The organism is Caballeronia sp. LZ024 (genome assembly GCF_031451455.1).
Lineage (GTDB): Bacteria > Pseudomonadota > Gammaproteobacteria > Burkholderiales > Burkholderiaceae > Caballeronia > Caballeronia telluris.
The window spans coordinates 323,210-380,880 of the sequence record NZ_JARUXL010000002.1 but is presented as its reverse complement, the minus strand read 5'-3'; the positions used below and the strand labels follow the sequence as shown (position 1 = coordinate 380,880).

Genomic DNA, 57,671 nt, shown 5'->3' with positions numbered 1-57,671 from the left:
CGCTCTACAGTGCGCGAAGCGGTCAAGCAGCTCGTGCAGTTGGGCATGGTCGTGCGGCAGCCGGGCGTCGGCACGACGGTCAAGGCGCTCAGGACCGAGGGCGCTTACCGGCAAGTGATGCAGCAACTGAGCGACCTGCAGCGCTATACGGCGGACACGGTGCTCGAAATCCTCTCGAAGGAGACCGAGCCGCTCGACGACCCCGCGGTCTGCGATCTGCTGCGCGCGAATCCCGGCGAGACGTGGCTGCATGTAAAGAGCCTGCGCCGCTCGCCGGGCAGCCCCGATCCGATCTGCCACACCGATGCCTACATTCATCCTGCGTTCCGCTCGCTCGTGATCGACGAGGGCGAGTTGCACACGCCGCTCTTCACGATGATCGAGCGCCAGTTCGGCGAGCAGATCGCAGAAGTGCAGCAGGAGATTCGCGCGATCGCGCTGCCCGCCGACATCGCGCGGCTCATCAACGCAAAGGCGCGCTCGCCCGCGTTGTGGATGTGCCGCCGCTATCTGAACCGGCGCGGCGATGTGGTCGAAGGCGCGATCATCATTCATCCCGCCGACCGCTACAGCTATTCCGAGACGTTCCAGCGCGGCTGGAACTCCGCATGAATTGACGAGGGAACCAGCATGACCTTGCGCAGTTATCTGTTCGTACCCGGCGACCGCCCCGAGCGCTTCGCGAAGGCGCTCGCGAGCGCCGCGCATCAAGTGGTGATCGACCTCGAAGACGCCGTCGCCCCCGACGCCAAGATCGCAGCACGCGAGCAGTTGTCCCAATGGCTGCGTTCGGCGCTGTCCGGCGCGGACCGTCGCCGTGTGATGGTGCGGGTCAATGCGTCCGGCACGCCGTGGCATGCCGACGATGTCGCGATGCTGCACGACTCGCCGGTCCGCAACGTGATGGTGCCGAAGTCCGAATGCCCGGATCAGCTGGGCGACATCGCGTCGCGGCTCGGCGCGGACGCGGCGCTCGTCGCGCTGGTCGAGACGGTGATGGGCGTCGTGCGCATGCGCGAGGTCGCGAAGGCGCAGGCGGTCGCGCGGCTCGCGTTCGGCTCGTTCGACTATTGCGTCGATGCGGGGGTCGAAGGCATGGACCGTGAACTCGATGCGGTGCGCTCGGCCTTCGTGATCGAGTCGCGTTATGCCGGGCTGCCCGCGCCGGTCGATGGCGTGACGCTCGCCATCGACGACGCCGCGCGCATCGCGGAGGACGTCGCGCTTGGCCGCCGCTTCGGCTTCGGCGCGAAGCTGTGCATTCATCCGAAGCAGGTCGATGCCGTGAACCGCGGATACGCGCCGAGCGACGAGGACCGCGCATGGGCCGAACGCGTGCTCGCGCGGCTCGCGGAGAACCCCAAGGGCGCGTTCGCCGTGGACGGCAAGCTCGTCGACAAGCCGGTCATCGACCGTGCGAAGCGCATCGCTGCGGAAACATCCATTCAGGGAGTGTCAGTGTGAAGATTCTTGTACCGGTCAAGCGTGTGGTCGACTACAACGTCAAGGTTCGCGTGAAGTCGGACGGAAGCGGTGTGGATATCGCGAACGTAAAGATGTCGATGAATCCGTTCGATGAAATCGCAGTGGAAGAAGCGGTGCGTCTGCGCGAAGCGGGCATTGCGACTGAAGTCGTGGCCGTGTCGTGCGGCGTGACGCAATGTCAGGAGACGCTGCGCACGGCGATGGCGATCGGTGCGGATCGCGGGATTCTCGTCGAATCGGCTGATGAATTGCAGCCGCTGGCGGTCGCGAAGATTCTCAAGGCGCTGGTCGACAAGGAACAACCTCAGTTGGTGATCCTCGGCAAGCAGGCCATCGACGACGATTCGAATCAGACCGGTCAGATGCTGGCTGCGCTGGCTGGATTGCCGCAAGCGACGTTCGCATCGAAAGTGGTTGTGGCCGATGGCAAAGCGACCGTGTCGCGCGAAGTCGATGGCGGTTCGGAAACGCTTTCGCTCAAGCTGCCCGCAGTCGTCACCACCGACCTGCGCCTGAACGAACCGCGCTATGTCACGCTGCCAAACATCATGAAGGCGAAGAAGAAGCCTTTGGAAACGTTGAAGCCGGCTGATCTCGGCGTCGATGTCGCGCCGCGCCTGAAGACGCTGAAAGTCGCCGAGCCGCCCAAGCGCTCCGCCGGCGTGATGGTGCCGGACGTGAAGACGCTGGTCGAAAAGCTCAAGACCGAAGCCAAAGTGCTCTAAAGGAACGAACATGACGATTCTGGTTATCGCAGAACACGACAACGCGTCGATCAAGGCGGCAACGCTGAACACCGTTGCGGCGGCTTCGAAGATCGGCGGCGATGTTCACGTGCTGGTCGCAGGTTCGAACGCGCAAGCCGCAGCCGATGCCGCCGCGAAAATCGCAGGCGTTTCCAAAGTGCTGCTCGCCGACGCGCCGCAACTCGCCGACGGGCTCGCCGAGAATATCGACGGCACGGTGCTGAATATCGCCAAGGACTATTCGCACATCCTGGCTCCGGCTACGGCATACGGCAAAAACATCGCGCCGCGTATCGCCGCGCATCTGGACGTCGCGCAGATCAGCGACATCACCGCAGTCGACAGCGACGACACTTTCGAGCGTCCGATCTACGCGGGCAACGCCATCGCGACGGTGCAATCGAGCGATCCGATCAAGGTCATCACGGTGCGTTCGACGGGCTTCGATCCGGTGGCAGCCGAAGGCGGCAGCGCAGCGGTCGAGAAGATCGAAGCGGCAGCCGACGCAGGCGTTTCGCAGTTCGTGAGCCGTGAACTCACGAAGCTGGACCGTCCCGAGTTGACGAGCGCGAGCATCATCGTTTCTGGCGGACGCGGCCTGGGCAACGGCGAGAACTACACGAAGGTGCTTGAACCTTTGGCGGACAAGCTCGGCGCGGCACTGGGCGCATCGCGTGCTGCGGTCGATGCGGGCTTCGTCCCGAACGACTATCAAGTCGGGCAGACCGGCAAGATCGTCGCGCCGCAGTTGTATGTGGCAGTCGGTATCTCGGGTGCGATCCAGCATCTGGCCGGCATGAAGGACAGCAAGGTCATCGTCGCGATCAACAAGGATGCTGAAGCGCCGATCTTCGGTGTTGCCGATTATGGCCTCGTCGGCGATCTGTTCACGGTCGTGCCGGAACTCGCGGCCGCATTCTGATCGAGGAGAGGCAGATGGTACTCGCTACGGTCGAGCGCGAACTGCTTCACAGACGACGCGTCGAATTGCGCGGCTACAAGCGCAAGGACGGCCTGTACGACATCGAGGGCCATCTCGTCGATACGAAAACCTACGACCGCGTGTCGCACGGCGTCACCCGCAGCGCAGGCGATCCGATCCACGAAATGTCCCTCTGTCTCACGGTCAGCACCGCTTTCGTGATCGTCGACGCGCGCGCCGAATCTACTGTCGCCCCCTACGAGGGGTTTTGCGAGCGCGTCGCGCCCGACTACCGGAAGCTGATCGGCATGACGATCACGGCCGGATTCATGCGCGAGGTGCGCGGACTGTTCGGCGGCGTGAAGGGCTGCTCGCACCTGACCGAACTGATCGGCGCGGTCGCCACGGCGGCCTTTCAGACCATGAGCGAAGAGATCAACGCGTCGGCCGAGCGGCAGCCGTTTCAACTCGACGGCTGCCACGCGCTGCGCACCGAAGGCGACGCCGTCCGTCTCTTCTATCCGACGTGGTATCGCGGTCCGCACCGGCAAAAAGCCAGTTGAGCGTCGCGAGCGGTTGCAAGCGCACAGTCTTCCGAAGCTCAACCCACCGAACACGCACCGATGAACGACCGGCAGACCGCACCGCCCGAGCAAGCAAGCCTCGGCGCCCAGATCGTGACGCTCGCCTGCACGCTTGCAATCCAGGCCGTCGCCACCGCCGCCACACTCGCGTTTCCGATTCTCGCGCCGGCGATTCCGGGCGTACAGCCGGCCGCGGTCGGCGTGTTCCTCGCCGTGGTCTATTTCGGAGCGATGATCGGCAGCGTGATCGGCAGCGCGGTCGTGACAGGACTCGGTCCTGTACGGGCGTCGCAAGCGGCGCTCCTCCTGCAAGCACTCGCGCTCGCGCTCCTGAGCGTCGACAACCCAAGCCTGAGGCTTCTCGCCGCGCTCCTCTGCGGGCTCGGCTATGGTCCGATCACGCCGGCAAGCTCGCAGATCCTCGCGCGGACCACGCCTGCCGCGCGCATGGGCATCGCGTTCTCGCTCAAGCAGACGGGCGTGCCGCTCGGCGGATTGCTCACCGGCGCGGCGCTGCCGTTCATTGCGACATTCTTTTCGTGGCAGACCGGCCTTGGCGGGCTCGCCGTGCTCGCGGCGGCCGTCTCGCTCGTCAGCAGCCCGCTTCGCACACTCGACGCCGAAGCGACCGGGCGCCTCGTCATCTCGAAGACCTGGTACCGGCCGATCGCCGAGGTCCTCGCGCATCCGCAACTGCGCTCGATGGCCGTCGTCTCGTTGCTGTTCTCCGCGTGCCAGTTGTCCGTGAGCGGTTACCTGATGGCGTTCCTGCATCGCGAAGCCGGCATGGGGCTCGCGCAGGCCGGCGTGATCTACGCCGTCGCGCAGGGCGCGGGCATTGCCGGACGATTGCTGTGGGGCCATCTCGCCGATCGCATCGGCTCGTCGCGGCGGGTTCTGATGGCCGTCTGCGTGCTCATGGCGCTGAGTTGCGTGGCGACGGGTTCGTTCGCCACGCACTGGGGCATCGAGGCGCTGTGTGTCGTTTCCGCGGTGTTCGGCGCGACGGCGATCGGATGGAACGGCGTGTTCCTCGGCGAACTGGCACGGCTCGCGCCGCGCGGCGCGGTTGCATCCGTCACCGGCGGCGCGCTGTTCTTCACGTATTTCGGCGTGGTCGCGGGCCCGCCCGCCTTCGGCTATCTCGCTGAACGCACCAGTAGTCTCGGGTTCGCCTATGTTGCGCTCGGCGTCGTGCCCTGCATCGCGCTCGCGCTGCTGTGCCTGCCGGATCGTCAGATGCGACGGCGCGCGGTCGAAGCCGGAAAGCCAGTGAACGGGCCGGGCGACGGTCAGCGCCGGTCGAGCGAGTAACGGCCCGCACCCGTGACGCACAGCAGGAGCAGGCCGCCCATGATGCTCACGTTTTTGTAGAAGTTGACTAATGTTCGCCATGCGTTCGCCGTCTGCATCGTCCAGAACGGATGGCCGATCAGCAGTCCAGATGGAAGTGTGCGTGGAAAGCATTTGGTTCCCGCTTCTTGTCGTGCTGTACTGGCAAGCGCTGGGCCCAGCGGACATTAGCGGCCACCCCCGGAACGGCAAATCACAATGTCATGCGCGCCATCGGCAGGCACCGGTCGGGACGCTAGCCCAGCTATTTCTTCGGCGACGCGATTTCGGACAATCCCAACAGGCGCCACCTCCAAAAGTGCGTCAAGGCGGCGAGTGGCGGCTTCTGCCAGGAGTGCTGGCGCTCGGGCGCCGCGTTCGCTTCGTCTCAGTCGCTGCTCACTGTTTCGCTGCTCGGTGATATCCGAAAACAGGATGGCTACTTGGCTCGGTTTAGACGGGTCCAGGCAAAATGCGTGCACATCGTACCAACGGTCGTATAAGTGCGCGGCGGCGGCAAGGTCAGCTGTTGCGGCCGCGCTTGTGCGCGGCGACGAGAAGCGCTTGATTCAAGTGCTGGCCGATCTGCTTGCCAACGCCGCAAAATACACGCCGGAGGGAGGTGCGCGTTGAAAGCCGGAACGTTAAGTTGGTCGCGTCAGACAACGGGAATGGCATGACCGCCGATGTCACCGCTCACGCGTTTGAACTGTTCTCACAGGCAGAGCGTATCGCCGACCGGTCACAGGGCGGACTGGGAATTGGTTTAGCGCTGGTGCGCAGTCTTGTAACGGCACATGGCGGTTCTGTCTATGCGTGGAGCGCTGGCCCCGGGCTTGGCAGCACCTTCGTCGTCTGCCTGCCGTACCTCGAAGTCACGCATGCGGGCGTTTATCGGGCCGAGCACCCAACGGCCGGCGAGTCGCCATCGCTCGCCAAGGACCGCGTCATGGTCATGCGCAACGGCGCCGTCGTGGCAACGCTGGATGCGGCGGGTCTGAGCAAAGAAGCCATCATTCGCGCGATGGGGCAGTTTGTCGAATGCGATGCGGTGCCCGAGCGCAACGGCAACGCGCAGGTCTCTTCGTCATCGGCCAATTTCGCGGGCATCAGGGTGACGCTGGTTCACTGCCTGACTTATGTAAGCTGCTCGGTCCTCGCCGCGATTGCGGCCCTGCTGCTCGCCGCCTTTTCCGGCGGGGCGACGCTCGACATGGGAGCCGACTACATGCTGCTTTCGGTAGCGGTGGTCGTGATCGGCGGCACCCAAGTCTCGGGTGGCAGGCCAAGTCCGACCGGCATCTGGACTGCTGCGGGGTTTCTGTTTCTTATCAACGCGCTTCTTAACGCGAGCGGCGCGGGGGCCGGACTGCGAGCGATCGTCTATGGCGCGCTGATCATCGGAGTCACGGCAATAGCGCCTAGCGCCGGCAATTCTCAGTCGTAGCCAGACTGGTCGCGTCGTCGGAAGCTCTCGCGTTAGTTCCGACGCGCAACGACCCAACGTGCTGCATCCCATCCGGCAACGCAATTCGCCGCGCTGCGTAAACAGCGCCGCCCCACAGGTTTCGGCCAGTGAGGTCAGCACCGCGAGTTCAATGCGCGAGTAAAAGATACGAGCGCTGTCACCGCACGGAAAGGCGGATACTGACTGTCGACGAACGACAAGCGACGCGCGAAGCGTGAAGACGAACAGCTCGTGACATCCCTGGTCACAAGCACGGCATCTGGAACTCGGCCATGCTTGCTTCGTACCGCGGGCGCTACTCCGGCACCGCATGGCCTGTAAGTGGACCACCATCGACGTCGAAAGGTCCAGATGTTTGTGCGCGCGAACGACTCTTTCTGGCAGCACCGGCTCGTCGACTGGAAAACGCAAGCAAGCGCGGCGGCGGTCGCGTTATGTCAGTCGAGCAACTCGGGCATTTACGGGTCGGTCCTGCTGCTCTGTGACAAGCAGCGTCGCCTGCATCGAGGTAGTGCAGCTGCTCGTGTTTCCTTGGTGCCACGAGGGACCGTGCAAGTTCATAAATAATCGTGCGCGACGGACCTCTACTGTCCGTCGCACGATCCGGCATCAAAGCACCGCTGACGGGTCGTTTAGCCATCCACGCTGACGGCTCGGGAAAAGCAGTCGGCCTTGACCGACGCTCGCCGTTCCACAGCCCTGCGGCCGCAGCGCGCCGCTTTGCTGTTATTCCCGGTGCGGTGCGATCGAATGTCGGCGCTCAGGAATGGCGAACATGTCTTGACGATCCACTGACGCCTGTCGCGCTGCAGGGGGTCAACGGCCGTTACCCGAGTGGCCAGGGTGTCCAGGCCCGCTCCGCGCCTCAAGTTGAACGCGAGACACGGACAGCATGGTGAACTGCCTAATCCTCCGAGATTGGCAGTGTCACTCGCGCAATCAGTCCGGTTTCGGGTCGATTGAACAAGGTTAAAGTTCCGTTATGCCCGCGCACGATGTCATCGACGATCGACAGGCCGAGCCCCACGCTTCCCCGCCGCTTCGTGCGTGCGTGATCCAGTCTCACGAACGGCTCGATCACCTCGCCTAGACGATCGGGCGGGATGCCTGGGCCATCGTCCGCGATATCGACGCGGATGCTTTCGTCTCCGACAGTCGCCGTAACCACGATCAGCTTGCCGAAATGAATGGCGTTGTCCATCAGATTGGAAAAAACGCGCTGGATGCCGTCCGGACGGCATAGAAACGGGATCTGGGCCGGCCCTTCATAACGGATCGCGACGCCCGATTCCGCGTATTCATCGCACAGCGTTTCGAGCAGCGCGCCGAGGTCGAGCCGGTCTTTCTTCTCCGTGCTCGCGTTGCTCGTCAGGAACGTAAGCGCGGACGCGACCATTGTCTGCATCAGCTCGATGTCGCGCGATAGCTTGGCGCGGTCGATTTCCTTGTCCTCATTATCGGTTTGCAAGCGCATGCGGGTCAACGGTGTACGCAAATCGTGGCTGATCGCCGCGAGCATACGCGTGCGGCTTTGCATCGACCGCGTGATGCGCTCTTGCATCAGATTGAACGCATGCGCCGCGCGCCGGATTTCGAGCGGTCCCTCTTCTTCGATGGGCGCGATCGCAATGTCGCGGCCGAAGGCATCGGCTTTCTCGGACAGGCGCCGCAACGGACGAATGACGCGCGACACCGCCCACGCGGACAACGCCGCCACGCCCACGCACAGGAACAAGAGCGCGCCGAAGAACGGAAAGGTAAAGCGAGGCGGCTCGGAGCCGACCCGATCCGTGCGTATTTCAAGCGTCGCGTCGCCGAGCGGAACGATCACCTGCATATCATGGACGGGATTTTTCGGATCGCACGAACGTACCGTCAGTCCTTGCGCGTCGGACAATTCTTCCTTTAGCACGGCTTCGAGGTCGTGGGTATCGAACGTGCTCCCGGAACAGCGCACCGGCCGGTCGATCAGCCGGGCGGCCATATTCGGGCGCTGCACCGCGGCGAGTGCGCTCGCGCGTTCCGCGCGCGGCAGATTCCTGAGAACGTTGACGAGTCCTTCGATGCGATACGTCGATTGCCACGGCCACGGTGGACTCGGCGGCGCGCCCGGATAGAACAGCAATGCGATGAACAGCATGAAGGTCGCGGCCGAGGAACACGCGACGATCGCGAGAATCTGGCCGAGCGTGGTTGCGAAGAAGTGCCGCATCAGACGATCGTCACGTCGGGCTGAAACGCGTAACCATCGGCGCGCATGGTGCGGATCGGGTCGTCGAGCGGATCGTCGCCGGAGAGCTTGCGACGCAGGCGGCTCACGAGCAAATCGACAGAACGCGCCGCAATCGGAAAGTTCTGGCCGCGCGTCAGGCTGATGAGTTCCTCGCGCGACAATACCCGCCGCGCATGCTGACACAGCACCAGCAGCAGATCCGTTTCCGCGCCCGTCAACGGCACCCGCAATCCCGTAGGCGAGCGCAAAAAACGCCGGTACGGATAGAAGGTGAAGCCGGAAAACTTCATCACGAGTTCCGTAGGCGGCGCCTTGTCCCTCTCTTGCTTCGAGCCAGCCTCGTTCGACTGGCGGCGTCGCAGCGCGACGCGAATGCGCGCCAGCAGTTCGCGCAGATCGAAGGGCTTGGTGACGTAGTCGTCCGCGCCGAGCTCGAGACCGATCACTTTGTCGGTGGCTTCGGACAGCGCGGTGAGCATGATGATTGGCGGGCCGCCCGATGCGCGCACACGCCGACAAAAGCTCAATCCGTCCTCGCCGGGCAGCATCACATCGAGCAGGATCAAATCGAATGCGCCGCGCGCGAGGATCTCATGCGCCGTCTCCGCGCTTCCGGCTATCTGCACGGCGTAGCCCTTGCCGCGCAGAAAATCCGCGAGCGCAGCACTGATGTCGGGATCGTCCTCGACGAGAAGAAGTTGGGTGTCGTTCAATTCGGTATGCCGTCACGATGAGTTCCCGCCCGCGCACTCCATTGCGATGCGTGCCGGCGCCTTCCCCGGATTTTCTTACAGAACGTGCCGCCGCTTCGTGTCAATCTCGACACAATATGTGAATGTCTATATGAATCAAGAACTTAGTTGATGTTATACGGGCAGACCCTTATCGTTGGAGCCTTCGGCACATCATGCGCGCCGCCATCGAACCTCTCCAACATGCCTGGTCAAGAATCAACGATAAACCTCCTCGTCGCCATCGCAGCCCTCATGTTCGCGCTCGGCGGATGCAGCGATCCATCCGCGTCCGCGGCGCCCCCATCCGCCAACGCAATGCCGCCGCAAGTCGCGGTGAACACGCTGCGCGCGCAGCGCATCCCGATGGTGGACGATCTTTCCGGCCGCCTGTCCTCGACCGAATTGGCCGACGTGCGCCCGCAAGTGGACGGCATCGTGCAGAAGCGGCTCTTTGTCGAAGGCTCGACGGTCAAGCAGGGACAACCGCTGTATCAGCTCGATGCCGCGAGCTATCAGGCCGCCTACAATACCGCGCTCGGCACGCTGCAGAAGGCCATCGCCACGTCGAAAGCCGCGGACGTCACCGCGCAACGCTACAAGGAACTGCTGAAAATCAAAGGCGTGAGCGAGCAGGACGTGGAGAACTACCTCGCCGCCGCGGACGAAGCACGGGCGGAAATCGTTACGGATCGTGGCGCGCTCGAAACCGCGCGCGTGAACCTCGCGCGCACGCGCATCGTCGCGCCGATCGCCGGGAAGATCGGCAAGTCGGCGGTCACGGAGGGCGCGCTCGTGACGTCGGACCAGACAACGGCGCTCGCCACCATCCAGTCGATGGACACGCTGTATCTCGACGTCACGCGTTCGAGCGCCGACGCATTGCGGCTCACGAAGGCCGTCGCGGCGGGCACGCTGCAAACCAGCACCAGCGAAGTCACGGTGCAGACCGAGGATGGTGCGCCGTATCCGCATCCGGGCAAACTGCTCTTTTCCGATGTAACCGTCGATCCGACAACCGGCTCGATCACCCTGCGCGCATTGGTTCCCAACCCGGAGCACCAGTTGCTGCCCGGCATGTACGTCACCGCACGCGTGAATGAAGGCGAACGCGACGCCGTTCTCGTACCTCAAACGCTCGTTAGCCGCAGCTCCGGCGGCGTTTCGACGGTGCTCGTCGTCAATGCGCAGAACGTGGTCGAAAGCCGTAAGGTGTCCACCGGCGACGCCTACGGCAGCGACTGGGTCGTGTCGGGCGGATTGCGCGCGGGCGAGCGCATCGCCATCGACAATCTGCAAACGCTCAGCGCGGGCATGAGGGTCGCGCCCGTCGAACGCGCGGCGGCGGATACGGCGGCACTGGCGAAGGGAGACTGACTTCATGCTCTCCCGCTTCTTCATACATCGGCCAGTGCTCGCGTGGGTCATCGCCATCGTCATCATGATGATCGGCGCGATCGCCTTGCGCACGCTGCCGGTCGAGCAATACCCGAGCGTCGCGCCGCCGTCCATCCGCATCAGCGCGACCTATCCGGGCGCGTCCGCCGATACGCTCGCGACCACCGTCACGCAGGTGATCGAGCAGGACATGATCGGCATCGACAACCTCATGTACATGTCGTCGTCGAGCAGTTCGGCGGGCACGGCCACCATTACCCTCACCTTCAAGTCGGGCACCAACGCGGATGTCGCCGCGATGCAGGTGCAAAACAAGGTGCAGGAAGCGAACGCGTCCTTGCCGACCGTCGTCCAGCAGGAAGGCATTCAGATTACGAAGACGTCCTCCGATTTCCTGATGATGGTCTCACTGACGTCCGCCGACGGACGGCTAAATGCCATCGATCTCGGCAATCTCGTCGCGACGCGGCTCGAAGACCCTATCACGCAGATCAGCGGCGTCGGCCAGGTTGTGCTGTTCGATGCACAGCATTCCATGCGCGTCTGGCTCGACCCGGTCAAGCTGAAGAGCGTCGGCCTGATGCCGAGCGATGTCACTTCCGCGATCGATTATCAGAACGCGCAGTTGTCCGTCGGACAGATCGGCGGCTCGCCACAAGTCATGTCGCAGGCGCTCAACGCGACCATCGTCACGCGCGGCTTTCTAAAGACAGCGGAAGACTTCGGCAATATCCTGCTGCGCGTGAACACGGACGGTTCGCGCGTCTATCTGAAGGATGTGGGCAAGGTCGAAGTCGGCGGCGACTCCTACGACATGACTTCGCGCCTGAACGGCAAGCCCGCAGCATCAATGGGCATCCAGCTCGCGACAGGTGCGAACGCGCTGAGCGTCGCGAAGGCGGTCCGCGCTGAACTCGCCGTGCTGCAAAAGCAGTTGCCGGGCGGCGTCGCGATCAGCGTGCCACACGACACGACGCCGTTCATATCGGCGTCAGTAACGGAAGTCGTGAAGACGCTGATCGAAGCAATCGTGCTTGTGTTTCTCGTCATGTACCTGTTCCTCGGCAATCTGCGCGCGACACTCATTCCCATCATCGTGGTGCCAGTCGCGCTGCTCGGCACGTTCGCGCTGATGTCGGCGGTCGGCTTCTCGATCAACGTGCTGTCGCTGTTCGCGCTGGTGCTGGCGATCGGGCTTCTGGTCGACGATGCAATCGTCGTGGTCGAGAACGTCGAGCGTTTGCTGAGCGAAGGCGCGAGTCCCGTCGATGCAACCATCGCGGCGATGAGCGAGATCGGCGGCGCGCTCGTCGGTGTGACGGCCGTGCTGACCGCCGTGTTCATCCCGATGGCATTCATGTCGGGATCGACCGGTCAGATCTATCGTCAGTTCTCACTGACCATCACCTCCGCGATGGTGCTGTCGGTTTTGCTAGCGTTGACGCTCACTCCCGCCCTGTGCGCGACGTTACTGCGTCCCATCGATCCGGCGCGCGAGCGGCGCGGCTTCTTCGCATGGTTCGAGCGCACGTTCGAGAAAGGCACGCGCCGCTATGAACGGCTGGTGACGCGCCTGGTCGGTCGTCCGCTACGCTCCATGGCGGCCTATGCCGCAATCTGCGCAGTGGCCGGACTGCTCTATTGGCAATTGCCGTCGTCGTTCCTGCCGAACGAGGATCAGGGCACGTTCATGACTCTGATCACCTTGCCCTCCGGCAGTTCGAGCGTGCAGACAAATGAAGTCGAAAAGCAAGTGGAGTCGTATTTCACGAGCCTGCCGGAGATCGCCGATATCGTCATGCTCGATGGCTTCAGCTTCGCCGGCGAAGGCCAGAACATGGCAATGGCGATGATAAAGCTCAAGGACTGGAAAGACCGCACCGGCGACGGGCAAAGCGCCGCCGATATCATCGACGCAGCGAACCGGCATTTTCGTTCCATCACGACGGCGCAGGTCTTCGCCATGAACCCGCCCGCCGTGCACGGGCTCGGCAGCTACAGCGGCGTGGATTTCGAACTGAAGGACATGGCGGGTCTCGGTCATGATGCGCTCGTCGCAGCGAAAGGCGCGTTGCTCGCGAAGGCCGCAAAGAACGCCAGAATCAGCGGCATGCGCGCCGCGGGCATGACGGACGAGCCGCAATACGAAGTGGATATCGATTATCTCAAGGCGTCGGCGCTCGGCGTGAGCGCGCAGAACATCAACAGCACCCTCGAAACCGCGTTCGGTTCCACCTACGTGAACAACTATGTCGATACAGGGCGCATTCAGAAAGTGTACGTGCAGGCGTTGCCGCAATATCGCATGATGCCGTCCGACATCGGCAAGTGGTTCGTGACCTCGGCAAATGCAGCAAGCACGAGTACGTCCACGACAACGACCACGGGCGCGAGTGGATACGACAATCAGATGGTGCCGTTCTCCGCGTTCGCCACCGGGCACTGGACCACGGGCGCGCCGCAGGTCGAGCGCTATAACCGCAGTCTGTCGATGGAAATGACCGCGCAGAGTCCGGACGGCATCAGCAGCGGCGACACGATGAAAGCTGTCGAAGCGCTCGTCGCGAAGCTGCCGTCAGGCATCGGCATGGAATGGACGGGCGAGTCGTATCAGGAACAACTGGCGGGATCTCAGGCGCTCTTTCTCTATGCGCTGTCGCTCGTCGCGGTGTTCCTTTGCCTCGCGGGTTTGTACGAAAGCTGGTCGGTCCCGTTTTCGGTGATTATGGTCGTGCCGCTCGGCATTGTCGGCGCGCTCGTCGCGGCGCATCTGCGCGATTTCAGCGACGACATCTATTTCAAGGTCGGCCTTCTGACCACCATCGGACTGGCGACGAAGAACGCCATTCTGATTGTCGAATACGCGAAGTCGCTGCATGAGCGGGGCCGCAGCCTGCGCGAAGCGGCGATCGAAGCCGCGCATCTGCGCTTGCGGCCTATCGTGATGACATCGCTCGCATTCGGTTTCGGCGTCCTGCCAATGGCGCTTGCGAGCGGCGCAGGCGCGGCAAGCCGCCAAAGCCTCGGCAATGGGGTGCTCGGCGGCGTGATCGCGGCTACTGTTCTCGCGATCGTCTTCGTGCCGGTGTTCTTCGTGCTTGTGAAAGGAATAGGATCCGACCGGAGGAAGAACGAAGGAGCCGCGCATGAATAAGCTCCGCACACTGAGCCGCGCATTGACTTTCTGCGTCGTCGCGGCGCTGGCCGCATGCACGCTGGAGCCTCACTATGAGCGCCCGGCCGCGCCCGTTCCATCCAGTTTTCCGCAGTATCGTTCGTCGAATCCGACGCAGGTCGAAGCCGCTCAAGGCGACGTACTCGCCGACTGGCGCGAATTCGTGCAGGACGCGGAGCTGCGGCAACTGATCGAGCTCGCACTTGCGAACAACCGAGACTTGCGACAAGCGGCCCTGCAGGTCGCGCAGTACGAAGCGCAATACCGCATCGTGCGCGCCGAACTCGGACCATCGATCACGGCGACGGCCACGCGGACGGCTTCGCATCAGTCGGGCTCGACGAGCCAAGGCGTGAGCATGGAACTCGGCACAAGCACGTGGGAACTCGACTTCTTCGGACGCATCCGCAGCCTGAAGGATCAGGCGCTGGAGCAGTATCTCTCGACCGATGCCGCGCGCCGCGGCACGCAAATCAGCCTCATTTCGACGATCGCGACCGATTATCTCGCGTGGTTGTCGGACCGTGCGCTGCTCGCCACGACGGAGCGCACCGTCAGTTCGTATCGCGATACCTACGAGACGACGCAGCGCGCCGCGCGACTGGGCGGCGGATCGATGGAAGACGTGCAATCCGCGCGCACGTCGCTCACGAGCGCGATGTCGAGCCTCGCGGCCTACCGTCGCGCCGTCGAGCAGGATCGCAACAACCTCGTCGCAGTGATCGGCTCGCCGTTGCCCGATGGTTTCCCCGACGACCGCACGCTGCCCGATGCCCCGCTCTTCTCGGACGTCCCGGAAGGCCTGCCCTCGTCGCTGATCACCGGGCGCCCAGATATCGTAGAAGCGGAGCACACGTTGAAGGCCGCCAACGCGTATATCGGCGCAGCGCGCGCTGCGTTCTTCCCGAGCGTCTCGTTGACAGCGACCGGCGGCGCCGCAAGCGACGCACTATCGTCGCTGTTCAAGGCCGGAACCGGCGCGTGGCTGTTCGAACCGTCGATCACCGTGCCGATCTTCGAATTCGGCAGCCTGCGCGCGACGCTCGACGCCGCGAAGATATCGACGAACATCCAGGTCGCCGCTTACGAAGGCACGATACAGACGGCCTTCAAGGAAGTGGCGAACGCGCTTGCCGCGCGGGCCACTTATGCCGATCAGACCGACGCCGATGCTCAGTACGTCGATGCCGCGCAGCAGTACTACGACATCGCGAACGCGCGCTATCGCGGCGGCCTCGACAGCTTTCTCACGCTGCTAACGGCGCAACGCACTTTGTTCAGCGCTCAGACGCAGCTCATCACCGACCGCGCCGCGCAGCAATCGAATGCGGTCACGCTTTATACCGCGCTCGGCGGCGGCTGGCGCAAGGAAGCGGCACAGGTCGCAAGCGCCGCGCCGTAAATGGCAGATGCGGCATAAACCCTGCTGCGTCAATTTTTAAACCGAAGGAGAATCGATATGTCACGAGAAATCCCGCAAGGCACGGGGCCGAGCCCGATCCGCGATGCGCGCGTACTGGAAACCATCGAGCGCATGAATGCCTCACGGCGCTTTCCTGCGCGCGATGCGTTCGATCGCCCATCTGGCAACAACGCGGAAGCCTTTGCCGATTACGGCTTCTCCATTCACCCCGATCAGGGCAATCTGATCTATCTTCTGTGCCGCGCGATGGGCGCGAAGCGGGTTGTCGATTTCGCGACCTCGATCGGCATGTCGGCGATTTATTTCGCTGCGGCGATGCGCGATAACGGCGGCGGTCGCGTGATCGGCTCTGAACTCGTGCAGGCGAAAGTCGACACCGCGCGCGCAAACCTCGCCGACGCGGGGCTCGCCGGCTTCGCTGATATCCGCGTGGGCGACGCGCGCGATACGCTGCGCGATCTCGGCGGCCCAATCGACTTCGCGCTGATCGACGGCTGGCCGCAACCGGAAGGTCCTTCGCTCGCCCGCACGGTGATCGAAATCGTCGCGCCGCAATTACGCGTCGGCGGCTATGTGTTGAACGACAACGCGGAGCCGGATTTTCTCGCGTTCATCCGCGACCCGGCTAACGGATTCATTTCGACCACGCTGCCGATTAAACGCGGTACCGAGCTAGCGCTGAAGATCGGTTGAAGCGTCGATGCAATCACGTCGTGAATGCCTGCTTGCAAAATTCGGGTTGAGCGCTGCGGCGCTGGCGCTGCCGAGCACCGTATGAGAGGCTGTCGCGACAGAGCCAAGACCGGGCAGCCGCAAGGCGGCTCGATGTCCCTAAACCGAGGTCCATGCAAGAACGGAATCGGCAAAGCCGGTGACATCCCACGAGAGGACACGATCTACCACGCGCGCAGGCGAGGATCACCCAATTCGGCCCGCTCGCTGCGCAAGAACGGGGCGGTCGTGCGCGCCTTAAGTCGTCCCTGAGACGACGCATGTCCTGAACGTGATCGTCGACCACTTCTGCCGCTGCGGTTCCATGATCGAAGACCGGCGGGATCCTACGGTACATCGTGTTCGCGAGCGTGTTTCGCGTCTGCGTGCCGGTCTCACCGGTCGTGCATGAACAGCAACAACGGATACGATCGCGTTGCGTTGTAGCTCAGACCGAAGTTGTAATGCTTGGCAAGCGTGTTCACTAGCTCGATGGTTGTACCGAGCGCGCTGGCGTATTCAAACCGTCCTATCAGGGATTGAGCGCGGTGGTCTAGGCCAGGCCGAATCTCAGGCGAAGCGCCCTTGTTTCGTGCTTGCAATCATTCCGCTCCGACCGATAGCTGCAAAAACAGGAGCGGAGTACGGCGTGACGACCGTGGGCAAAATGCCGAGAGACGCAGAGCAAGCTGTGACATGCAACCGCGACATCATCAGGCTTGGCCAAACTGAAGAGTGAACTCAAACCCGCCATCAGCCCACCAATCGCAGTTTGGCCAAAACGCCAGCGCCATCGAATCGATGCTACGCGCGATCGATAATTGCTTAGTAGGCTATCTGATTATGGGGAAAACCCTAAAATGGCTAACCCTTACTTCTGCAGCGACAATCATGACTACCCGCACCACACTTCTCCTCTGCGTCTTCTTGGGCATGCCGCTCGTCGCAACCTCGGGCGAAAACGACAACGTCAGCCATGCTCGACTTGTCGCCGAGCTCGGTCAGCTGGAGCAAATCGGATACATGCCGTCAGGTGACGATCCCGCCTATCCCGCCAACATGCAAGCGGCGCAGCGGCGCATGCAAATGGCCGCTGCATCCAAAGCGATCAAAACAGGCAACGCCGCGCTCGGCGGTACGATCGACGTCAACGCAGAGTCCGGACAAAGGAAGTAAGCAGCCAGCCCTTTAGAACTTGTGCATGATGCCTGCTTCGACAAGCGTTTGACTCTTGCTCGAGGACGGACTCGTTGTGTATATCTGCGCGAATGCGTTGGGCCCGCTCGCGCGCTGATAGATGCCGATCAGGAACAGGTCCGTACGTTTGGACAGGAAGTAGTGCGAGGCGATATCGAACTGGTTGTAGTGAGTCGAGCGCCCGACGGAATAGTCGCCGTGCGTATAGACATACGCCGCGCCCATTTCCCAGTCGGGACGGATGAACTTGTAGATCGCTCCCTCGACGTTTTGAAGGCGCAAGCCCGTGGAGTCCGCATAGTTGAATAGCACATTCGTGTAGTTGCCAAGGACGCTGAATATACCGAAGTCGTAAGTGCCACCCACGCCCATGATGCGCTGCTGATCGGCACCCGCTCCACCCGGGCTCGTCACGAATGGGGAGCTGAAGCCCCAGCCCGTGCTATCCACGGCGCCGCTCGTCACGTTCGAAGGATTGGCCGCGCTGCGCCGGTTAAACTGCGTAAACGCCGCAGCTACCTTCAATGGCCCGTGCACATAGGAGACGCTGCCACTGTAGCCGTCGTTGTTCGAGAACTGCGTGGAGTTCGAAAATGCGAAGCTGCCCGCGAAGCTCAAGCCCGCAAACGCCGGCGATGCGTAACGCACTGCGTTGTTGAAGCGGTTTGTGAAGAACATGTTGTCGTTGTCGCCAATGTGTGCACCGTATCCTGCGAACACGTTCGACGACGTCGCGAACCACATAGTGTTGGTCATTTCTTCGTATTGGCGGCCGAGCGTGATGGTGCCATAACCTCTGTTGCTGAGGCCCACATATGCCTGTCGGCCAAACGTGCCGCCAAGCATCGCGCCGTTGGTGATGTTGAAGCCGTTCTCAAGGGTGAAGATAGCCTGCGTGCCGCCGCCAAGATCCTCGACGCCGCGCAAGCCCCATCGCGGCGGCATCATCCCGCCATTGGACAAAGCAAAAAGATGATTGCCCTTTGAGTTGCTGACATATTCCAGCGTAGTCGACAGCACCCCGTACAGCGTGACGCTGCTCTGCGCATGTGCGCCGTTCACAACTAACGACGACAATACAACGCTAGCGGCCACGCCTGATACGCGACGGATCAGGCCTTTGCTCTCGGTGGGTTCAACGATATTCTTCACCTTCTGTCTCCCGGTGGTTTTACTTTGTATAGGCGCGCGGATGCGCTCCGGCACGCGCGCCGGTGATTTTCCGTATCGTGATGGGCGATTATGTCGTGCGACGCGCGTAACGCATGCGACGAATCAGTGGTGCCCGAGTGGTTGTACGTCGTTGACGGATGCGTGGTCGGAACGCGTTCGCATGACGATCGGTGCGAGCTGCAACACGGTCGCGCCGACCATCAACGCGATGCGCACTTTCCAGCCGCCTTCGTAGAACGTCGCGAACACGGCGGGCGGACCGAGCAGCACGCCGAGATAGGTCGCCTGTGAAACGAGGCCACTTGTCGCGCCGAGTGTAGCGGGCGTCGGCGCGGCAGACGGAACCAGTGTCCAGATCGTGGCGTTTACGACACCAATGCCTAGCGAGAACGCGCATACCGCTGCGGACGCACCAACGAGCGCGGTCGCCGGAAGATACAGCACGACGCCGCCCGCCAGCATCACGGCACCGCCCGCGAGCGCGAGGACCCGGGTCTTCGCGCCGGACTTGAGCAGATGCCCGACGCTCAGACAGCCCACTGCCACAAATACTTCAGCGAGCGTGCCGATGCCTGCGGCGAGCGCGATCGAAATCTGAAAGCGGCGCGCAAGATAGACGGTCAACGCGGCCATCACACCCGTCTGAATGAACGCGGACGCTCCCGATGCAAGCGCGACCCGATACGGCGCGCGGCTTCTGAGGACGAGCCAGATATCGCCGATCCGCCTGTCATGCGTCTGGCCGATCTTCCTGGGCAGCAGAAATGCGGCGGCGGTGAGAGCCGCCATCAGGATCGCGTGGCCGCCGAACGCCCAGCGCCATGCGTCTCCGTGCTGCGCGAGCGGCGCGACGACGCTGAGTGTAAGACCGATTCCGACGGCCGTATGCGACGTCCACAGGCCGAGCGCGATACTGCGGCGCGCGCCGGTCGTCGTGCGCATGATGAGCGTCACGGCACCCACGGTCAGCGATAGATAACCTACGCCTTCCAGAAGACGGCTTGCGAAGAGCGAGGCGATGTCGTGCGCAAAAAACACGCCCATATTGCCGACGAACGCGAAAATCGAACCGCCCAGAATAACGCGCTTGTCGCCGATGCGGTCGACGAGCCATCCCGCGAAAAGCGCGAATAGCGCGGTAATGAGCGACGGAATCGAAATGACCCACCCCGACGCCGCATGCGATAGATGAAAATAGCTCGCGATATCCCCGATGATTGGCACCGACTGCGTGACGAGCGAGGTCGCCACAGTGCCGAAGATATACAGCAAGATGATGCAAGGCCAGCTTCCTGCGGTAAGCATCGTTGTCTCCTGAGATAGGCCAATATGCTTTGGCTCGTTCGTCGTCTTTTTTACCAAACATCCAAAGGCATCGCTAGCGGCGCTGCCAGTCGAGCAGGCGCAATATATTGCCGCCCATGACGCTTTCCCGATCGGCTGCGGAGAGCCACGGCAAGTTCTCGCGAAAGTGCGCCAAACATTGCCAGTACGGGTGATGCAGGCGAGAAAGATCGCTTCCCCACATCACGCGATCCGGCCCGAAGGTGTCGACCACGCGGCGCAGCGTCTCGTTGAGAGAATGGAACGGATAGGGGTCGAGCGCATAGTCACCCACGCCCACTGCCTTCACGTACACGTTCGCGTAGCGCGCGAGGGCGAGCAATTCCGGCAGGTGTTCGAACGCGCCTGGCCCGGTCGCCCCGCGCGGCACGCCGAGATGATCGACAATCAGCGTGAGGCGCGGGTGACGTTCCGCGATCTCCCCTGCCTTCGCAAGAGCGCCGGGCACAAGCATCGCAACGGGAAGCCCCGTCTCCTCGGCGACGGGCCATACGTCGTCGAAACGCCCATCCAGAAGCGGTGCCGCGCGCTCCTTGGTGTTGAAGAGAAAGCGGATGCCGAGCATACCCGGTTGATCGCGCCAGTGGCGCACGCGGCTCGCGGCGGCTTCCGGTCCTGTATCGAGAAGGCCCATCACGGCGAAGCGGTTCGGCTCGCGTGCGGCAAGTGACAGCGAGTAGCCATTGCCGCTAGGGTCCCACAGCGGTGGCACCAGCACTGCCCGGTCCACGCCCGCCTGTGCCATTTCGGCGGAAAGTGTCGGCGCGTCGATAGGCGTGCGCCGATGATGCCCGGTCGATTCCCCCTGCGACCAAATATGTACTTGAGCGTCTACGATCTGCATGAGCGATTTAGGAACTGTCAATTGCCGTTAAAGAGTTTGCCCGCGCCTTCAATGTTGCCGCGCCATCCGGCCGCCTGAAGCACCGCCCATAGCATCGCCTGATTGCTCGTGACGACGGGCAGATTCAGTTCGGCTTCAAGGACCTTCACCGCTTCGAATGCGCGCACGTTCGCACACGACAGAAGCAGCGCGCGCGTGTCGCCGTCCACGTGCATCTTTACAGTCTCTGCTATCTCCTCGGGCTGCATTTGCGCGGCGACCTTCGCATCGGTAAAGCCAAGCGATACGGTGCGCTGGACGTCCAGATTCGCGTCGACGAGCGACTGGCGCTCCACGCGCGAGAAATCGTCGCCGAACGGGCAGACGTGCAGAACGGCTTCGGCGCACACGAACCGGAGGGCGTCCTTGATCGCGACCATCGTATTCGTCGAAGGAACGCCGAGCTTCTCGGTCATGCACGCGGCAAGCGCCACGTCGCAGCCGCTGCCGTGGGCGACGCTCGCGCCAGTGCAGTTGAAGGCGATCGCATCAGGCGACAGGTCCTTCAGATACTCCACTTCGTCGATGGCTTCGAGATAAGCGCGCGTCAGACTGTCCATGCTCACGCGGCCGTTTTCCTTGCGCAGCCTGATGCGATGAACGTGGTACGACACATCGGCCGGGCAAAAAGCACGGAAATCGTCTTCCGCTATCGTGTTCAGGGACGGCACAATCATGCCGAGTCGCAGTCGCTTCATCGTGTCTCCGTTCGATTTTCAATGCTGCCCTGGCGTTTTTTTGATCGTGTGTCCAGTGAGTTTTCAGTCTATTTGCCCCGAGCTTGCAGGCCCAATTGAAAACGCGCCGTGGTCATCTGTTTTTGCTGTTTCGGTTGCCTTCTGCCGGCAAGCGGTTCGCGCTCAACTGCGCTGACGCGACGCATCCAGACGGGCTTCCGGCTCGTTCGCCGTTTCGTCGAATGTTTCGAGCGACTTGCCGCGCGCTTCAATACCGATGGTGAGATACGTCACGCCGCACACGCACAGGCAGAATGCGAGAAACTGGAATGCGGGAACGATCACTGACACGGTCGCGGAAGGCATGACCACATTGCTGGATCCCGCTGTCAGCGCAAGTCCCATCGGTCCGAGAATCTTGCCGACAGAGCCGGCCAATCCTGCGAAACCGGAGCCGGTGCCACGCAAGCGTGATGGCCAGATCTCCGTCGAATACGCGGCGCAGACCGAAAGACTGCCGTCGGCAAAGACAAACGCGACCAACAGTGGCAGCCAGAACCACTGCGTCGAAAATAGATCTCCGTGGCCCACGTATCCAGCGGCGAGCAACGCGACGGCCGCCGCCAGCGCGAAAGATCCTCCCGTCTTCCTGCGGCCGACTCTGTCCGCGAGCGCCGCAGCGGCAAGACGTGAGAGGATACCTAGCACGCTGAAGCCGATCATCACCTCCGATGCGAATACGGGCGAGAACGACTGGACCTGTGACATCAGCGTAGGCGCCCACAGTACGACGCCGTAATAGCCGGAGATCAGGCCGATGTTGACAAGCGCCGTCGTCAGTACGCTTCGCGGGCAGCGCAGAATATCGAACCAGCTATGTGACGGCGCGGGGCGCGGAGCTTCGCTGTCGAGGTCGAACGCCGTATCGCCAAGTGCCCACGCGACCGACTTGCGCGCCGCGTCGTGCCGCCCTTGCAGCGCGAGCCAACGCGGCGATTCGGGAATGCGGAAAGCACCGACGAGCGCGATCAGGGCGGGCGCGGCGCCGAGCAGGAATGTCCAGCGCCAGCCTATCGACGGAATGATCCATGCGCCGCTGAACGCGCCCAGCAGTAGACCGCCTGTTGTAATCGCAGAGACGATGCCTGTCAGCATGCCACGCCGCTTCGGCGGAGTGAACTCTTGCACGAGCGCAATCTGAATGAAGTACCCGGCCGAGCAAAAGCCGATGACAGTACGCAGCACGGACATGTAAATCCAGCCACGTTCCGGCGTGAACGCGAGCCCGACGCTCGCGGCCGCCAGCAGCAGCAGTGACACCACGAACACCGGTTTGCGGCCAAAGCGGTCCGCGACTTTGCCCCATACGACGCCACCGACAATGGCTCCGACACCCGACGCCAGCAGCACGACGCCCATGATGCCATAGGTGAGTCCCCACGGTTTGATGAGAAAGGCCATCGTGAAGCCGATCAGAAATGCATCCCAAAACTCCAGCATGCTGCCGATGCCGACGAGGCCCAACAGTATCCTTTGATTGTTCGAGAGCGTCGATTGATCCTGAAATGGGCTGCGCCCGGGCTGCGCCTGAAGCATGATTGTCTCCGTCCGTATAGCAACGTTCTTTAGTATAGCTACGTATAATTTGAATATTTCGCCGTATTGAAATCGAAATAATTTAGTTTCCGAGCGGCTCTCCGGCGATGGCGGCGGCGTTCTTTTTCAGGTTGTGAAGGAAGGCGGCCTGCACTTCGTTCGGCGCCCAGCCGCGTCGCATTGTGATGCCGAACATCGGGCCGATCCACGGTACGTCGACGGGAAGCGGCGCCAGAAAGCCGAAACGCCGTTCACTAAGAATCTCGGTCCAGCTCAGAATCGTCAACATGTCCGACTCCGCGAGCGTGATGCGTATCGTGGAGAGCGAATAGGTCTCGATGCTCGCGGGCGGTGGCGTCCCTTCTGAAAAGAGGTTTTCGTAGGCCTCTCTGCGAGGCGAGCCCTTCGGCGGCAATACCCACTGATAACGTCTCAGTGATTCGACGGTGGGCGTAATCGTGCGTGTGAGCGGGTGATTGCGGCTCGCCACCACGAAGTAGCGCTCACGGTAAAGCGGCTCCTCGACGAAATCGAAGGCCTGTCCCGGTTGCTTGAGCAGGCCGATCATGAAGTCGATATCGCCCCTCGACAGCTTGTTGAGCAGCGACTCGTAGATGCCCGACAAAACGGTCACGCGCGTGTCGGGAAATTGCGTGCTGAGCGCGCGGATGGCATTGACGATCAAAATGGTCGGGTCGAGCAGCAGCACGCCGACCGTTACCGACCTTTCCTTCGGAAACTCGTAGACCTTGACCGTCTCGACCAGCGCCGCAGTTTGATTGCATACGAGCTTGAGCCGCTGCGCGAAAGCTTGGCCCGTTTCGGTGGTCGTTATGCCCGAAGCGGTATGCCGGTAAAGTTGCGCGCCGAGGTTCTGCTCAAGCGTGCGCGCCGCACGCTGCAACGACGCCTCCGTAATGCCGAGCATGCGTGCGGCCGCACGAAACGACCCGCGCTCCTCAATCGCGATGAGGCAGCGCATCTGCGTCCGTGTGATGCCGCTCGCAAGTGCGAGAGCCGACACCTTGCGGGTGCTGCCGAGCAGCAGGACAGCCTCCTCCGCCGCCTGCAGAATGCGTCTCGCGCGCACGAGCGCTGCGACGCCGACGGGCGTAAGCCAGGTGCCGGTGGTCGACCGTTCGAAGAGACTTGCGCTTAGTGAAGTCTCGAATGCGGCAATGGATGATGTCGTCGCGGGCTGAGAGCGCAGCAGTTCCTGCGAAGCCTGCGTTACGCTCTCATGCCGAGCCACCGCCTCGAACACGCGCAGTTGCCAGAGGCTTGGCAGCTCTTGCCCTTCCTTCGACGGCTTTGCTGGCTTACCATCATTGCCCTCGCTGCCGCATACCGCTGGCTCGACCTTCTCCATTGTGTGCCCGAATTTATTGACCAGCACTTCGAAGTCGCGTCATTCCCCGCCGACCCGATTGCGCAACACACCGACGCCTTCGATTGCGATCTCGCAGACGTCGCCCTCCTTCATGAAAACCGGCGGCTTGCGCGAGAAGCCGACGCCGCTCGGTGTACCCGTCGCCAGAATATCGCCAGGGTACAGCGGCGCCATGCTCGACACATATTCGATAAACCGCGGGATTTTATGCACCATCGCGCTCACCGAATCATTTTGCATGACTTCGCCGTTGAGCGTGGTGCGAATGGTGAGCGCGTCCACGTCGGCAATCTCGTCCCTCGACACGATCCAAGGACCGATGGAGCCGCTCCGATAGAAGTTCTTGCCGGGCGTGATTTGCCTTGTATGGAACTGCCAGTCCCGCACGCTCCCCTCGTTCATCACGGTGTATCCCGCAATGTACTCAAACGCGTCGTCCTGACTGATTTGGAACCCCTCTTTGCCGATGACGACCACCAGTTCCCCTTCGAAGTCGAACTGCTCGCTGACTCCCGGATGGCGCAACGGCTCGTCATGCGCAACCAACGAATCGACAGCTCGCGAAAACAGCGCTGGCGACTTCGGCAATTCCTGGACGCGCCCGGCCGCCTGCACTTCGTTGTGGTGCTCGGGGTAGTTGAGCGCGAGGCACCAGATATGCGTCGGATCGGTAATGGGCGGCAAAAGCTTTACCTCCGCTAGCGCATAGTCGGCGCCCTGATCGGTCTCGGGCGCATGCGGCGTACCTGCGGCGATGTAGGACTTGAGCGTCGGGTACCGGTCCCCTATCCGCTTGCCGAGATCGACCACACCACCGTCGACAACGGTGCCGTAGCTCGGACGTCCGTCGATAGAAAAGCTTGCGTATTTCACGAATCATTCCCCTTGTTATACGAGGCCCGCGTAGGAGCCGCCGTCGAGTTGCAAATTTTGTCCGGAGATGAAGCCGGCCTGTGCGCTGCATAGAAAGGCACATGCATCGCCGAATTCCTTCGGATCGCCGAGACGCTTGGCGGCGATCGTCGCGGCGATGCGCCTTTTTGCATCGTCGACCGTAATGCCTTCCTTCTTCGACATGCGATCTGCCATGTAACGCTGTCGATCCGTATCGAAGCGCTCCGGCAGCATGTTGTTGATGGTCACGTTGTCGACGACCGAATCACGCTGGACGGATTTGCTCAATGCCGTGAGACCCGCTCGCACCGCAGCGGAAAGACCCATCGTCGCACTTGGCGACTTGACCATGGCCGATGTAATGTTCACGATGCGCCCGAAGCGCCGCTCGCGCATCCCCGGCACGTATTGCTTGATCAGAAAGATCGGCGCGAGCATGTTGCCTTCGACGCCCGCAATCCAGTCCTCGCGCGACCAGTCCGTAATCTTGCCCGGCTCCGGCCCCGCATTGTTGTTGATGAGAATGTCCGGCGCGGGACACGCTTCATACAGCGCCGTGCGCCCTTCCTCGGTGGCGATGTCGGCGGCCACGATATGCGGCCGCTTGCCCGTGATCGCTTTAATCTGCGTAGCCGCGCTTTCGAGCGCATCGGCATGACGTCCGTTAATCCATACTTCGCATCCCTCGCGGGAAAGCGCCGTCGCGCATGCGAGACCCAAGCCCCGCGACGACGCGCACACGAGCGCCTTTTTTTCTGCAATGCCCAGATCCATCGTCCTTTCCCCTAAGAAGTCACGCCAGCTTTGTCTTCAGCCGCGGATAAACCGCGAGTGCGTTGTCGTAGAACACGTGCTTGCGGTCGCAATCGCAGAGGTTCGGCGTCGCAGCGATGTAACGGCGAGTGTCGTCGTAGTGATGGCCGGTCGTCGGATCGATGCCCTTGACTGCGCCAATCATCTCGGAACCGAACAGGATGTTCTCGTGCGGCACGACTTCCGCCAGCAAGTTGACTCCAGCTTGGTGATACACGCAGGTATCGAAGAAGATGTTTTTCATCAGACCGTCATCGAGCGTCTTAAAGCCCATGTCCTGCGCAAGACCGCGATACCGTCCCCAGTGATATGGCACCGCGCCGCCCCCGTGCGGAATCACGAAACGCAGCGTCGGGAAGTCCTCGAACAGTTGCGGCGAAAGCAAGAACTGCATGAAGGCGGTCGTGTCGCCATTGAGGTAATGCGCACCGACATGATGAAAGCACGGGTTGCACGAACTGCTCACGTGAATCATCGCGGGCACATCGAGTTCAACCATCTTCTCGTAGAGCGGATAGTAGATGCGGTCCGTGAGCGGCTTGTCGGTCCAGTAGCCGCCCGACGGGTCCGGATTCAGATTACAGCCGACGAAACCCAGCTCCGTCACGCAGCGTTCGAGTTCGCGCACCGATGCGCCAAGGTCCGCGCCGGGCGACTGGGGCAACTGGCACACGCCTGTGAAATTTTGCGGGTACAACTCGCAGACGCGATGAATGACGTCGTTAGCCATTGTCGACCATTCGATGCTGTGTTCGAGCGTGCCGAGGTGATGGCCCATTTGTCCCGCGATGGGCGAGAACAAGGTCATATCGAGGCCGCGCTCGCGCTGCACCTTAAGCTGCTTGCTCTCGAGCGCTTCGCGCAGTTCGTCGTCGGAGATGGCAAGCGCCGCGCCGTACTGGCCGCCCGGCGCTTCGAGCTGCTGACGCCGCCATTCGTGCAGCGCCTTCGGCACTGTCGTAAAGTGCCCGTGGCAATCGATGATCATTGCTTTATCGTGTCGTTGATGTTTGAAAGAAACGCGTCAGGCATTCCACGCGACGATGGGCGTCGCCTGCTTCACGAATCGCTCCGGCGGGCGCTCGCCCGTGTCGTAACTCATGCCCTCGCCGATCTGAATGCGATTGAACTTGCTCGACGCATTCATCTTTTCATGCGAGATCCAATGTTCATGCATCTGCTCGAAAGGACTCATCCAGTAGTTGAAAATCTGACTGCCGAGCGCATGACGTCCGATGCCGCGCACGTGATCGTGTGTGCCGCGCGTCATATGGTCGTAGCCGAAGAAAATGTCGTCGACGCCTTCCACCTGATACGAGACGTGATGCATGCCCGCACGCTGACCACGCATCAGGAAGATGACGTGATGATCGACGAGCTCGTCGCCAAGGTCGACGCGATCGAACTGACCGATCACGTTATCGGCAGAGCCGACATACAGCTCATCGGTTGGCAGCAGGCCGAGCGTGCGTTGATACCACCCGACGGTGTCCGCGAGATTCGGCGTCGCGTAAGCGGTATGCGCAATGCGCACCACGCGCGCCGCTCCGAGCGCACGGCTTTCGCCGTCTGCTCCGCGCACGACGACACGCGAAGGCAGTGGACTCACGCGCTCCTGTCCCGCGACCAGTTCCAGCCAGAAGCCGTTGGGATCGCGCAGGCGCACGCGCTTGCCGGCGCCGGGCGCATCGAGCGTTTCGATACCGTGCGCATCGGGGAGCTTTGCGACGTCGTCTAGCAAGGATGGATCGCGCAACTCGTATCCAAAGCTGATGACGCCCGGCTCGCCGAGTTCGGTCACGTGCAGGAACGGCGTATTGCTGACGCCTCGCATATAGAGGCGCTTGGCGTCCTTGTGCGCGACGACCATTCCGAAATCTTCGAGGAACGCCTGCATGCGGCCGAGATCGGGCGCGCTGAGCCTGACAAACGACATACCATTGATGGGTGAGGCCACATCCGTCTCCTTCGATTGATTCTTCCGCGCTGATTTCTGCGCTTCGTTGCCGAGCTAACTCAGAATATCGGCGACCCTGCCGTAGAGTTCATCCACTGTGTAGCGTTTCAGGATTAGCTTCTGCTCGAACGCGTACCGAATGGCTGCTTCAAGCGAAGCCTTCAGTTTATCGAAGCCGATCGGCTGCATATCTACACCCGTCCCGGATGCCTGGTCGCCGCTTGCCGCACGGCTTTCACACAGCATGCGAAATACTTCGCGCACGAGTTCGTCGCTCGTCCCCAGGACATCTTCCTTGATGGCGACGATGTGATTGATCGGCACCGCGCCGGTGCGTTCGTGCCAGCGCAATGCGGCTTCTTTCGGTTCGTCGATCAGCGTGCGGATCCCTGGATCGCCCGACAATGCACCGCCCGCAATAATTGCGTCCACTTGCCCTGCAAGCAGCATGTCCTCCAGTCCAAGCGATGACGCTTGCTGCGTCACCCAAGAAGGATTGGTATATTCGGCCACATGCGCGCCCTCCTGGCTCAACCACTTCACGCTCTGCAAATCGAGCCCGTATTCGTCGCACAAGATGCCGCGCACCCATGTCGGCGTGGTTTGCGCATACGAGCGCATCGCGATGGTCTTGCCTGCGAGCGCCTCTGGTTCGAGGTCGTCGCCCGCGCGGCAGAGAATGCTCTTGTGGTGAAACATGCCGTTCATGACGAACGGCAACAGGCGATAAGGTTTGCCTGCTTCATACGCCTGCAAGAACGTGACGATTGCCAGTTCGGCCACGTCGTACTTCAGGCCGCGCACCACATCCTTGAACGCTTTCTGCGCCGTATCGACCGGCGCGATGTCCAGCGTGACGAGCGGCGAAAGGATTTGCCTTTCCTTAAGCGGCTTCGTCTTGGGATAAGTACCGAGCATCGTGCTTAAGTGAATCGTTTCGGTCGCGTTCATGCGCGCCTCCTTTGCGCGATGGCGTCTGTGCGGGGGTCGTACACCACCGTTTCAAGCGATGGCAGCACCGGGATGAGTTTTTGTCTGTAGGCATAGCGCGCGAGCGCCGCGAACGACTGCGCGTTTTCTTCCAGTCCATAGGGAAGCGGATCACCGACAAGCTCGGCCAGCGCCAGATAACGCTTGTCTTCCGCTTCAGCCGCACTGCCCGTACGCACCCGCTCGAGATAATTCTCCTTGGCGTTGGTGAACGCGTTGAACAAAGCGAGGGCAAGCGTCGGATGCTTTTCGAGCACATCGTTCCTGACGACGATCACGCCATGCAGCGGATAAATCGCCGTTCTGCGATACCAGTCGCGTTCGCGCGCCTTCGCATCGGCGACGACTTCGACGAGTTCGCCCGCATCGTCGCCCGCGCCCGCCAGGCCTGCGAACGCCGCATCAAGCTCGCCATCGCGCAACATGCCAGCGAGCGTCTTGCCTGATGGCACGCGTTGCACATTGGAAGGCGGCACGAAGCTCTCTACGTTTTCGTCTTCTTCCGTGAACCACGTAATGCTGTCGGGATCGAGACCATACTCGTCGGCGAGGATGCCCCGCGTCCACACGGCGGCCGTCACTGAATACGCACGAACGCCTACGCGCTTTCCTTCCAAGTCCTTTGGCTCGTTAAGATCGGAAGACAGCGGGCGCTGCAAGCCCGCGTGACGAAAACGGCGTGTCATCGGCAGCGGCAGCGCGGTGATCGGCGCGCCGTCGGCGACAGCCATGAGGTATGACGTCGGCGCCATCTCACAGATGTCGTAAGGCTGGCTGCGCGCCATCGCGCGGTATGCGTCCGGCATGCGTTTGATATCGATAAAGTCAAGCGCGTAGCCTTCGACCTTCACCGCGCCGTTGCGCAAGTCCGCAACCTGACCGTGCCGCCCCAGCACGATGGACAGTTTCTCTGTCATGTCTACTCCAGTACTTGACGATCCGCTCAGCGTCCCGCGAGCTTGCGTCCCGTGTCGAGCGCGGAGAAATCGCGCTTGGGAAAAGTCATCAGGAAGCGATAACCGTCTTCGATCACGCGTTCGACGTTCTGCTCGGTCACATGCGGATGGCCGACCGGAATATCGAACGCCTTGCCCACTTCCAGCACATGACGCATCATGCGCAGCAGTTCAGGGTTGTCGTACTGGCGTGGACAGCCGAGTTCCTGCGTGAGATCGCCTTCGCCGATCAACAGCACGCCGATGCCCGGAACCCGTTTGACAATCTCTTCGAGATTCTCGATGGCGGACGTATCCTCGATCATCAACGTGACGAGCACCTCGCCTTCGGGTGCAAGCGGCCATACGTCCGCCTTCTTGTAATAGTCCTGCTGCGACAAGCCCCAATAGCGGGCAGCAGGCATCGGCGCATCGCCGCGCAAGCCTGCCGGATCATAGAGGGGCGCGGTCTTGAGACGCGGATAGCGGCACGCGGCCACGGCGTTGTACGCTTCCTCGGCCGTGCTGATGCGAGGCCACACGATGCCGTATGCGCCGAGATCGAGCGCCTGCTTCGCGAACCATTGATTCATCTCGCTGCCGCTCGGCGGGATGCGCACGAGCGGCGTCATTTGACAGGCAGCCGAGCCCGCTTGCGCAATCTTCTGCCGAAGCAAAAGGAACTGCATCGCTTCGCGCAATGCGCGAATGTCCCACGGTGTGTGTTCCATTTCGAACACGACGCCGTCGTTCGCGGATTGCGCGAAGCTCACGGCGTTTTCCACCTCGGCCTGGATGAATGACGTGAAGGCGATGCGCCGTCCGCTTTCCAATGCGCGGATGACGCCGTTGAGTCGTTCTGCCATATCGAGCGTCTCCCGTCGCTTAAAGAATGGCGCCGCTGAATGCGTCGCCGGCTTGTTGAGGAAGGCGTTTCTCGGTCCAGCTTTGGCCGCCATCCAGCGTGTAGAAGACCTGTCCGCCTCGCGTCACGGTAACGATGCCGTTCGGGTCCGTCGCATGCACGCCGAAGCCGAGCATGGTGCTTTGCGGATCGACCTGACTGTCCGCGCGATACCACGTCTTTCCGAGGTCGTCGCTACCGTACAGTGCGCCCGCATTGCTGCGCGAGGAGATGCTGAAGCACGCGTACATCTTCTTGGGAGACCCCGCGACGAAGCGGCAATCGCGCGTATAGGCGAATGGCGCGAACTTGCCGACTTTAATATCGCGGAAGGTGTTGCCCTTGTTGCGGCTTTCGAAGATCCCTAAGCGGCAGATATAAAAGAGTGCGTCGGGATCGGCAGGCGTGGTGACGACCGAGTGCGCATCGAACATGCCTTCGGCGTCGTCGTCGGTTTCGATCTTGCTTTTCAGGTGCGGCTGTTGCGATAGCGCCACCAGACCGTCATTGCGGCCGTGCCAAGTCTCGCCTCCGTCATCGCTCAGCAAGAAACCGTTGATCTCGCTGACCGCGTACAACACGGACGGATCCGTCGGATGGAATGCAATGCGCATTACGCGCGACGCGCCAAACGAAATCTTGAAGCGCTCGGGATAATCTGCCTTACATTTCTTCCATGTATCGCCGCCATCGTCGCTGCGATAAAAGCCGACGGGCGCAGTGCCTGCAAACAGCGTATCCGGGTTATGCGGACTGGTGACCACGCACCAGAATTGCGCGTTTTCGTCCGTTACGTTCAGGCGCTGCCACGATTGACCGCTATTCATTGACCGGTACACGCCCTTGCGCGTCGCCGCGAAGATCAGGTTCTCGCGCTCGGGATGTGGCGTGATCGCCTGCACGGATGCATCCGCCGGGATACCGTCGGCCGTCTCCCATTCGCCGCCGGGGCGCAGTGTGAATATTGTGCCGATAGCGTCGGGGCGCGAAGCCGCAGTGCCGACGAGCATCAGGTTCTTCATTCGAGTCTCCAGTCTCTGATATGTGAGAGTTGACGCGGGACGGCCAACGCAACTGCGTCGGGGTTCCGCGACGCTCGCATCCGATACCGCTTGGCGAGTTGTTGGAGACCAGTGTAGGCGCGACAAACTACGCCTTGTTATTCAAAACGTGTGCCGGCAATAGATTTTTGCTAAGTCCCCAGCGTCACGCGGTCGGCGATGGCGTATGGCTCCGTCGGCAACGAACTAATCGCCAGAGCGGCTTTTCTATGGCGCTTTTCGGAACTCCAATTCCTACACTGCCCAACTAGCGCAGGTTGCATCTGCGGCCTAGTAACAACAGGCGCTACCTTGATAATTTTATGAAAACGCAAGCACCGAAGCCGAACTTAGTCGTAATTGAGAGAAAATGATGAAGCGCCCGGGAATTAACTTTGCGTTGATACTCTGAGCGGTTTTTCCATCGAAGTAGCAGAAGAACTCATCCGAAAGGCAGCTCGGAAATATTTGAGAAATCGTACAACGTGCCTTGATTGCGCCAAAGGGATGCTGGACCGTTTAACCTCGGATACCCATCACGTCCTGACTATGATAAAGGCGGGCAACGCTGCTGCAGAGAAGATCAACTACCGTGGCGATTTGATCTTCGGACAGGCGCAGAACGCATTAATAACCTCAACGTTGCGACTATAAAGTCGTCACCCCGGGACCTTGAAGCGCCCGATAGCGTGGCGAACCTTGCTCATCATGGGTTTCCCGAACGCGAAATGAAGTGGTCACTTCGCCCTTGCTGCCGGTCGCCGTCGGCGAAGACGTCGTGGCAGGCGAGATGTCGCCGAGGTTGAGTGTCGAGACGGTGACCGAGTTACGCCTGGGCGAAGTAGGAAAAGCGCCCGACATCAGCCACGCGAGCAACGGCAAAGTGCCGATGCGATGCTCGGGCGCGAAAGTGTCGCGTTCTCCGTGGCCTGTCTTGTCGATTCAGCCCGGTGCACCGAGCTTCGCGCTGGCGTCCTTAGCGGCGGCCATGCGCGGCGAGCTTGTTGTCATCGACTTGATGGATGACGGGCCGGGCATTCCGGCCGAACGCTTGCAGGAAAATGATCGAACCGTTCGTGCGGCTCGATCCGGCGCGGGGCGAAGCGTCCCGGCAGCGTGGGCCTCGGCTTGTCCATCGTCGATGAAGTCGTGCGCGCGCACGGCGGCACGCCGAACCTGAGCAACCGGGAGCCTTCAGGATCGCCTTGCGCGTATCGCGCTGGCCGTGCAATCCGCGTAAGCGTTTTCCTCACAGAAACTTTCGGATCGCAAATGTCATTGCACGGATCATTTATAGTGCGGGCTCACGAGTTTTGATTCGCCGTCATCCATCGATACGCGCGCCATGTCCAACGATAGTGACGCCGCGTCTTCAGCGCAGATTCGATCGGGGCGTTCCGCCGCCCCCCGTCGATCCGCTTACCGGTTCCCGTTCCACATGATTATGAACAGCCGACTATCCGACTGTGCAAACGTTTGCGTTTTGCTTTTTCTTTTTTCTTGTCTTTCTGCTTCTGCTTCGAAACGGCCGCGCCTCGCGACGCTCATCGCGAGCGCATGTCTGGCGGCGCTGATCCCGCATACAGCTTTCGCCGCCGTGACGATGAACTTCGCGCATGCCGATATCGGCGATGTGGCGCGCGCCATCGGCGCCGCGACGGACAAGACCATCATCGTCGATCCGCGCGTGAAGGGGCAGCTCGATCTCGTGTCGGAGAATCCGGTTTCCGAGGACGAAGCGCTCAAGACACTGCAATCCGCGCTGCGCATGCAGGGCTTCTCGCTGCTTCAGGATCATGGCGTGCTCAAGATCGTGCCGGAAGCGGAAGCGAAGACGCAGGGCGTGCCGGCGTATGCGGGCAATCGTCCGGTCGCGAACGGCGATCAGATCGTCACGCAGGTTTTTCAGTTGCATCGTGAATCGGCCAACGGTCTCGTGCCGACGCTGCGTCCGCTTATCTCGCCGAACAATACGATCGGCGCAAACACGAGCAACAACACGCTGGTCGTGACCGATTACGCGGACAACATCAAACGCATCGCGGCGATCATCGCGGGAATCGAAGCGGCGTCGGGTTCGCATATCTCGGTCGTGCAGCTCAATTTCGCGGATGCGTCCGCTGTGGCACAGCAGGCACCGAAGCTGCTCGATTTGAGCGCCATCGGCAACAGCGATCCCACGCAAAAGGTGCTCGTCACGCCAGATACGCGCAGCAATGCCGTCGTTCTGCGTGCAAGCAACGCGGCGCGGCTGGACGAGGCGGAGTCGCTCATCGTGAAGCTGGACACGCCCACGCGCGCGCCGGGCAACATTCATATCGTGAGCTTGCGCAACGCCGATGCGAGCGATGTTGCCAAGATCTTGCGCCGCATTCTTGGACGCACGGGCGGCGGCGATACGCAGAGCGCCGCGACGAACGTGAGCGGCGTGCAAAGCACGTCGGGACTACCGAGCAGCAACGGAACGCTTCCGCCTTTGCCGAGCGGCACGGATGTGGCGTCATCGGTCGGCGCGGTATCGTCTTCGTCGTCGAACAGTCCGTTCGGCAGCGTGAAGGATGGGCAGTCGCGCAGCGGCGACGAGCACGAAGACACCGGCAGCGGCGAGATCGTCGCGGACGTGTCGACGAATTCGGTGATCGTCACCGCGCCCGAACCGGTGTTCCGGAATCTGAGCAGCGTGATTGCGCGGTTGGATCAGCGTAAGGTGCAGGTCTATATCGAATCGCTCATCATGGAAGTCTCGTCCGACAAGGAAGGCGAATTTGGTATCGAATGGCTGACCGCGGCGGGCCTGCAATCGGTCGCGGCCACCACCACGAACGTGGGACTGGTGGCGGGATTCGGCAACATCCTCGGCACGAAGGGCCTGTTTCGCGCGCTGCAATCGAATTCGGACGTGAATATTCTTTCCACTCCGAGTCTCATCACCCTAAACAATCACGAGGCGCGCATTCTGGTGGGAACCAATGTGCCGATCGAGTCCGGCTCGTATTCGACGAACGCCAGCAGTACGTCATCGGTATCGGCCTTCAACACGTTCGAACGCAAGGACGTGGGCGTGATGCTGAATGTGAAGCCGCAGATCAATCAGGGCGGCACGGTTACGCTTTCGGTGTATCAGGAAGATTCGAGCGTGCAGACCGGTACGGCGGATCAATCGGGCGGCTACAGCATCGACAAGCGTTCCCTGCAGACTACCATTCTCGCGGACGACGGTCAGATCGTGGTGCTCGGCGGTCTCATCGGCGACAACTACACGAACGGCAATACCCGCGTGCCGTGGGTGTCGAAGATTCCGGTGCTGGGCGCGCTGTTCAGACACGAAACGAAGAGCCGCAAGAAGACCAATCTGCTGATCTTCCTGCGGCCCGTCATCGTGCGCGATGCGTCGACGCTGCAGTCGATCGCCGCGGACCGTTACGACAATATGCAGATGCGTTCAGACGCATACAAGACGGACAACTGGCTGGAGAAGGACGACACCCTGCCCGCGCTGCCGCGGCTCGACGGGCAGAATCAGAGCGCGCCGGGAGATGTCGTGGATCTGACGCGCATTCATCGGCCAGACGCGTCCACGCAGGGTAACGCCCGCTAGCCGTCGACGCATCCCCCATATCCAGCAGTTGTTTGTGATACCAACGGCCATATCCGATCTCTGCCGTGTCGACGGCAATGCGAATGAGCCTCACAAGGCGCGCGTGACTTGCAATGCCATCGGGGCTGAAAGGCTATTTTCGGCAATCGGCCACTGGGGGTCCCTGACCAATCTGCTCCCATGGCCCATTGAAAGCCGCAGGCGGTCGTTCGGGATATCGCCGCGTCCACCTCGACTTGGCACTCGCCAGCGTGCGAAAGCGAGGGAGCGAAGACTCACAAAAACAAACATGTTGAATGGGCGCCCGGCGTATGCGGTATCACCCGTTTGTCGCGCCGAGCGCTTCGTCGAAGCGGGACACGCCCGCGAGCGGCCCCCTTTCCGTCGATTGACCAAGTAGTCGAGGAACGCCCGCACGAAGGGCGACGTGCGTCGCGCACGTTCGAAGATCACGTTCACTGGCGCAGGCATAGTCTCGTAGTCCTGGAGGATACGCCGCAACCGCCCGCGCTGGATGTCGTCCGCCACTTGCCGCGACGGGGCACGCTCGATTCCTGCACCGTCGATCGCAGCGGCCGCGAGCACGTCGAGCGCGTTGGCCCAGACGCGGCCTGTAATGCGTGCGGAATGACGGGTGCCAGGGACTTGAAGCGCCATGCGACGCCCGATTAGCAATTCGTCCGCCGGCGGATTGATGCGGATCACGAGATCATAGTTGTCCTCCACCGGATCGACGATGCGGTCTTCCGCCACGAGTTCCAGCTCCACGCGCGGATGCGCGAGCGCGAAACGCGCCGCGTCGCGCGCGCCGGTGCCGGCCGGCAACCTGCGCATCAGGCAGATCTCATCGCCGCCGAGCAACTTTGAATGCTACCCGCGCTGTCGCCCTGGACGAAGTGGGCACGTTGCTCACCGCGGGCCGTAGGGAGCCGGCAGGCAGTTTGCGCATCGCTACGCCCGCGCTGCTCGGCCGAATCGTCATCGCGCCGCTCTTGCCGTGCTTACTTGCGCGCGACGCCGCCGTTTCGGTCGAGCTGCTGCTGATCGACCATGCCGTGAATCTCGTCGAGGATGACATCCACCTCGCGATTCGCGTGGGCCGCCTGCCCGATTCAGCGTTCGTGGCACGCAAGCTCGGTGACGTGCGCATGATCGTCTGCGCCGCGCCGTCTTATTTCGAGCGCCGCGGCGCGCCTTGCTCGCCTGACGAGCTACACCGGCACGACTGCCTCGTTTTCTCCGACGGCCTGGGCCCGTCGATTGTCGCGGATACGCGGCTACTGGTGGCTTCGCCCGATTTGCCGATGCCGCCCGCGCCCGGGTCCGAAGCGCAGGAACAGGAGGTGCCGGCCGTCGTGCTGTCGACGGCGCGGCCGGCAGCGAGCTGGCAACTGGCGACATCGCCGGGGAACGTGTGCGCGTTTATTCCGGTGCCGGTCTTGCGGCTGTCGTCGCTGCTGATGGTGCACGAGGCCGTGCTGGAAGGCGCGAGCGCCGCGTTGCTGCCGGGTCTGCTGGTCGCGCGGGACGTGGCGGCGGGACGTCTCGCGTGCTGGGGAAAGGATGCCGGGCCGCCCGTCGAGGTCTGGGCGCTCTACAGTTCGCGCCGGTTGTTGAGCGCGAAGGTGCGCGCGTTTCTGGACATGCTGCGCGAACTGGACGAGGCGGATCGGGCGCCGCCCGTCGATTGAACTTCCGGTTTTTAGGTTGGATTGGGGCCATCCATCACCGCCGCGACCGTCACGGACGCCACCATCGCGAAGTAACGGCCGGCTTCTGTGTCGCCAAAAATTTCGACAATGCCAATTGTTTGCGAGCCTATCTATTTAATTAATCCCATGCGCGGATAGATGGCCGTTGCGAGGAAAATGCAAATCGCTCCCCTGAACCCTCGCCTCCTAGCTCGTTGATGAAATTCCTATCGCTGCTCTCGTTCGCCTTCCTTTCGATGCTTGCAGGCGTCGCTCATGCCGATCCAGGCGCGGCGCTGCCCGTCATCACGCCGGTGCGAAGCTGCGAAGCAATCGCCAGTTCGCCATTGCGCGAAGTTGTCGGTGCATCGGTCAAACTTTCAACAAAGCGCGTTTCAACCCCCAAAGGAGAATTCTGTGAAGTGATTGGTACAATCGCACCGTCGATCGGCTTCAAACTAGACCTGCCAGCGTCCAAATGGACTCAACGATATCTACAGGCGGGATGCGGTGGATTATGTGGAATGGTCAACGCGAGCATCGGCAATGCGGGCGGATGCCGGCCCGCGCTCGACGGCGAATTTGCCGTCGCAGCGACCGACATGGGACATTCGAGTCATCCGGGCGTTGGGGGCGGCGAAGATGTGGGCGCCTTCACGAGTGATCCGCAAAAGCGCATTGACTTCGCTTACCGCGCCAATCACTTGACTGCGCTTGCTTCCAAGGCGCTGATTCGCGCGTTCTACGGCGCCCCGCCGCGCTACTCCTACTTCTCCGGCTGTTCCGATGGCGGCCGGGAAGCGCTGATGGAAGCGCAGCGTTATCCCGGCGATTTCGACGGAATTTCGGCGGGCGCACCCGCAATGCTGTTCCAAATTCAAAACTCTTTTTTTCACGCATGGACAGTCGCGGCGAATCGCGGCAGCGACGGCAAGCCGATCCTTCTCGCCACTAAGCTTTCCATTCTGCACGATGCCGTCATCGCGCACTGCGACGGAATCGACGGCGTGAAAGATGGCCTTTTGAGTGATCCGCGCACGTGTCAGGTCGAATCATCATGGGTCAAATGCGAAGCTGATGTACAGGATGAGTCTCGGTGTCTGACTCCGCAGGAATGGTCAGTAGCGCAAAAAATCTACTCTGGCCCCACCGATTCCGACGGTAATCACTTTTTGCCGGGCGGCCTCGCGCCGGGTTCTGAATTGATGTGGACCGCGTTCATACCGCATGCGGCAAGCGACAAGGTGATGTCGGAAGCGCTGTACAAGGGTATGGTGTCGGTGGTGAATCTCCCCTCATTATCAACGGTGGAGGATCCGGCAGCCTTTCCATTCTCAAGCGCCCAATTCGATCGCATGCAGCAGCTGCATGCCTTAAACGATGCCACCAACCCCGACCTGCATGCATTCGCGGCGCACGGCGGCAAGCTCATCATGTGGCACGGCTGGGCCGACTTCTCGATTGCACCGATGATCTCTATCGCCTACTATCGCGCGGTCCAACAGCAAATGAGCGTGGATGCGACCGACCGCTTCTTGCGGCTATTCATGATTCCCGGCGTCGGACATTGTGGCGGCGGCGATGGCTTTGCCCAAGTCGATACACTGACGCCGCTGATGTCCTGGGTCGAACGAAAACAAGCACCGATGCAACTCGTCGCAGATCGTGTAGCGGCACGTCCGTTCCTGCCGACGGTCGACCATAGCCGAATGGGCGAAACCGGCCCGCAAGGCGGCAGCGACGGACGCGGCGACGAGAGCATGGGTGCAAGCCTCCCGCCCGTCGCGATCCCGGATCGGCCGGTGCTCGCGAGCCGTCCTATTTATCCTTTCCCGCTGATAGCTCATTATCTTGGCGACGGCGATCCGAAACTGGCGACGAGCTTCCGACCTGCGGCTTCGGTCGATGAACCCGCGACGAATAAATGGTACGGCGCGTTTATGCTGCGCCCCGGTTTCCAGAAACAATACGGCGTAAGCAACGGCAAGCTAACACCACGCGCCGAATAGAACTGACGCGTAGATTGCAACAAGTCGCTTGTTAAATGGGTCAGGACTCCGAGCAGGCGCCTCCACGCGACACCATCGGGGAGGATTTGACGGCGACACCGTCGTGGACGCTATCGATGGCGTCATCGTCGCAGCTGAACGCATTGCCATGCTCATCATGCGTCGGTACACGGCCGTACGCGCCTCGCCATCCGTTGCAACGCCGCTTGTATCGACGCATTCGCTCTGCCAGCGATGGGGAAGGTGCGAATCGTAAGCATCCTCGCCTACTCGAGTAATTGAGCCGACACGTCCGCCCTGGCGCGCCCACGGCCGCACAGAAGTTGGACGTGGCGCCGCCGGACTTATGTCGGCAGTCGCGGGCATAAGCATGCGTCTGGTGCACTCGACCATCGGCTCGCCGATGGGGACAATTCCGGTTCGATCTCAGAGACGGCCATACTCAGCGAGCCCCCTTGCGCGAAGACTTTTCGCCGATGTGTTCCGGGCGAACATGCCCTTACCGAGCGAAAACTCGTTCGACGCACGCGCGGGATGGAGGGGCCGACCGTCATGCCCGGCGACACAGAGCCCGAGTAGATCGAAAAGTGAATAGTCGGAGTCACGGCGAGTCTCAGTCAGGTCTCGTACGCCGCCGCCGAATCGCCCCGACGCGACGAGCGAAAGGTCGAACAGGCGTGCCTCATTCGCTCACGCCGCCGCACTCGCGCTGATTCGCAACGCGGGTCGTCACGCTGCCATGCAATAACGACAGCATGATCGCCGATCGAAACGGCAACCTAGACACAACAGCGCTCGAAGTGAACGGCCTCATTCTCGGTCGAACTGGCATGTATCGGGTTCGCCCTGGCGGTCGAATCGCTGCGCAGCCCAAATACCGGTTCCCAGCGCAGCCAGGCTCACAGTGAAGGGCGTCAGCGCCTGGCCGTTCGGGTGAGAACAAGACCGAGGTTCTCGTCGGCCCGCAGCGGCCGGTGCGCATCGACGCTTATGCGCCAGCGAAGGGGGGACGGCTTTGCATCACCTTACATTATCTCGGGCACCTTTACCGCCGTCCCGTCGCTGAAGCGTTCCAAACGATAAGGTGCGATGCCCATCATTGATCTGGCTCCGGTCACCATATCCCCCAGCAGCTCGCCGGCGGTTGGTCCCGGAGCGAAGCCATGACCGCTAAATCCACTCGCGATACAAAAGCCCGGAAGTGTACTTCCGTCGGAAATGACAGGTATGAGATCGGGCGTCGTGTCAATGGCACATGCCCAAGTATGTATGGCGTGTACCGGCAGCCCCGCAAACTCGCGACGCCCTTCATCGATCAGTCGCGCGGTATAACGTGCGACGCAGTCGACGTTCGCCTCGGTCGCGCCTGCTGCCAGCGCGGCCGCGATCGTACACGACGCCCAGACGTCGACGGGATCACCGCCGTGTCAGGCGCGAGCAGAATCGCGTCCGGCTGCTGCAATTCGTGAAAACGTGGAGAAACGCGACGAGGTCTGTCGCCGCGCCGTCTCCTACCGCTGCGGCGTAGAAAGCCAATGAGCTGGCCCTCCTGATTAGGGCGCAGCGACGCCCTGCGTCTTTGGACTATAGGACGTGTAGAAGCTGGAACCCGCCCAAACAGGTGCAGCGGCGGTGTACAGCGGTGCGCCTTGCGCGTAATTGGCGGCGGTGTGCCAATCGCCCGAACCTGTGTACTTGGCGACCGCCGGGTACGGATACACGGGTCGCGAGGCCGTCACGTTATTCGACGCATCCGTCTGGTAGGTCGTGACGGCGGCGGGCGCCGTGCCCTGCTCGACCCAACCGGTGATCTTCGACACCAGATCGATGTTGGGAAAGCCCTCGCCCCCTCCGCAATGCGCGACTCCGGGCACGACATACAGGCGCGTGAACTCGTTCGCACTCGACTCGCCCATCGTGTTCTGAACCGCCTGGTAGTACGCGATCGTGAAGAGCGGCGAGATGTGCTGATCCGCCCAGCCGTGCCAGAGGATCAGCTTGCCGCCTGCGTTCTTGAAAGCTGAGAGGTCGGGGCTGGTTGCATCGTTGAGCGGATGGTTGGCCTGCAAGTAGCTGGGATAGAAGCTTGCGTCGCGGTAGCCGAAGGTATCGATGTTCGGCATGGACGGCGAACCCGTGAAGATCAGGTTGTAGGCACCCGTCACGATCGAGTAGCTGAACAGGCCGGTGACGGGCACCGGGGCGTCAGTCGAGTTCGAAGTCGGTACTTCGACGCCGACCCAGTTGGCCTCGGAGCCATACTGCGGCGAACCGGCCAGCATGCGGACACCGGTCGTGGCATCGGTCGGGCCGCTATAAATCTTGCTGGCGGTGGCGACTTCAGCGGCAGTCAGGCACGTGCTCGTACTCGAAGCGCTTGCCGCGCACTGAATCGATGCCGGATCGAAATTGCAGGTGCGTGGATCGGCGATCAGGCCGTCGGGCGCGCCGGACTGGTTGCCGCACGCGGCGATGACCGCCTTGTGGAGAACGGCTGCCTTGTCGGCATACAACACGGCATTGCCGGCGCTGGTGCCTGTCGTGCTGTTCGATTCGACACTCCAGCCGTGATACAGCGAGTTCTGGATTTGGAAGTGCGCGGCGGGGGCGCCGGCGACGATGCCGTTATAGTCGGCGGGATAACGCTGAGCGGCGATCAGCGCTTCGCGGCCGCCGTCAGAGCAGCCGACGAAGTACGAATACTTCTGCGCCTGCCCGTAGTATGCCTGGATGAGTTTCTTCGCCGCGAGCGTCGTGATGTGCTGGCCGCGATATGCGAAGTCGGCCTGCTTCTGCGGGTCGGTGGTCCACGCCGAACTTTGTCCGGCGTGGCCCATGTCGGTGGCTGCCGTGACGAAGCCGCCTTCCTGCACGAGCGGGCAGGCGTAGCTGAAGCTGAACGAGGTCGGCTTGGTCGGGTCGCTCAGGTTGCCGCACAGGCCGCCGCAGCCCAGTTCGGCGAAGCGTTGCGTCCAGGAACTGACCGGCAGCGCGACCTCGAACGTGTTCGACGGGGCGAGCGTTCCCTTCACCGTGCAGAAGTTGACCGTCGCGCCGTTGACGGCGGCAGCGGTGACCGTGGCCGAGGTAATCGAACTTCCTGCACCGCCGATGTCGGTGATATCCATCGAAGCCAGTTTGGAACAGTCGACGACCGGCTTGACGACGGACAACGGTGTGTTGCCTGGACTGTTGTCACTGCTGCCGCAGGCACCGACGACGGAGGCCGACACGCAAATGACGAACAGCGTCAGCAGCGAGCCTGCCCGCGTTGGGGCGCGCATGAGCCGCGCAATGTGATTCGGAATTCTCATATTTGCCTCCTTCCTGCCTCTTCTGTCGGACATCGATGTAGTGGCCACAAGCCGGGACCTGCTGACGGTGACGCTTCACTTCGAAGCTTGCGACGAGCTTCGAGTTGACCTCCCGTGCGCGACGAAGGAGGTCTGCGAAGTTGACGATGCGACGTCTCCTCGATCGTCAATGGAACCAGTGGGAGAGGCCCAAAGCGCCTCCCTGCCACCGGTTCGGGAAAACTAGAAGCGGTGGATGATGCCCACGCCCGCCGCGAACATGCTGCGCGAGGCCGACGGTGCGCCCTGGAAGCCATCGCCGATCGACGCATTGGCCGACGTCTGACGGTTCACGCCCGTTCCCGACGGCGTCGCGAGCGTGTTGCCGTTCGCGCGCTGGAACGCCTCGAGCGCGTACAGACCCGTGCGCTTGGACAGCGAGTAGTACTGGGACAGGTTGAACTGGTGGTACGACGCTGCGTCGTTGATGCCGTTCGCCTTGCTCGCCCACGTGTAGCTGTAGCCTGCGCCGAAGTCCCACACCGCCGATGCCTTCCAGTGCAGCACCGTGCCGGCCGTGTTGAAGACGGCTTCGTCGGTGAAGAGCGAGTTCACGCCCGGGATGTACTGAACGTTCGTGTAGGTCGCCGTGATGTCCCACGCGCTGTTGAACGTGTAACCGCCGGCGACCGCGAAGCGCTGTTGCGCCTGCGCACGCTGATAGCCGTTGGTGACTGCCGAGACGCCCGCTTGGCCGCCGCCCGTGGTGCTCGTCGTGTCATTTATGGTGGTCGAGCTGCTGCTGTAGATGCCGCCGCCGTTCGCCGCGTTGTTGATGCGCGAGAACGCCACCGCGAGGCCGATCGGGCCTTGCGCATATTGCGCGCCGGCCGACCACGTCGAGCCTTGATACACGCTGCCCGGCACGCCTGCAAACGAGTACGAGCCGCTGACCGTCACGCCGTAGAGCTTCGGCGATGTATACACGACCGAGTTGTTCGCGCGGTAGATCGTGTCGAGGCCGTCCAGATCGCCCGGGTGCGCGCCGAAGTAGCCCGTGAGCCAGTTCGTCGGGCTATACGGCGAGAGCAGCGTGTAGTAAGAGCTGTACTGACGGCCGGCCGTGAACGTACCGTAGGCGGCGTTCGTCATCCCGACCCACGCCTGACGCGCGAACAGCGCGTTGGCGAACTGGGCCTGCCCCGAGTTGATGTCGAAGCCCGATTCCAACTGGAAGATCGCCTTGGTGCCGCCGCCGAGGTCTTCCGCGCCCTTCAGGCCAAAGCGGCTGCCCGCCCAGATGCCCGACGCCATCTTGACGTTCGAGCGGCCCGGATTTGTCTTGTTGAGATTCGTCTGGCTGCTCTGATAGACAATCGAGTCGTCGACGATACCGTACAGCGTCACGCTGCTCTGCGCGAACACCGGCGTCGCGATGGCCGCTGCACCCGCAACTACACCTGCACTCAAGTGCCTGAATCGACGTTTCACTCTTGAAAGTCCCTCGTTGGTTTTGGTTGGTTTGCCCGACGCCATCCGATCGCATTGCCGGGCGCCATGCGAGCACCTCGCTCTCTGACAGACGTTGCACGGCATACGGGAAATCGATAGCGGATAAGTTGCCGGCGGCTACGAACTTACGCCGACGCAGTGGTCGAGAAAGATGGGGTTAACCAGTGATGTGTTACTTGAGGAAGGCCTGCGAAGCGTGAACGCAGCGTGGCTAACCGCTCCTGGAAACGCTCCAGGGTTTGATCGGCGTAAAATGCATCGATAAATAAATTAGATGCGTGTGCAAACGCGTTTGAATTGAACGTCGCGCGTCGATGACTCGGCGGCGATTCTCCCGCAGCTGAAAAGCGCGGCTCGCGATTGCGAACACGCTGTTTAAAGTGCGACCGGCATTGCGCTGGATCGCGCGCGTCCGGTTGATAGGCGCCGGGGGGCCGACGCAACTATCGAAGGAGCTTACCGCGTGGAGCCGGTCATCATTTCGGGCTTAGCAGCGCACGCACTTCCGACAGGTCGCCCTGCAAGTGCTCGGCGACATCGGTCAGCTCGAAGAAACGAAGATATTCCGGCACCATGGATCAGCATTTCGAAGCCCGGATGGGCAGCGATGCCGAGTTCGGCACACGCCCAGAGAAGCGGCGTGAGCTCACGCGTCATAATGATTTCGACGACCGCGGCGCCGGCATCGACGCGCGTCAGATCGAACGGCAGGGCGTCATCCGGCTTGAGCTTGAGCCCTTGCGACGTACATTTGACGATCAGATCGTAGCCCGCCGCGTCCGCGCTTGCGGCAACTTCAATCGCTTGGCCGAACCGCGGCTTCAGTTGTGCGGCCAGTTCGACCGCGCGGTGGGCGCTGCGGTTGTGGATCGCGAGATGTCCGACGCCGCGCAACGCCAGTGCTGCCGCGACCGCCTGCCCTCCTTCGCCGGCCCCGACGACGAGCACGCGCCGTCCCGTCACCGCGATGCCGAAATGATCGAGTCCCTTGACGAAGCCGGTACCGTCGAACAGCGCGCCGTCTTAACCAAGGCTTACCGCTTTGACGGCACCGGAAAGTTGTGCCACCGAGTCGCACTGGCTCATAAGCGCGGTCATCCCGGCCTTGTGCGGGATCGTCACCCAGATGCCGCCAACGTTTTGCGCGTCAAATGCGCGCGGCACGAAATCGGCGAGACGCGCGGCGGGCACCTTCATCGGCACCAGCACGGCATCCACACCATGACGCTTGAACAGATGGTTGTACACTTCGGGCGCGCGCGCTCGTGCGACGGGATCGCCAACGATGAGGAAGACTTGTGTCGTGCCGGTAACCGTCATTGGCTGGGTCGGAAAATGCTGATTCGACGACGGTAACCCGAATTTGCACAGCAGTGCCGGTCGCATTATCGGACGTGCTTCTGATGCATTGCGAGATGATTATCGGTCGTCGCGGCGGTGTGACCTCGGGCTTCCCGCGCCACACTGAACGCCTCACGGGGGAATTTGCTTTGCCACGATCAGTCGGATGCGGCGACCAGAACCAGGCAGAAGCGTACGTCATCGCGGGGCCGCGCATGCGTCGTTTCAATCCGGGCCGGATAGACTCGGGTCACGCCATCTTCGCAGGTGCCAGCGCATGAAACGCCTGCTTCGCTCAACAATGGACGCGCCACATCGGGCGTTCGGGGTGAGCATGCTCCTCAGCTTTCGCAAATCGGGCCGACGATGGCCCGTCGCCTGTCGCGCGGCGCTCGGCATCGGACTGCCGGTCGCCGTCGGATGGGCGGCTGGCGACCTGTCGGCGGGACTGATGGCGACGATCGGCGCGTTCACCGCCTTGTACGGATCGGAGCGTCCGTATTCGAATCGCGCCTGGCTCCTTGCGGGCCTCGCGCTCTCGTTCAGCGCGATCGTCACGCTCGGCGTGTGGGTGCAACAATGGCCGCTCATGGCTGTCCCGCTCGTCACGCTGATCGCCATGATTGCGACCTTCGTCTGTCAGTCGCTTCGGATCGGCCCGCCAGGCGCCTATATGTTCGCCCTGGCGTGCGCCGCCGGGACCGCGGTGCCGGTTCCCGTCGATCGCGTCTTCTGGCTCGTGCTCGGCGGAGGCGCGGTGTCGTGGGTCGTGCACATGTTCGGGGCGCTTGTCGCGCTAAGAGGACCTGAGAAATCGGCCGTCGCCGCCGCCGCCGATGCGGTGGCTTACTTTGCGCAGGCCACGGGCATCGAAGCACGGGATCGCGCACGTCACGATGCAGCCCTCGCGCTCCACGACGCCTGGGCTACGCTTGTCTCGTTTCAACCACCCAACCCACGCGCCGATAGCACGCTTACGCGCTTGAGGGCGCTCAATCGAGAACTGCATCTGATTTTTGCGACGTGCGTCGGCACTGCCGATTTGGCTGCCGCGAAGTCGGATGCAATGGCGAAGCGGGCGCGTGCGATTGGCATCGAGACAACATCCCTCAATGAAGGCCAGGATCAGCACGCGGACGACGCCGATGTCCCGCTAGGTCGTCTTCGATCGTCTCGACTTCTGCTGGAGAATCTGACGCTCCAATCGCCGGCATTCATCGTGGCGGGCCGCGTGGGGGTAGCCGTGACGCTCGCTGGTGCGGCGGGCGCGGTTGTTGGCCTGCAGCGCGCTTACTGGGCGATGGCGGCCGCCGTACTCGTGCTGCACATGGGGCAGGACTGGGCGCGAACCCTGCAGCGCGGAGTAGAGCGCACCATCGGCACGATCGTCGGCCTCGGGGTCGCGGGCGCAATACTCGCGGCCCACCCTACCGATCTGTGGCTCGTCGCGACAATAATGAGTCTTCAGTTCCTCGTCGAGATTCTGGTGACGCGCAATTACGCGCTGGCCGTCGTCTTCGTTACCGCGATCGCCCTGGTGATTGCTTCCGGCGGCCAGGCCGGGTCGGACGAAGGAACTTTGCTCGTGGCACGCGGGATCGACACCACCGTCGGCTGTGCAATCGGTTTGCTCGTGTATGCATTCATCGGACCACGCGGCTCCCCCGCCTCGTTGCGTCAACAGATCGCGCGGACACTTGCAGCGGCGAATGCCGCACTGGTACACGTCGCGGCGGGCAAGGTGACCACGGATGCGGCGCTGCTCGCGCGGCGCGACCTCCAGCATTGCATTTTCAAGCTCCTTAGGTCTTACGAGACGGATACGGCCGGCGGTATCGCACGCCATCGAGACGCCGCCGAAAGGATGTGGCCAGCCGTCGTCGCCACGCAAAGGTTGGGCTACAAGATTCTGGCCGCGTGCTGGTCTCTCGAAGCGGTGGTCGACGACCCGGAAGCCGGCCTCGATCCTTCCGCGCATCTGACGTCGGAGGAGCTGGCAGTCGTGAACGCTGTCCTTGCTGACGTCATTGCCGCTGTGCGCGGCGAAAGCGGCTCGATACGGCTCGATTCACTACCAGAGCTTCTACAAGCCGAACTTCGAGACTTGTTCGATTCGCTAGTTCCCGACGTATCGAATCACCGCGATCCTTAACGCGCTAGACACCAGAACCGCGCATCTGCCGACAGCGCCGCGCACCTTCGCACTGCCATGAGTGCCGCTTCACAAATCGGGGGTAAATGCATCTAACAGCGCTTGTCCTACTGCGCACGCTGCCCGCGAGCGCCGAGCGGGCTTCCGAATTCGGACCAGAATGCGCTCTTCGAGCGCCTCGACCGTAAGCGGTAGTTTTAGCACACCGAACAGGGAATCAATAGCAAGCGAAGGGCAAGCATGGCCGCGTCTAGCGGACCTGACGACGTGCGCGCCAACGCGATGATCGAAGCGTGCTCGCTGCCTCAGCTGACGCTTGCCTCGGCCTGCCACTTGGCGTAGTTGAACGGCAGCAGGTCGCGGATGTCAGCGTCCGGGGACCGCTGCGGCAACTCGGTTAGCACGTGCAGCAGCCAGGCATGTGGTTCGACGCCGCAAGCTCGGCACGTGAGCATCAGACTGTAGACGACCGCGCTTGCTTTCGCACCGGCTTCCGTATCGCTGAACAGCCACGATTTTCTCGCTGTGGCAAACGGCCTGATGTCGCGCTCGATGACATTGTTATCAACGGGGGATCGCCCGTCGTCGACGTAGCGGATCAGGTACTGCCATTGCCTGCGGCAGTAGCCGACCGCCTCGCCGAACAAACTCTTCGGCAAGACCTTCGGCGCTAGCTCGTCAAGCCATGCCTTGAAGGCGCTCAGCAATGGCACGCTGTGCTGTTGCCGCAGGCGGTGACGGTAATTTGCCAGCGCCTCGCCTATGCAGGCGGCGTACGTTGTACCAACCTTCCATGAACGAGAAGATGCGCCGCCGTGCATGTTCATGGGTCGCGAAGTGTTCGCGCGACAGCAGCTCAGCTTCGAGCGTGCCCAAGAACGACTCGCACATTGCATTGTCGTACGCGTCGCCGGCTGTCCCCATCGACGGCTGCACGCCGGCTTCGCGGCAGCGGCGCCCAAAGGCAATGGATGTGTATTGGGCCCCCTGGTCCGAATGCAAAATTACGCCCTCATGACGTCGCTGCTGGAGGGCCATGTCTAGGGCGCGCAACATGAGCTCGGTATAAAGATGGTTCGACATCGCCCAACCGACGATGCGCCGGCTGAACACATCAAGCACGACGGCCAGATATAAGAACCCTTCGCCGCTCGGGATATAGGTGGCATCTGCCACCCATAGTATGTTCGGGCCCTCCGCGCTGAAGTGTCGGCGTACGAGGTCCGGCGCACGCCGAGCTCCGGCACGTCGCCGCGTAGTGTGTGGCCATCGCCGTCGGCTTGCCCCGCATAGGCCCGCGATGCGCATCAAACGCGCTACTCGCTTACGTCCAACGTGCACGCCTTCTAGCGCGAGCTGCGCATGGATGCGCGGCGCCCCATAGGTACCGCGCGAACTCGCATGCAGCGTACGAATGCGTGCAAGCAATTGGCCATCGCTACGCGATTGCTTTGATGGCTCGCGCACTAGCCACGCGTAGTAACCACTGGTCGAGACTCCCAGCAGCCGTGCCATCGTGGCGATGGGCCAGCGAGCCCGGTTCAATGGAATGGACGCCTCCCGCTCGCCTCTTACGGGCCGAAATATCATGTGTATGTTTCCACCCGATCCGGGAGATCCAAAATGAAACTTACGCCAGTCGGAATCGATATTGCCAAGAGCGTGTTCCAGGTTCATCACGTAGACCAGCAGACTGGTGAAATCGTGAACAGGCCAATCAAGCGCTCAAGGTTTCTGGAATATTTTGCCAACCGCGAGTCATGTCTGATTGGAATGGAGGCATGTGCCGGTTCGCATCACTGGGGTCGCCAACTCGCCCAGATGGGACATGAGGTCAGACTGATGCCGCCGCAATACGTGAAAGCGTTCAACATCGGCAACAAGAAAGACGCCGCGGATGCCCGGGCAATCTGGACAGCCGTCCAACTGCCCGGCCAGTCCGTCGCGGTCAAGACCGAGATGCAACAGGCGATGCTCGCACTGCACCGCATGCGTCAGCAGTTGGTCAAGTTCCGCACCATGCAGACCAACAATCTGCGAGGCCTGCTCACCGAGTACGGCGAAGTGATGGCAGTGGGGCGTGCAGCGCTGGACAACGGAATACCCTCCGCATTCGCGCGACTGGCCGAGCGCCTGCCCGCAGTGCTCATTGATACGTTGCGCGAGCAATGGAATGGACTTGCTACGCTCGATCACCAGATCGGCGCCATCGAACGACGGATGCGAGACTGGAAGAAGGAAGACCGCGCCGTTAAAGCAAACAGCGAGATACCTGGTGTGGGCCTGCTCACGGCCACGGCCGCGGTAGCTATGATCGGCGACGCGAAAGCATTCCGGTCCGGCCGCGAGTTCGCCGCCAGCGTCGGGCTCGTGCCCAAACAGACCGGTTCCGGAGGAAAGATCCAACTGCTGGGAATCAGCAAGCGCCGCGATACCTATTTACCCACCCTGCTGGTTCATGGTGCACGCAGCGTTGTCAAAAGCCGCAAACACACTGACCCCTGGCTCGAACAAATCAGGCAGCGACGTCCGTTCAACGTTGTAGTGGTTGCCTTGGCCAACAAGATGGCGCGCACAATCTGGGCAATTCTGGCCCACGACCGGCCATATCAAAACGGGTTCAACAGTGTGAGGCCAACCCCGAGCGCGCCGCTTGCATAAAGCGGTTGCTCTTTTTTTAAGACCTTCAAAGACTGCGTTGGAAATCGAGTGTGATGGCAAAACAGGTCGGACCCGGGACCCGCTAAACCTGAATGAGAGCAGGAGCGTCCAGCTCGCCGGTTCAATGAGGTGCGAGTCCGCGGCTTCCATACAGGCCCGCAGCAGACTCATGCTGCAACAATGTCGGATATACAGCTGCATCCCGTCCCTGCCATGTTCATCGCCCTGGAAATCCCTTGCAGATGGGAGGCGTCCATATACGCTCTCATGAATCCGTATCCTTCGAGGATACGGCTCCCGTCTCGCGGGCGAACCAGGCGGCCGCGTGAGAGAGTATGTCGCGCTCCATTTTTAACTGCCGATTTTCGCGGCGCAGACGCGTGAGTTCTTGGCGCTCAGCCGTGCTCAGCCCATCGTGACGCACGCCGGCATCAATGTCAGCTTGTGCTACCCAGTTGACTATGGTCTGCACGCTAGGCTCGAACTCCTGCGCCAACTCCTCAGGCGTTCGCCCCGCCTTTACTAAGTCCACTATGCGAGCCCGGAATTCCGCCGGGCACGGTGCTCGATGCCTGCCCATTTTGACACCCCCTTATCCAAAGGATAGGCGTCCGTTTCGGCGGGTCAACTTCACGCTGCGGGAATCGTCCGGGCTACGGGCCCGTTGGCGACGCGCTTCAAGCCGGGCGACCGTGTGTGGTACGCCGGCGACATCACGCGGCCGGGCTGCAACAGCGAACTGCACGCAGTGGACGAACGCATCGTCGGACCCATGCCGACATCGCTGGACTTCGCGGAAGCCGCATCGTTGCCGCTGACAGCGATCACCGCCTGGGAGTTGCTGTTCGACCGCCTACGCGTTCAGGCTGCCGATCCAACCGATAACAACGTGCTGCTGGTAGTCGGAGCGGCCGGCGGTGTCGGCTCAATTCTCACACAGCTGGCACGCGAGCTGACTGGCATGGCCGTCATCGGCACGGCCTCGCGACCGCAGACCCGCGAGTGGGTGCTGGCGCATGGCGCTCATCACGTCCTCGATCACCACCAGCCTTGGGCGCCCCAATTGGCCGAGCTCGGCATCGAACACGTCACCCACGTTGCCGGTTTGAACGAAAGCGCCGCCTATGTGCCGCAAATCGCCGCCGTGCTGCGCCCGGAAGGCCAGTTCGCCCTGATCGACGACCCGGTGGGTCTGGATATCGGACCGTTCAAGGCGAAGTCCATTTCGATTCACTGGGAGCTCATGTACACCCGCGCGATCTTCAACACCAGCACGATCGCACGGCAACACGCCTTGTTGCGCCGGGTGGCGGAACTGGTCGATCGGGGCGACCTCAAGCACACCCTGACCCGACGTATTGACGACATCAACGCCGCAAATTTGGCCGAGGCGCATGCGCTGGTCGAGGCCGGCAACATGATCGGAAAAGTCGTCGTCGCCAACCGCTAAACCATTCTGACAACGAGCATAAACATGACATCGCAAATCATCAACACGGCAACCATCAGCCTCGAAGCCGCACAAGCATTGCTGGCAGAGGCACGCCTCGCCTGCGCAGCGCGCGGATTCGCAGCGACGATCGCCATTACCGATGCGGGTGGCCACCTGCGCGCTTTCGAGCGCGCAGACGCGGCTCCTTTCCTTACCGTTGACGTCGCCATCGACAAGGCATGGACCGCCGCCTCGTTCGGCATGGCCACGCACCAATGGAATCAGTACATGGCCGAATCGACCGTTGCCCCGCTGGCGCACCATCCGCGCTTGACGCCGGTCGGCGGCGGCGTACCGCTGTTTCACGAAGGACGCCTCGTGGGTGGCATCGGTGTTTCTGGCGGCACATCTGTTCAAGACCATGAGGCCGCTGAAGAGGCGCTGCGTAAGGCTGGGTTTCTGCAATGAGTGGGGCGCGGCCCCCATACTCTCTGTGGCAGCCGCGTTCATTGGAGTAGCTCCGCTTCGGGCCAGTGCTCTTTTTACAGCTCCCGACCTGGCTGGGGAATCAATTGGGGTGCCCCTGAGCGCTAAGTCGGCCCACCTGCAGGCTTTCCGGTGTCACATCGCATCGCCACGCTCATAAAGCGTGGGATGTTGGGCTGTTCGAGAGCGGCAAGATCAAGCCGGTTGTCTTTAAGACCTTTGCGCTTGTCGACGCTCGCGGCGCTCTCGGGCTGATCGATTTCGGCACACGCTTCCAAGAGAGTGGCCTTACAAGAGGTGCCGATCTCATTGTCTGAAACCTGGCTTTCAGTGAAACCTGCGGGTCCAAACCTCTTGCCGGGTGCGGATTAATAATTCGCCACAGCCAGGACTCTTTATCTCCGCCTACCTTCGAGGCGGCGAGAATATATATATCCCAAATCGCTGCACGATTGCTTCCGAGTCGCGTGCCGCAGATCGGCCCGGGCATCACCCTCCTGAGCGCCGCCAGCCCCTTTACGGGCGGAGCCACAGTCCACGCTGGTACGCTCGTAATCGGCGATGAAGCTCAAGGGTAACGACTACGCGACATCGCTCGAAGCTCGCTTCACCGGCCCGCGCAACGAATTCTGCGAGCTGAACAGCGGTCCGTGTACATGAGTCGACCGTATCCCGGCGCAGCAGTCCGCCGCGCCGAATGGAAAAAAGCATCGGCGGTATCAACTTGCGACGCCCGACCACGATTTAGACGGCGGTCAACTGGGTGATAAGAACGGATTGACCACCGTCAGCCGGTCGAAGATAACCTGGCCGTCTTGCATGTCTTCGCTGTAGAGAACTTCGCAATCTTCGAGCAACGCGAAGGCGATGATGCACGAGTCGTAGAACCTGAATCCGTAGTGTTCGGCGATACGGCGTGCTTCCTTGTGGACTTCAAGCGTCAGTGGCACGATCTCGCAGAACTCCTCCAAATCGCCCAGGAGGACGTTGATTTCCGGCCACGAGAGCTTCATTTTCCGGCTCATAACGAGCGTAACCTCGTTCATTACCTGCGTGCTGATGACGGGCTCCGGTGTTCCCTTCACCACCAGCGCCTCGGCCCGGTCAGCCTTCGCGGCGTCGCCGGAGAATAGATAGGCAATCACATTGCTATCGACGGCACATCGCGTAGGTGCCTCAACGGTCATTCAGCGTTTCCCCTTTCGCTGAGGGATTCCCGATCGAACTTAAAGTCGGCAGGCAGTCGCCCGCGGTACTTGCGCAGGCGCTCGATTCGCTCAGCGACGGTCGGCTTTTTGCCGACCGAGAACGCGCCGGATTGATCGGCATAGATCTCGATGTCGTCGCCCTCCTTCAAACCGAGCGCATCGACGACGCTCGCGGGCAGCCGGACGGCAAGGCTGTTGCCCCATTTTGCGACTTGCATGAATAGCTCCAGTGGATACACATAAGTACAAGTGTATATCCAACCCGATACTTTTCAAGTCCGACGGTGATTCTGCTGATCGCCTCGCGGGGCTGCAGATGTAATCGTTCAATCCGCGCAATCTACGATGGTCTATTCCGAACAGCATCGATCAACCAATGAATTGCAAATCAGCCAACTACGGCGGAACGGTGAACACATACAGCCTTGCTGCAAGCGGTCTTGCAAACGGTTAGCGATTTTGCACGTATCGAACGACTACCCCGATAGGCGCGCACCCTCCTGATCGGCGCCTATCGACCTGCGCTGCCCGTCCCGCCAGACTCCCGCTTCGCTTCAGCGACCAGTTCCTTGAGCGCCTCGATCCCAGCATCCGTGAACGCGGTTACCGAGGCCAACTGCTCAGTTGGGACGTCCAGATCTTCTATGATCCCGAGACACCCGTCCTCTGGCTCCAGGTTCATACTCGCCAGTTCGTCCAGCCAATCCTCCGACTCACCGAGTATCTTTGCGACACAGGAGATCGTATAGACAAAACGCGGTGCTCCCATCGTATTAGACCCTCCCTGAATTCATGGGCATCCAGCCCTGTTCTGCCGTTTCTCCCAAGTCCTCGACATCTATCTGAGTTCCAGTCGCTGTCGCCTGTCGCGGGCGGCAGGTGGACGTGCTTCGCGTGACCATCGCGTCGTGCCGGAAATTGAGTCGCCGTCGTTACGGCGCACACCGTTTGTGATGCATCGCCAGCCATTGCGCGCCCGAACTGCCTCCGTCAGGATCGCCAGGTATTCTCCGTGATCCACCCGCTCATCGGGCGGCAACTCCGACGTCTTGTGCCGCTCGAGCGCCGCCTGTCGGGACTCGCCATCGTGAGTCGTCGCAAGAATCCGGCTGTAGGCCTCACACGCGTAGGCAAAGGTCTCGCGGTGATGGAAAGCGATGTCGAGCGGCGTTGGGCAGTGACGACGCTCCGGTAGACCGATCGCTGCGCGGCGACAATTGTGCAGTACGTGCGCTGCCTCATGCACGACGTAGTCCGCAAATGGATCGGTCTGGTCAAAGTATGCGATCGACATGTAGCAGGTCGCGCCCTGGCTTAATCCGACCAGCTCGCCGGCCTGCGAACCGAGCCGCTGCGCGCCCAAGCTATCCAGATACAGATTCGCGAGGCGCCACGCGGTCGACAGCCACGGTTCCATGGTAAGCACGTCGACGATATTGTGCGGTGTGAGGAAGACGATCCCGCGTGCGAGCGCGTCGAGCACGCAATTACGTTCATGGACGGTGAAGAGTCCCTGCACCATGGGGCTGAGCTTGTAGCGCAGCCACGGATCGATCGGCTCGGCCAAGGGCGCCGATCGCTCGAACCCACGCGCCCGGCGCAGTGTGGCTTCCACAAGCGCCGACCGCAGTCGTTGCGTGGCGTCGGTGGCGATACCAATCACTGTGCGTCCTGGCCAGCCGGCAAAGAAGCAGTCGTAGTCGCCCCTTGTCAGGTATCGCCTGACTTCGCCTTCGATCCACAAGGGCGAACCGACCGCGGGCATGCTCATGTCCCGTTCCTCATTTCATCGCCTCCTCGATGAGCAGACGTTGCGAGGCACTCCGCGCCAACGGCCGCCTAGGATTCGGCATCCATTCCATAGCCTTCGGCCCTCCGGTAGGCGCATCCGATCAAGAATTCACAGTATTGCGCCCATCACCGGCGATCGGAAGACATGCCCGCACATACCACGCGAAGCTTCCCTGACGTTTGCTCGCAGATGCATGGTTCACGCGCCGGCCACCAGCCGTCGGCGAAGCCTGGTGATCCAGGCCGCCGTTGAAGACGCCGACAACCAGCACAACTTCCTTGTCCAAACGGAGTTCGCCGTGCGTATGACGCAGCAAATGAGCAAGTCCCTTCTCGTGTGCTTCGCGTCGCACCCTAAAGCCGCCCGATGTATAAAATGGGGACAAATAAATTTATGTCAAATGCGATATCGAATTGCGCATGTTTTTCCCGTCAACCAGAGGCTAAGGCGACAAAGTTGACAAACACGACAAAAGCGATCATTGTTCTGGTATTGTGCTTCGCGCGAGGCCGAACCATGTCCAAGCCAATGCCCGTCATGGAGTTCCCTGAAATCACCGCTGAAGACGCTCATCGTTTCGAACGCGCCGTACGCATCGATGACGAGGATGCCTTCATCGCCGAGCTGAACGCTTTGATTCGAGAGAAATTTGCGGAGGCCGCGCCCTCGCCGCTCCAGCTCACCGCGGACCTGCGAGTGAAAGCACGCGCGCTTCGTGCAGAGTCACCCTGGCAGCCGTCGGCGACTGACGTGCAGCGCGGACGTGCAGCGTTGTTGCGCGCATACGATGCACCCGGGAACATTCCGCTGACGGAATTTGCGCGGTTCGCACACAAGTCGCGCCAACAGATTTATAAAGATCTATCAGCACAGCCTCGGCGCCTTCTCGCATTAGATGTGGGTCGTCGGGGTCAGCGACTGCCCGACTGGCAGCTCGATCCACTGAAGCTGAAATTCACGCGCGAAGCGCTCAACCGAGCGGCGTCGGTAGACTCATGGACGCTCTATCGTGCGCTGTCGTCTCGAAATGATTCGCTCGGTGGTCACTCACCTATCGAAGCCGTGACGCCAGGCAACTTCGATCAACTTGTCGAGGTTGTGCTGAGCGTGGTCGGTATTCACGGTGAGGCAGCAGTTTGATTTTGTCGATGCCAAGCCGCGTTATTGCGGCGAGAGAACTGCTCCAACACATTAGCCGAATCGAATACGCCGCCACGCCGCTCTATTTTGGTACAAGCTCCGCAAATCGATATGACGATCCGAAGGGTGGCTATGGGGTTCTCTACTTGGGCTTCGACCTTCCGACTGCATTGATGGAGTCGGTTTTTCATCAGCACCAATGGCACCGAAGCCGTCGCGAACCATTACGCTAAGCGAGGTTCGTGTCGCATTGTGCGTGCTGTCGGCGTAGTCGAGCGACTAAACTTGGCTGACATGACCGCACCAGGCGTGATGGCGCGTGAGTTCGGCCTCAATCTCGGTCAACTGGCAAGCCGACGTTACATCCACACGCAGCGTATCTCTCGGCAGATTTACGAGGCGCTCGACAACAGCGGCTTCCCAGCCTTCGACGGTCTGCTCTATCCCTCGCGGAATAATTTTCCCGCGACATGCATCGCTCTTTTTTATCGGGCACGGGCGAAAGTCGTGGTGGTCGACGATCTCCCGCTGGCGCAACATGTCGACTGGCCCGCTTTCGTAAATCAGTATCGCATTGAGGTGGCCAAAGTTTGAGTCCGTTGACGGCCCACGGGGTCCGAAGAGCTTTTCCTTCCGCTTGAATCAATCCTTCCAAGTGAGGATAGCCGTTCTATACGCCCGTGCAGGTCGAACCGCGTCTGCGCGGCCGCACGCTGACGGTCAACGGCGTATCGAAGGTGTATTCGATAAGGGGCTGGCGCATCGGCTATGCGGGCGGTCCGCGTGGCTAATCTGGGCGATGCAGACGCTGCAAATCGCAGAGCACGTCGAATCCAACACGATCTCGCAAGCGGCGACGCTCGCGGCGCTGGAAGGCGGCACGGATTTCCCCTCGAATGGTTCGATGAGTTGCGCACCTGCGGCGATCTCGTGGTCGATACCATGGCACGCTGCCCCGGCTTGCATTGCGATGAGGACTGCTCGGGCGCGATAGGTGCTACTACGCCTTCGGGCGATGTCGTCGCTACCGATCTCGACTTCGTCAACTATTTGCTGGAGGCGGCGCATGTCGGCGTGGGGCACGGTAGCGCGTTGGGCGTGGAGAACCATGTGCGCATCGCGTGTGCTGTTCCGATGCTCACGCTGCGACGGGTGCCGGCGCATCGAGACCGCGTGTGCGGCGTTGATACCCGCTGTCGCCGCGGTCCGAAGCGCCAAAGCACCAGACGCCATGCCCGCGACACGTGTGCCGTGCGCGGGTTTTTCTTTTTATCGGATGGCCTTCCATGCTCTATCTCATCGAAGACGCTACCCCCGAGCCGGACCGCGACACCAAGGACATGCGCAAGGTCTTT

At 61.7% G+C, this 57,671-nt stretch carries 49 protein-coding genes and 5 pseudogenes (2 of these 54 running past the window's edge); 24 read left to right on the top strand and 30 right to left on the bottom strand.

The window, feature by feature from the left end:
* The 6 genes in view from QCE48_RS17150 to QCE48_RS17125 are tightly spaced (at most 60 nt apart) and all read left to right on the top strand, a layout consistent with a single transcriptional unit that may run on beyond the window.
* Positions 1-612, top strand: partial view of a GntR family transcriptional regulator gene (locus tag QCE48_RS17150; RefSeq protein WP_062639881.1) — the 3' portion only. It extends 138 nt beyond the left edge of the window; the window shows 612 of its 750 coding nt (coding positions 139-750); its start codon lies off the left edge, out of view; its stop codon occupies positions 610-612.
* An 18-nt stretch (positions 613-630) separates the two neighbouring features.
* Complete coding sequence (locus tag QCE48_RS17145) at positions 631-1,464, top strand: CoA ester lyase (protein WP_309788652.1); 834 nt, start codon at positions 631-633, stop codon at positions 1,462-1,464.
* Positions 1,461-2,210: an electron transfer flavoprotein subunit beta/FixA family protein gene (locus QCE48_RS17140; protein ID WP_309788651.1), complete on the top strand. Its 750-nt coding sequence runs from the start codon at positions 1,461-1,463 to the stop codon at positions 2,208-2,210. The genes QCE48_RS17145 and QCE48_RS17140 overlap by 4 nt, the downstream gene beginning before the upstream one ends.
* A 10-nt stretch (positions 2,211-2,220) precedes the next feature.
* Positions 2,221-3,153, top strand: coding sequence for an FAD-binding protein (locus QCE48_RS17135; RefSeq protein WP_309788650.1), 933 nt, complete (start codon positions 2,221-2,223; stop codon positions 3,151-3,153).
* Between the two features lie 14 nt (positions 3,154-3,167).
* Complete coding sequence (locus QCE48_RS17130; RefSeq protein WP_309788649.1) at positions 3,168-3,716, top strand: DUF2889 domain-containing protein; 549 nt, start codon at positions 3,168-3,170, stop codon at positions 3,714-3,716.
* A 60-nt stretch (positions 3,717-3,776) separates the two neighbouring features.
* Positions 3,777-5,051, top strand: coding sequence for an MFS transporter (locus QCE48_RS17125; protein ID WP_309788648.1), 1,275 nt, complete (start codon positions 3,777-3,779; stop codon positions 5,049-5,051).
* Here the strand turns inward: QCE48_RS17125 and QCE48_RS17120 are convergent.
* A complete protein-coding gene (locus QCE48_RS17120) occupies positions 5,030-5,149 on the bottom strand; it encodes a DoxX family protein (RefSeq protein ID WP_309788647.1) in 120 nt (39 codons plus the stop codon). The genes QCE48_RS17125 and QCE48_RS17120 overlap by 22 nt on opposite strands.
* Positions 5,150-5,745: 596 nt before the next feature.
* Here QCE48_RS17120 and QCE48_RS17115 point away from each other — a divergent pair.
* Complete coding sequence (locus QCE48_RS17115; protein ID WP_309788646.1) at positions 5,746-6,516, top strand: ATP-binding protein; 771 nt, start codon at positions 5,746-5,748, stop codon at positions 6,514-6,516.
* Positions 6,517-7,441: 925 nt separating this feature from the next.
* On the opposite strand, the gene QCE48_RS17110 is transcribed toward QCE48_RS17115, so the two are convergent.
* The gene (locus QCE48_RS17110; protein ID WP_309788645.1) at positions 7,442-8,749 is read right to left on the bottom strand and encodes an ATP-binding protein; all 1,308 of its coding nucleotides are present in this window, start codon (positions 8,747-8,749) and stop codon (positions 7,442-7,444) included.
* Positions 8,749-9,483, bottom strand: a complete 735-nt coding sequence (locus QCE48_RS17105) for a response regulator transcription factor (RefSeq protein ID WP_309788644.1) — start codon at positions 9,481-9,483, stop codon at positions 8,749-8,751. The genes QCE48_RS17110 and QCE48_RS17105 overlap by 1 nt, the downstream gene beginning before the upstream one ends.
* A 336-nt stretch (positions 9,484-9,819) precedes the next feature.
* On the opposite strand from QCE48_RS17105, the gene QCE48_RS17100 reads away from it, so the two are divergent.
* The 5 genes from QCE48_RS17100 (at position 9,820) to QCE48_RS17080 (ending at position 17,384) form a co-directional block, all read left to right on the top strand.
* A complete protein-coding gene (locus QCE48_RS17100; RefSeq protein ID WP_309788643.1) occupies positions 9,820-10,878 on the top strand; it encodes an efflux RND transporter periplasmic adaptor subunit in 1,059 nt (352 codons plus the stop codon).
* A 4-nt stretch (positions 10,879-10,882) separates the two neighbouring features.
* Positions 10,883-14,053, top strand: coding sequence for an efflux RND transporter permease subunit (locus QCE48_RS17095; RefSeq protein ID WP_309788642.1), 3,171 nt, complete (start codon positions 10,883-10,885; stop codon positions 14,051-14,053).
* A 10-nt stretch (positions 14,054-14,063) separates the two neighbouring features.
* A complete protein-coding gene (locus QCE48_RS17090; protein WP_404983512.1) occupies positions 14,064-15,476 on the top strand; it encodes an efflux transporter outer membrane subunit in 1,413 nt (470 codons plus the stop codon).
* A 57-nt stretch (positions 15,477-15,533) separates the two neighbouring features.
* Complete coding sequence (locus QCE48_RS17085) at positions 15,534-16,190, top strand: class I SAM-dependent methyltransferase (RefSeq protein WP_309788640.1); 657 nt, start codon at positions 15,534-15,536, stop codon at positions 16,188-16,190.
* A gap of 909 nt (positions 16,191-17,099) precedes the next feature.
* Positions 17,100-17,384: a hypothetical protein gene (locus QCE48_RS17080; RefSeq protein WP_309788639.1), complete on the top strand. Its 285-nt coding sequence runs from the start codon at positions 17,100-17,102 to the stop codon at positions 17,382-17,384.
* A 12-nt stretch (positions 17,385-17,396) separates the two neighbouring features.
* Here QCE48_RS17080 and QCE48_RS17075 read toward each other — a convergent pair whose 3' ends face one another.
* The 14 genes from QCE48_RS17075 to QCE48_RS17010 all read right to left on the bottom strand — a co-directional run bounded on the left by QCE48_RS17075 (position 17,397) and on the right by QCE48_RS17010 (position 31,983).
* A complete protein-coding gene (locus QCE48_RS17075; protein ID WP_309788638.1) occupies positions 17,397-18,557 on the bottom strand; it encodes a porin in 1,161 nt (386 codons plus the stop codon).
* A 123-nt stretch (positions 18,558-18,680) separates the two neighbouring features.
* Positions 18,681-19,883, bottom strand: a complete 1,203-nt coding sequence (locus tag QCE48_RS17070; RefSeq protein WP_309788637.1) for an MFS transporter — start codon at positions 19,881-19,883, stop codon at positions 18,681-18,683.
* 73 nt (positions 19,884-19,956) lie between these two features.
* Positions 19,957-20,766 (bottom strand): amidohydrolase family protein, encoded by an 810-nt coding sequence (locus QCE48_RS17065; protein ID WP_309788636.1) that lies wholly within the window; start codon positions 20,764-20,766, stop codon positions 19,957-19,959.
* A 17-nt stretch (positions 20,767-20,783) separates the two neighbouring features.
* Positions 20,784-21,503 carry a hypothetical protein gene (locus tag QCE48_RS17060; protein WP_309788635.1) on the bottom strand — a complete coding sequence of 240 codons (720 nt, stop codon included), beginning with the start codon at positions 21,501-21,503 and terminating at the stop codon, positions 20,784-20,786.
* 162 nt (positions 21,504-21,665) lie between these two features.
* Positions 21,666-23,078 (bottom strand): MFS transporter, encoded by a 1,413-nt coding sequence (locus QCE48_RS17055; protein ID WP_309794245.1) that lies wholly within the window; start codon positions 23,076-23,078, stop codon positions 21,666-21,668.
* A gap of 82 nt (positions 23,079-23,160) precedes the next feature.
* Entirely contained in the window at positions 23,161-24,474 is a 1,314-nt protein-coding gene (locus QCE48_RS17050; RefSeq protein ID WP_309788633.1) for a LysR family transcriptional regulator, read from the bottom strand.
* 12 nt (positions 24,475-24,486) lie between these two features.
* A complete protein-coding gene (locus tag QCE48_RS17045) occupies positions 24,487-25,341 on the bottom strand; it encodes a fumarylacetoacetate hydrolase family protein (RefSeq protein WP_309788632.1) in 855 nt (284 codons plus the stop codon).
* Between the two features lie 15 nt (positions 25,342-25,356).
* Positions 25,357-26,136 carry an SDR family oxidoreductase gene (locus QCE48_RS17040; protein ID WP_309794243.1) on the bottom strand — a complete coding sequence of 260 codons (780 nt, stop codon included), beginning with the start codon at positions 26,134-26,136 and terminating at the stop codon, positions 25,357-25,359.
* 19 nt (positions 26,137-26,155) lie between these two features.
* Positions 26,156-27,163, bottom strand: coding sequence for an amidohydrolase family protein (locus tag QCE48_RS17035; RefSeq protein ID WP_309788630.1), 1,008 nt, complete (start codon positions 27,161-27,163; stop codon positions 26,156-26,158).
* Positions 27,164-27,199: 36 nt separating this feature from the next.
* Positions 27,200-28,132, bottom strand: coding sequence for a VOC family protein (locus QCE48_RS17030; protein ID WP_309788629.1), 933 nt, complete (start codon positions 28,130-28,132; stop codon positions 27,200-27,202).
* Positions 28,133-28,186: 54 nt separating this feature from the next.
* Positions 28,187-29,083 (bottom strand): phosphate ABC transporter substrate-binding protein, encoded by an 897-nt coding sequence (locus tag QCE48_RS17025; protein ID WP_309788628.1) that lies wholly within the window; start codon positions 29,081-29,083, stop codon positions 28,187-28,189.
* On the bottom strand, positions 29,080-30,018 hold the full coding sequence (locus tag QCE48_RS17020; RefSeq protein WP_309794241.1) for an ABC transporter substrate-binding protein: 939 nt from the start codon (positions 30,016-30,018) through the stop codon (positions 29,080-29,082). The genes QCE48_RS17025 and QCE48_RS17020 overlap by 4 nt, the downstream gene beginning before the upstream one ends.
* A gap of 47 nt (positions 30,019-30,065) precedes the next feature.
* Entirely contained in the window at positions 30,066-30,923 is an 858-nt protein-coding gene (locus QCE48_RS17015; protein ID WP_309788626.1) for an aldolase/citrate lyase family protein, read from the bottom strand.
* Positions 30,924-30,942: 19 nt separating this feature from the next.
* A complete protein-coding gene (locus QCE48_RS17010) occupies positions 30,943-31,983 on the bottom strand; it encodes a VPS10 domain-containing protein (protein WP_309788625.1) in 1,041 nt (346 codons plus the stop codon).
* Between the two features lie 751 nt (positions 31,984-32,734).
* On the opposite strand from QCE48_RS17010, the gene QCE48_RS17005 reads away from it, so the two are divergent.
* Positions 32,735-33,181, top strand: a complete 447-nt coding sequence (locus QCE48_RS17005; RefSeq protein WP_309788624.1) for a hypothetical protein — start codon at positions 32,735-32,737, stop codon at positions 33,179-33,181.
* A gap of 165 nt (positions 33,182-33,346) precedes the next feature.
* Positions 33,347-35,599 carry a secretin N-terminal domain-containing protein gene (locus tag QCE48_RS17000; RefSeq protein ID WP_404983425.1) on the top strand — a complete coding sequence of 751 codons (2,253 nt, stop codon included), beginning with the start codon at positions 33,347-33,349 and terminating at the stop codon, positions 35,597-35,599.
* Here the strand turns inward: QCE48_RS17000 and QCE48_RS16995 are convergent.
* Positions 35,565-35,732: pseudogene (locus QCE48_RS16995) on the bottom strand (mandelate racemase/muconate lactonizing enzyme family protein); the annotation flags it as partial. The gene QCE48_RS17000 and the pseudogene QCE48_RS16995 sit on opposite strands and share 35 nt — an antisense overlap.
* Positions 35,690-36,460, bottom strand: a complete 771-nt coding sequence (locus QCE48_RS31935; RefSeq protein WP_404983424.1) for a LysR substrate-binding domain-containing protein — start codon at positions 36,458-36,460, stop codon at positions 35,690-35,692. The gene QCE48_RS31935 and the pseudogene QCE48_RS16995, both read right to left, overlap by 43 nt.
* 2 nt (positions 36,461-36,462) lie before the next feature.
* Between QCE48_RS31935 and QCE48_RS16985 the strand changes: the two genes are divergently transcribed.
* Complete coding sequence (locus QCE48_RS16985) at positions 36,463-37,290, top strand: substrate binding domain-containing protein (RefSeq protein ID WP_309788622.1); 828 nt, start codon at positions 36,463-36,465, stop codon at positions 37,288-37,290.
* A 218-nt stretch (positions 37,291-37,508) separates the two neighbouring features.
* Positions 37,509-39,299, top strand: coding sequence for a tannase/feruloyl esterase family alpha/beta hydrolase (locus QCE48_RS16980; protein WP_309788621.1), 1,791 nt, complete (start codon positions 37,509-37,511; stop codon positions 39,297-39,299).
* Between the two features lie 1,025 nt (positions 39,300-40,324).
* Here QCE48_RS16980 and QCE48_RS16975 read toward each other — a convergent pair.
* From QCE48_RS16975 to QCE48_RS16955, 5 genes are all read right to left on the bottom strand, one after another.
* Positions 40,325-40,675: an FAD-dependent oxidoreductase gene (locus QCE48_RS16975; protein ID WP_309788960.1), complete on the bottom strand. Its 351-nt coding sequence runs from the start codon at positions 40,673-40,675 to the stop codon at positions 40,325-40,327.
* A gap of 177 nt (positions 40,676-40,852) precedes the next feature.
* Positions 40,853-42,613, bottom strand: coding sequence for a tannase/feruloyl esterase family alpha/beta hydrolase (locus QCE48_RS16970; protein ID WP_309788620.1), 1,761 nt, complete (start codon positions 42,611-42,613; stop codon positions 40,853-40,855).
* A 222-nt stretch (positions 42,614-42,835) separates the two neighbouring features.
* Positions 42,836-44,083, bottom strand: a complete 1,248-nt coding sequence (locus QCE48_RS16965) for a porin (protein WP_404983421.1) — start codon at positions 44,081-44,083, stop codon at positions 42,836-42,838.
* 477 nt (positions 44,084-44,560) lie between these two features.
* Positions 44,561-45,052 carry a hypothetical protein gene (locus QCE48_RS16960; protein ID WP_309788618.1) on the bottom strand — a complete coding sequence of 164 codons (492 nt, stop codon included), beginning with the start codon at positions 45,050-45,052 and terminating at the stop codon, positions 44,561-44,563.
* A 75-nt stretch (positions 45,053-45,127) separates the two neighbouring features.
* Positions 45,128-45,490 (bottom strand): hypothetical protein, encoded by a 363-nt coding sequence (locus tag QCE48_RS16955; RefSeq protein ID WP_309788617.1) that lies wholly within the window; start codon positions 45,488-45,490, stop codon positions 45,128-45,130.
* Positions 45,491-45,896: 406 nt separating this feature from the next.
* On the opposite strand from QCE48_RS16955, the gene QCE48_RS16950 reads away from it, so the two are divergent.
* Complete coding sequence (locus tag QCE48_RS16950) at positions 45,897-47,597, top strand: FUSC family protein (protein ID WP_309788616.1); 1,701 nt, start codon at positions 45,897-45,899, stop codon at positions 47,595-47,597.
* Between the two features lie 305 nt (positions 47,598-47,902).
* Here the strand turns inward: QCE48_RS16950 and QCE48_RS16945 are convergent.
* Positions 47,903-48,340, bottom strand: a pseudogene (locus QCE48_RS16945) (transposase); the annotation flags it as partial.
* Positions 48,276-49,172: pseudogene (locus QCE48_RS16940) on the bottom strand (IS3 family transposase); the annotation flags it as partial. The pseudogenes QCE48_RS16945 and QCE48_RS16940, both read right to left, overlap by 65 nt.
* A 48-nt stretch (positions 49,173-49,220) precedes the next feature.
* Between QCE48_RS16940 and QCE48_RS16935 the strand changes: the two are divergent.
* Positions 49,221-50,258 (top strand): IS110 family transposase, encoded by a 1,038-nt coding sequence (locus QCE48_RS16935; protein ID WP_309788615.1) that lies wholly within the window; start codon positions 49,221-49,223, stop codon positions 50,256-50,258.
* Between the two features lie 265 nt (positions 50,259-50,523).
* On the opposite strand, the gene QCE48_RS16930 is transcribed toward QCE48_RS16935, so the two are convergent.
* Positions 50,524-50,838: a transposase gene (locus QCE48_RS16930; protein ID WP_309788614.1), complete on the bottom strand. Its 315-nt coding sequence runs from the start codon at positions 50,836-50,838 to the stop codon at positions 50,524-50,526.
* A 63-nt stretch (positions 50,839-50,901) separates the two neighbouring features.
* Here QCE48_RS16930 and QCE48_RS16925 point away from each other — a divergent pair, with 63 nt between their 5' ends.
* The 3 genes from QCE48_RS16925 to QCE48_RS31930 all read left to right on the top strand — a co-directional run bounded on the left by QCE48_RS16925 (position 50,902) and on the right by QCE48_RS31930 (position 52,754).
* The gene (locus tag QCE48_RS16925; protein ID WP_309788959.1) at positions 50,902-51,708 is read left to right on the top strand and encodes a zinc-binding alcohol dehydrogenase family protein; all 807 of its coding nucleotides are present in this window, start codon (positions 50,902-50,904) and stop codon (positions 51,706-51,708) included.
* A gap of 24 nt (positions 51,709-51,732) precedes the next feature.
* On the top strand, positions 51,733-52,158 hold the full coding sequence (locus QCE48_RS16920; RefSeq protein ID WP_309788613.1) for a heme-binding protein: 426 nt from the start codon (positions 51,733-51,735) through the stop codon (positions 52,156-52,158).
* A gap of 485 nt (positions 52,159-52,643) precedes the next feature.
* A complete protein-coding gene (locus QCE48_RS31930; RefSeq protein ID WP_404983419.1) occupies positions 52,644-52,754 on the top strand; it encodes a hypothetical protein in 111 nt (36 codons plus the stop codon).
* 177 nt (positions 52,755-52,931) lie between these two features.
* Here QCE48_RS31930 and QCE48_RS16915 read toward each other — a convergent pair whose 3' ends face one another.
* The 3 genes from QCE48_RS16915 to QCE48_RS16905 all read right to left on the bottom strand — a co-directional run bounded on the left by QCE48_RS16915 (position 52,932) and on the right by QCE48_RS16905 (position 55,155).
* The gene (locus QCE48_RS16915; protein ID WP_309788612.1) at positions 52,932-53,363 is read right to left on the bottom strand and encodes a PIN domain-containing protein; all 432 of its coding nucleotides are present in this window, start codon (positions 53,361-53,363) and stop codon (positions 52,932-52,934) included.
* A complete protein-coding gene (locus tag QCE48_RS16910; protein ID WP_087660108.1) occupies positions 53,360-53,602 on the bottom strand; it encodes an AbrB/MazE/SpoVT family DNA-binding domain-containing protein in 243 nt (80 codons plus the stop codon). Before QCE48_RS16910 ends, QCE48_RS16915 begins: the two co-directional genes overlap by 4 nt.
* Before the next feature lie 620 nt (positions 53,603-54,222).
* The gene (locus QCE48_RS16905) at positions 54,223-55,155 is read right to left on the bottom strand and encodes a hypothetical protein (protein WP_309788611.1); all 933 of its coding nucleotides are present in this window, start codon (positions 55,153-55,155) and stop codon (positions 54,223-54,225) included.
* 537 nt (positions 55,156-55,692) lie between these two features.
* Between QCE48_RS16905 and QCE48_RS16900 the strand changes: the two genes are divergently transcribed.
* The 3 genes and pseudogenes from QCE48_RS16900 to QCE48_RS16890 all read left to right on the top strand — a co-directional run.
* Positions 55,693-56,316 carry an integrase gene (locus tag QCE48_RS16900; protein ID WP_309788610.1) on the top strand — a complete coding sequence of 208 codons (624 nt, stop codon included), beginning with the start codon at positions 55,693-55,695 and terminating at the stop codon, positions 56,314-56,316.
* Positions 56,313-56,910: pseudogene (locus QCE48_RS16895) on the top strand (RES family NAD+ phosphorylase). Before QCE48_RS16900 ends, QCE48_RS16895 begins: the two are co-directional and overlap by 4 nt.
* A 725-nt stretch (positions 56,911-57,635) precedes the next feature.
* Positions 57,636-57,671: pseudogene (locus tag QCE48_RS16890) on the top strand (2-oxo-hepta-3-ene-1,7-dioic acid hydratase) (its annotated part continues 327 nt past the right edge of the window); the annotation flags it as partial.

Excerpts from the sequence above, each read along its gene's own strand:
- QCE48_RS17145 (WP_309788652.1), top strand. The coding sequence starts at position 631 with ATGACCTTGCGCAGTTATCTGTTCGTACCCGGCGACCGCCCCGAGCGC.
- QCE48_RS17135 (WP_309788650.1), top strand. The coding sequence starts at position 2,221 with ATGACGATTCTGGTTATCGCAGAACACGACAACGCGTCGATCAAGGCG.
- QCE48_RS17130 (WP_309788649.1), top strand. The coding sequence starts at position 3,168 with ATGGTACTCGCTACGGTCGAGCGCGAACTGCTTCACAGACGACGCGTC.
- QCE48_RS17125 (WP_309788648.1), top strand. The coding sequence starts at position 3,777 with ATGAACGACCGGCAGACCGCACCGCCCGAGCAAGCAAGCCTCGGCGCC.
- QCE48_RS17120 (WP_309788647.1), bottom strand. The coding sequence starts at position 5,149 with ATGCAGACGGCGAACGCATGGCGAACATTAGTCAACTTCTACAAAAAC.
- QCE48_RS17115 (WP_309788646.1), top strand. The coding sequence starts at position 5,746 with ATGACCGCCGATGTCACCGCTCACGCGTTTGAACTGTTCTCACAGGCA.
- QCE48_RS17110 (WP_309788645.1), bottom strand. The coding sequence starts at position 8,749 with ATGCGGCACTTCTTCGCAACCACGCTCGGCCAGATTCTCGCGATCGTC.
- QCE48_RS17100 (WP_309788643.1), top strand. The coding sequence starts at position 9,820 with ATGCCGCCGCAAGTCGCGGTGAACACGCTGCGCGCGCAGCGCATCCCG.
- QCE48_RS17095 (WP_309788642.1), top strand. The coding sequence starts at position 10,883 with ATGCTCTCCCGCTTCTTCATACATCGGCCAGTGCTCGCGTGGGTCATC.
- QCE48_RS17085 (WP_309788640.1), top strand. The coding sequence starts at position 15,534 with ATGTCACGAGAAATCCCGCAAGGCACGGGGCCGAGCCCGATCCGCGAT.
- QCE48_RS17080 (WP_309788639.1), top strand. The coding sequence starts at position 17,100 with ATGACTACCCGCACCACACTTCTCCTCTGCGTCTTCTTGGGCATGCCG.
- QCE48_RS17070 (WP_309788637.1), bottom strand. The coding sequence starts at position 19,883 with ATGCTTACCGCAGGAAGCTGGCCTTGCATCATCTTGCTGTATATCTTC.
- QCE48_RS17065 (WP_309788636.1), bottom strand. The coding sequence starts at position 20,766 with ATGCAGATCGTAGACGCTCAAGTACATATTTGGTCGCAGGGGGAATCG.
- QCE48_RS17060 (WP_309788635.1), bottom strand. The coding sequence starts at position 21,503 with ATGAAGCGACTGCGACTCGGCATGATTGTGCCGTCCCTGAACACGATA.
- QCE48_RS17055 (WP_309794245.1), bottom strand. The coding sequence starts at position 23,078 with ATGCTTCAGGCGCAGCCCGGGCGCAGCCCATTTCAGGATCAATCGACG.
- QCE48_RS17040 (WP_309794243.1), bottom strand. The coding sequence starts at position 26,136 with ATGGATCTGGGCATTGCAGAAAAAAAGGCGCTCGTGTGCGCGTCGTCG.
- QCE48_RS17035 (WP_309788630.1), bottom strand. The coding sequence starts at position 27,163 with ATGATCATCGATTGCCACGGGCACTTTACGACAGTGCCGAAGGCGCTG.
- QCE48_RS17025 (WP_309788628.1), bottom strand. The coding sequence starts at position 29,083 with ATGAACGCGACCGAAACGATTCACTTAAGCACGATGCTCGGTACTTAT.
- QCE48_RS17015 (WP_309788626.1), bottom strand. The coding sequence starts at position 30,923 with ATGGCAGAACGACTCAACGGCGTCATCCGCGCATTGGAAAGCGGACGG.
- QCE48_RS17010 (WP_309788625.1), bottom strand. The coding sequence starts at position 31,983 with ATGAAGAACCTGATGCTCGTCGGCACTGCGGCTTCGCGCCCCGACGCT.
- QCE48_RS17000 (WP_404983425.1), top strand. The coding sequence starts at position 33,347 with ATGTCCAACGATAGTGACGCCGCGTCTTCAGCGCAGATTCGATCGGGG.
- QCE48_RS16980 (WP_309788621.1), top strand. The coding sequence starts at position 37,509 with ATGAAATTCCTATCGCTGCTCTCGTTCGCCTTCCTTTCGATGCTTGCA.
- QCE48_RS16970 (WP_309788620.1), bottom strand. The coding sequence starts at position 42,613 with ATGAGAATTCCGAATCACATTGCGCGGCTCATGCGCGCCCCAACGCGG.
- QCE48_RS16955 (WP_309788617.1), bottom strand. The coding sequence starts at position 45,490 with ATGCGACCGGCACTGCTGTGCAAATTCGGGTTACCGTCGTCGAATCAG.
- QCE48_RS16950 (WP_309788616.1), top strand. The coding sequence starts at position 45,897 with ATGGCGACGATCGGCGCGTTCACCGCCTTGTACGGATCGGAGCGTCCG.
- QCE48_RS16935 (WP_309788615.1), top strand. The coding sequence starts at position 49,221 with ATGAAACTTACGCCAGTCGGAATCGATATTGCCAAGAGCGTGTTCCAG.
- QCE48_RS16930 (WP_309788614.1), bottom strand. The coding sequence starts at position 50,838 with ATGGGCAGGCATCGAGCACCGTGCCCGGCGGAATTCCGGGCTCGCATA.
- QCE48_RS16920 (WP_309788613.1), top strand. The coding sequence starts at position 51,733 with ATGACATCGCAAATCATCAACACGGCAACCATCAGCCTCGAAGCCGCA.
- QCE48_RS16915 (WP_309788612.1), bottom strand. The coding sequence starts at position 53,363 with ATGACCGTTGAGGCACCTACGCGATGTGCCGTCGATAGCAATGTGATT.
- QCE48_RS16910 (WP_087660108.1), bottom strand. The coding sequence starts at position 53,602 with ATGCAAGTCGCAAAATGGGGCAACAGCCTTGCCGTCCGGCTGCCCGCG.
- QCE48_RS16905 (WP_309788611.1), bottom strand. The coding sequence starts at position 55,155 with ATGAGCATGCCCGCGGTCGGTTCGCCCTTGTGGATCGAAGGCGAAGTC.
- QCE48_RS16900 (WP_309788610.1), top strand. The coding sequence starts at position 55,693 with ATGTCCAAGCCAATGCCCGTCATGGAGTTCCCTGAAATCACCGCTGAA.